General features: G+C 72.1%; 58 protein-coding genes and 4 tRNA genes (1 of these 62 only partly in view). 28 read left to right on the forward strand and 34 right to left on the reverse strand.

Annotated features, from left to right (window positions below; all coding sequences use genetic code 11):
* Position 1: 1 nt before the first annotated feature.
* The 12 genes from tuf to G545_RS0111680 all read right to left on the reverse strand — a co-directional run bounded on the left by tuf (position 2) and on the right by G545_RS0111680 (position 8,275).
* Positions 2-1,192 (reverse strand): elongation factor Tu, encoded by a 1,191-nt coding sequence (gene tuf / locus G545_RS0111625; protein ID WP_027070118.1) that lies wholly within the window; start codon positions 1,190-1,192, stop codon positions 2-4.
* Between the two features lie 39 nt (positions 1,193-1,231).
* A tRNA-Thr gene (locus tag G545_RS0111630) sits at positions 1,232-1,307 on the reverse strand.
* Between the two features lie 37 nt (positions 1,308-1,344).
* A tRNA-Gly gene (locus G545_RS0111635) sits at positions 1,345-1,418 on the reverse strand.
* 58 nt (positions 1,419-1,476) lie between these two features.
* Positions 1,477-1,562, reverse strand: a tRNA-Tyr gene (locus G545_RS0111640).
* Between the two features lie 50 nt (positions 1,563-1,612).
* On the reverse strand, positions 1,613-2,704 hold the full coding sequence (gene ychF, locus G545_RS0111645; protein ID WP_027070527.1) for a redox-regulated ATPase YchF: 1,092 nt from the start codon (positions 2,702-2,704) through the stop codon (positions 1,613-1,615).
* Positions 2,704-3,294 (reverse strand): aminoacyl-tRNA hydrolase, encoded by a 591-nt coding sequence (gene pth, locus G545_RS0111650; RefSeq protein WP_027070528.1) that lies wholly within the window; start codon positions 3,292-3,294, stop codon positions 2,704-2,706. Before pth ends, ychF begins: the two co-directional genes overlap by 1 nt.
* Positions 3,291-3,932: a 50S ribosomal protein L25/general stress protein Ctc gene (locus tag G545_RS0111655; RefSeq protein ID WP_027070529.1), complete on the reverse strand. Its 642-nt coding sequence runs from the start codon at positions 3,930-3,932 to the stop codon at positions 3,291-3,293. Before G545_RS0111655 ends, pth begins: the two co-directional genes overlap by 4 nt.
* 102 nt (positions 3,933-4,034) lie before the next feature.
* A complete protein-coding gene (locus G545_RS0111660; RefSeq protein ID WP_027070530.1) occupies positions 4,035-4,994 on the reverse strand; it encodes a ribose-phosphate diphosphokinase in 960 nt (319 codons plus the stop codon).
* Positions 4,995-5,016: 22 nt separating this feature from the next.
* Positions 5,017-5,093 (reverse strand) — tRNA-Gln (locus G545_RS0111665).
* A 7-nt stretch (positions 5,094-5,100) separates the two neighbouring features.
* Positions 5,101-5,997 (reverse strand): 4-(cytidine 5'-diphospho)-2-C-methyl-D-erythritol kinase, encoded by an 897-nt coding sequence (gene ispE, locus G545_RS14620; protein WP_052106863.1) that lies wholly within the window; start codon positions 5,995-5,997, stop codon positions 5,101-5,103.
* A complete protein-coding gene (lolB, locus tag G545_RS14625) occupies positions 5,994-6,644 on the reverse strand; it encodes a lipoprotein insertase outer membrane protein LolB (RefSeq protein WP_052347326.1) in 651 nt (216 codons plus the stop codon). The genes ispE and lolB overlap by 4 nt, the downstream gene beginning before the upstream one ends.
* The gene (locus G545_RS0111680; protein WP_027070531.1) at positions 6,641-8,275 is read right to left on the reverse strand and encodes a tetratricopeptide repeat protein; all 1,635 of its coding nucleotides are present in this window, start codon (positions 8,273-8,275) and stop codon (positions 6,641-6,643) included. Before G545_RS0111680 ends, lolB begins: the two co-directional genes overlap by 4 nt.
* Before the next feature lie 131 nt (positions 8,276-8,406).
* Between G545_RS0111680 and hemA the strand changes: the two genes are divergently transcribed.
* The 3 genes from hemA to G545_RS14630 are packed head-to-tail and all read left to right on the forward strand — an operon-like array spanning position 8,407 to position 12,474.
* Positions 8,407-9,675 carry a glutamyl-tRNA reductase gene (gene hemA / locus G545_RS0111685; protein WP_027070532.1) on the forward strand — a complete coding sequence of 423 codons (1,269 nt, stop codon included), beginning with the start codon at positions 8,407-8,409 and terminating at the stop codon, positions 9,673-9,675.
* Positions 9,672-10,757: a peptide chain release factor 1 gene (gene prfA / locus G545_RS0111690; protein WP_027070533.1), complete on the forward strand. Its 1,086-nt coding sequence runs from the start codon at positions 9,672-9,674 to the stop codon at positions 10,755-10,757. The genes hemA and prfA overlap by 4 nt, the downstream gene beginning before the upstream one ends.
* Before the next feature lie 7 nt (positions 10,758-10,764).
* Positions 10,765-12,474, forward strand: coding sequence for an O-linked N-acetylglucosamine transferase, SPINDLY family protein (locus G545_RS14630; protein ID WP_043711768.1), 1,710 nt, complete (start codon positions 10,765-10,767; stop codon positions 12,472-12,474).
* Here G545_RS14630 and G545_RS0111700 read toward each other — a convergent pair.
* The 3 genes from G545_RS0111700 to G545_RS0111710 are packed head-to-tail and all read right to left on the reverse strand — an operon-like array spanning position 12,454 to position 14,601.
* Positions 12,454-12,726 (reverse strand): acylphosphatase, encoded by a 273-nt coding sequence (locus tag G545_RS0111700; RefSeq protein ID WP_027070534.1) that lies wholly within the window; start codon positions 12,724-12,726, stop codon positions 12,454-12,456. The genes G545_RS14630 and G545_RS0111700 overlap by 21 nt on opposite strands.
* On the reverse strand, positions 12,723-13,292 hold the full coding sequence (locus G545_RS14635) for a TlpA family protein disulfide reductase (RefSeq protein WP_052106899.1): 570 nt from the start codon (positions 13,290-13,292) through the stop codon (positions 12,723-12,725). The genes G545_RS0111700 and G545_RS14635 overlap by 4 nt, the downstream gene beginning before the upstream one ends.
* Positions 13,293-13,338: 46 nt before the next feature.
* The gene (locus G545_RS0111710) at positions 13,339-14,601 is read right to left on the reverse strand and encodes a YihY family inner membrane protein (protein WP_027070535.1); all 1,263 of its coding nucleotides are present in this window, start codon (positions 14,599-14,601) and stop codon (positions 13,339-13,341) included.
* A 90-nt stretch (positions 14,602-14,691) separates the two neighbouring features.
* Between G545_RS0111710 and wrbA the strand changes: the two genes are divergently transcribed.
* The 3 genes from wrbA to G545_RS0111725 are packed head-to-tail and all read left to right on the forward strand — an operon-like array spanning position 14,692 to position 16,177.
* Entirely contained in the window at positions 14,692-15,282 is a 591-nt protein-coding gene (gene wrbA / locus G545_RS0111715; RefSeq protein ID WP_043711773.1) for an NAD(P)H:quinone oxidoreductase, read from the forward strand.
* Complete coding sequence (locus G545_RS0111720; protein ID WP_052347327.1) at positions 15,279-15,632, forward strand: DUF2069 domain-containing protein; 354 nt, start codon at positions 15,279-15,281, stop codon at positions 15,630-15,632. The genes wrbA and G545_RS0111720 overlap by 4 nt, the downstream gene beginning before the upstream one ends.
* Positions 15,633-15,691: 59 nt before the next feature.
* Positions 15,692-16,177 (forward strand): asparaginase domain-containing protein, encoded by a 486-nt coding sequence (locus G545_RS0111725; RefSeq protein ID WP_027070538.1) that lies wholly within the window; start codon positions 15,692-15,694, stop codon positions 16,175-16,177.
* Positions 16,178-16,196: 19 nt separating this feature from the next.
* On the opposite strand, the gene G545_RS0111730 is transcribed toward G545_RS0111725, so the two are convergent.
* Together G545_RS0111730 and sufT are read right to left on the reverse strand one after the other, a co-directional pair.
* Complete coding sequence (locus G545_RS0111730; protein ID WP_027070539.1) at positions 16,197-16,484, reverse strand: hypothetical protein; 288 nt, start codon at positions 16,482-16,484, stop codon at positions 16,197-16,199.
* A gap of 5 nt (positions 16,485-16,489) precedes the next feature.
* Complete coding sequence (sufT, locus tag G545_RS0111735) at positions 16,490-17,047, reverse strand: putative Fe-S cluster assembly protein SufT (RefSeq protein ID WP_027070540.1); 558 nt, start codon at positions 17,045-17,047, stop codon at positions 16,490-16,492.
* 107 nt (positions 17,048-17,154) lie between these two features.
* Here sufT and G545_RS0111740 point away from each other — a divergent pair, with 107 nt between their 5' ends.
* From G545_RS0111740 to G545_RS0111755, 4 genes are all read left to right on the forward strand, one after another.
* Positions 17,155-17,574, forward strand: a complete 420-nt coding sequence (locus G545_RS0111740) for a hypothetical protein (protein ID WP_027070541.1) — start codon at positions 17,155-17,157, stop codon at positions 17,572-17,574.
* 143 nt (positions 17,575-17,717) lie between these two features.
* Positions 17,718-18,266, forward strand: a complete 549-nt coding sequence (locus tag G545_RS0111745; RefSeq protein WP_052347338.1) for an RNA polymerase sigma factor — start codon at positions 17,718-17,720, stop codon at positions 18,264-18,266.
* Entirely contained in the window at positions 18,263-18,655 is a 393-nt protein-coding gene (locus tag G545_RS15690; protein ID WP_027070543.1) for a hypothetical protein, read from the forward strand. The genes G545_RS0111745 and G545_RS15690 overlap by 4 nt, the downstream gene beginning before the upstream one ends.
* A gap of 2 nt (positions 18,656-18,657) precedes the next feature.
* On the forward strand, positions 18,658-19,089 hold the full coding sequence (locus tag G545_RS0111755; protein ID WP_027070544.1) for a DUF3106 domain-containing protein: 432 nt from the start codon (positions 18,658-18,660) through the stop codon (positions 19,087-19,089).
* A 30-nt stretch (positions 19,090-19,119) separates the two neighbouring features.
* On the opposite strand, the gene G545_RS15070 is transcribed toward G545_RS0111755, so the two are convergent.
* Complete coding sequence (locus G545_RS15070; RefSeq protein WP_027070545.1) at positions 19,120-21,537, reverse strand: DUF1631 family protein; 2,418 nt, start codon at positions 21,535-21,537, stop codon at positions 19,120-19,122.
* A 109-nt stretch (positions 21,538-21,646) separates the two neighbouring features.
* On the opposite strand from G545_RS15070, the gene G545_RS14645 reads away from it, so the two are divergent.
* Genes G545_RS14645 through G545_RS0111775 form a run of 3 tightly spaced genes read left to right on the forward strand, consistent with a single transcriptional unit; the run spans position 21,647 to position 23,756 of the window.
* Positions 21,647-22,264 carry a nitroreductase family protein gene (locus G545_RS14645; protein ID WP_081677880.1) on the forward strand — a complete coding sequence of 206 codons (618 nt, stop codon included), beginning with the start codon at positions 21,647-21,649 and terminating at the stop codon, positions 22,262-22,264.
* Positions 22,252-23,193 (forward strand): 5'-3' exonuclease, encoded by a 942-nt coding sequence (locus G545_RS0111770; protein WP_043711774.1) that lies wholly within the window; start codon positions 22,252-22,254, stop codon positions 23,191-23,193. Before G545_RS14645 ends, G545_RS0111770 begins: the two co-directional genes overlap by 13 nt.
* A 17-nt stretch (positions 23,194-23,210) precedes the next feature.
* Positions 23,211-23,756 carry an NUDIX hydrolase gene (locus tag G545_RS0111775; RefSeq protein ID WP_027070547.1) on the forward strand — a complete coding sequence of 182 codons (546 nt, stop codon included), beginning with the start codon at positions 23,211-23,213 and terminating at the stop codon, positions 23,754-23,756.
* 18 nt (positions 23,757-23,774) lie between these two features.
* Here G545_RS0111775 and pip read toward each other — a convergent pair whose 3' ends face one another.
* Together pip and prmC are read right to left on the reverse strand one after the other, a co-directional pair.
* Positions 23,775-24,719, reverse strand: coding sequence for a prolyl aminopeptidase (gene pip / locus G545_RS0111780; protein ID WP_027070548.1), 945 nt, complete (start codon positions 24,717-24,719; stop codon positions 23,775-23,777).
* A gap of 28 nt (positions 24,720-24,747) precedes the next feature.
* The gene (gene prmC / locus G545_RS0111785) at positions 24,748-25,590 is read right to left on the reverse strand and encodes a peptide chain release factor N(5)-glutamine methyltransferase (RefSeq protein ID WP_027070549.1); all 843 of its coding nucleotides are present in this window, start codon (positions 25,588-25,590) and stop codon (positions 24,748-24,750) included.
* Positions 25,591-25,828: 238 nt separating this feature from the next.
* On the opposite strand from prmC, the gene ahpC reads away from it, so the two are divergent.
* The 3 genes from ahpC to G545_RS0111800 all read left to right on the forward strand — a co-directional run bounded on the left by ahpC (position 25,829) and on the right by G545_RS0111800 (position 29,099).
* The gene (ahpC, locus tag G545_RS0111790) at positions 25,829-26,392 is read left to right on the forward strand and encodes an alkyl hydroperoxide reductase subunit C (RefSeq protein WP_027070550.1); all 564 of its coding nucleotides are present in this window, start codon (positions 25,829-25,831) and stop codon (positions 26,390-26,392) included.
* A 224-nt stretch (positions 26,393-26,616) separates the two neighbouring features.
* Positions 26,617-28,191: an alkyl hydroperoxide reductase subunit F gene (gene ahpF / locus G545_RS0111795; RefSeq protein ID WP_027070551.1), complete on the forward strand. Its 1,575-nt coding sequence runs from the start codon at positions 26,617-26,619 to the stop codon at positions 28,189-28,191.
* Positions 28,188-29,099: a LysR substrate-binding domain-containing protein gene (locus G545_RS0111800; RefSeq protein WP_027070552.1), complete on the forward strand. Its 912-nt coding sequence runs from the start codon at positions 28,188-28,190 to the stop codon at positions 29,097-29,099. The genes ahpF and G545_RS0111800 overlap by 4 nt, the downstream gene beginning before the upstream one ends.
* On the opposite strand, the gene G545_RS0111805 is transcribed toward G545_RS0111800, so the two are convergent.
* Positions 29,031-29,294, reverse strand: coding sequence for a putative signal transducing protein (locus G545_RS0111805; protein WP_027070553.1), 264 nt, complete (start codon positions 29,292-29,294; stop codon positions 29,031-29,033). The genes G545_RS0111800 and G545_RS0111805 overlap by 69 nt on opposite strands.
* A 114-nt stretch (positions 29,295-29,408) precedes the next feature.
* Here G545_RS0111805 and G545_RS0111810 point away from each other — a divergent pair, with 114 nt between their 5' ends.
* The 4 genes from G545_RS0111810 (at position 29,409) to rlmM (ending at position 33,310) form a co-directional block, all read left to right on the forward strand.
* On the forward strand, positions 29,409-31,172 hold the full coding sequence (locus tag G545_RS0111810) for a glutamine--tRNA ligase/YqeY domain fusion protein (RefSeq protein WP_027070554.1): 1,764 nt from the start codon (positions 29,409-29,411) through the stop codon (positions 31,170-31,172).
* Between the two features lie 211 nt (positions 31,173-31,383).
* Entirely contained in the window at positions 31,384-31,662 is a 279-nt protein-coding gene (locus tag G545_RS15075) for a hypothetical protein (protein WP_052106771.1), read from the forward strand.
* The gene (locus tag G545_RS0111820) at positions 31,662-32,237 is read left to right on the forward strand and encodes a nucleoside deaminase (protein ID WP_027070556.1); all 576 of its coding nucleotides are present in this window, start codon (positions 31,662-31,664) and stop codon (positions 32,235-32,237) included. Before G545_RS15075 ends, G545_RS0111820 begins: the two co-directional genes overlap by 1 nt.
* A 2-nt stretch (positions 32,238-32,239) precedes the next feature.
* A complete protein-coding gene (gene rlmM, locus G545_RS0111825) occupies positions 32,240-33,310 on the forward strand; it encodes a 23S rRNA (cytidine(2498)-2'-O)-methyltransferase RlmM (RefSeq protein WP_043711777.1) in 1,071 nt (356 codons plus the stop codon).
* A 10-nt stretch (positions 33,311-33,320) separates the two neighbouring features.
* Here rlmM and G545_RS0111830 read toward each other — a convergent pair whose 3' ends face one another.
* Both G545_RS0111830 and ubiH read right to left on the reverse strand, forming a co-directional pair.
* Positions 33,321-34,508 carry an FAD-dependent oxidoreductase gene (locus tag G545_RS0111830; RefSeq protein WP_027070558.1) on the reverse strand — a complete coding sequence of 396 codons (1,188 nt, stop codon included), beginning with the start codon at positions 34,506-34,508 and terminating at the stop codon, positions 33,321-33,323.
* Positions 34,505-35,755, reverse strand: a complete 1,251-nt coding sequence (gene ubiH / locus G545_RS0111835) for a 2-octaprenyl-6-methoxyphenyl hydroxylase (RefSeq protein ID WP_052347328.1) — start codon at positions 35,753-35,755, stop codon at positions 34,505-34,507. Before ubiH ends, G545_RS0111830 begins: the two co-directional genes overlap by 4 nt.
* A 40-nt stretch (positions 35,756-35,795) precedes the next feature.
* Here ubiH and G545_RS0111840 point away from each other — a divergent pair, with 40 nt between their 5' ends.
* The 7 genes from G545_RS0111840 (at position 35,796) to G545_RS0111870 (ending at position 43,672) form a co-directional block, all read left to right on the forward strand.
* Positions 35,796-36,383 (forward strand): DUF6580 family putative transport protein, encoded by a 588-nt coding sequence (locus G545_RS0111840; RefSeq protein ID WP_052106811.1) that lies wholly within the window; start codon positions 35,796-35,798, stop codon positions 36,381-36,383.
* A 13-nt stretch (positions 36,384-36,396) separates the two neighbouring features.
* On the forward strand, positions 36,397-36,951 hold the full coding sequence (locus G545_RS0111845; protein WP_027070561.1) for a cob(I)yrinic acid a,c-diamide adenosyltransferase: 555 nt from the start codon (positions 36,397-36,399) through the stop codon (positions 36,949-36,951).
* A 136-nt stretch (positions 36,952-37,087) separates the two neighbouring features.
* Positions 37,088-39,424 carry an LPS assembly protein LptD gene (lptD, locus tag G545_RS0111850; RefSeq protein ID WP_231553205.1) on the forward strand — a complete coding sequence of 779 codons (2,337 nt, stop codon included), beginning with the start codon at positions 37,088-37,090 and terminating at the stop codon, positions 39,422-39,424.
* The gene (locus G545_RS14650; protein ID WP_036137537.1) at positions 39,424-40,734 is read left to right on the forward strand and encodes a peptidylprolyl isomerase; all 1,311 of its coding nucleotides are present in this window, start codon (positions 39,424-39,426) and stop codon (positions 40,732-40,734) included. The genes lptD and G545_RS14650 overlap by 1 nt, the downstream gene beginning before the upstream one ends.
* A gap of 1 nt (position 40,735) precedes the next feature.
* A complete protein-coding gene (pdxA, locus tag G545_RS0111860; protein WP_027070563.1) occupies positions 40,736-41,731 on the forward strand; it encodes a 4-hydroxythreonine-4-phosphate dehydrogenase PdxA in 996 nt (331 codons plus the stop codon).
* Positions 41,728-42,561, forward strand: coding sequence for a 16S rRNA (adenine(1518)-N(6)/adenine(1519)-N(6))-dimethyltransferase RsmA (gene rsmA / locus G545_RS0111865; RefSeq protein ID WP_027070564.1), 834 nt, complete (start codon positions 41,728-41,730; stop codon positions 42,559-42,561). Before pdxA ends, rsmA begins: the two co-directional genes overlap by 4 nt.
* A 127-nt stretch (positions 42,562-42,688) precedes the next feature.
* Entirely contained in the window at positions 42,689-43,672 is a 984-nt protein-coding gene (locus tag G545_RS0111870) for a symmetrical bis(5'-nucleosyl)-tetraphosphatase (protein ID WP_027070565.1), read from the forward strand.
* Here G545_RS0111870 and G545_RS0111875 read toward each other — a convergent pair.
* The 8 genes from G545_RS0111875 to G545_RS0111910 form a co-directional block, all read right to left on the reverse strand.
* Positions 43,669-44,181, reverse strand: a complete 513-nt coding sequence (locus G545_RS0111875; RefSeq protein ID WP_231553225.1) for a dihydrofolate reductase — start codon at positions 44,179-44,181, stop codon at positions 43,669-43,671. The two genes, G545_RS0111870 and G545_RS0111875, sit on opposite strands and share 4 nt — an antisense overlap.
* Positions 44,178-44,972 (reverse strand): thymidylate synthase, encoded by a 795-nt coding sequence (locus G545_RS0111880; RefSeq protein WP_027070567.1) that lies wholly within the window; start codon positions 44,970-44,972, stop codon positions 44,178-44,180. Before G545_RS0111880 ends, G545_RS0111875 begins: the two co-directional genes overlap by 4 nt.
* Before the next feature lie 3 nt (positions 44,973-44,975).
* Positions 44,976-45,854 (reverse strand): prolipoprotein diacylglyceryl transferase, encoded by an 879-nt coding sequence (gene lgt / locus G545_RS0111885; RefSeq protein ID WP_027070568.1) that lies wholly within the window; start codon positions 45,852-45,854, stop codon positions 44,976-44,978.
* A 4-nt stretch (positions 45,855-45,858) separates the two neighbouring features.
* Positions 45,859-46,347 (reverse strand): TPM domain-containing protein, encoded by a 489-nt coding sequence (locus G545_RS0111890; RefSeq protein WP_027070569.1) that lies wholly within the window; start codon positions 46,345-46,347, stop codon positions 45,859-45,861.
* A 7-nt stretch (positions 46,348-46,354) separates the two neighbouring features.
* Entirely contained in the window at positions 46,355-47,257 is a 903-nt protein-coding gene (locus G545_RS0111895; RefSeq protein ID WP_027070570.1) for a TPM domain-containing protein, read from the reverse strand.
* A 67-nt stretch (positions 47,258-47,324) separates the two neighbouring features.
* Positions 47,325-47,924, reverse strand: a complete 600-nt coding sequence (locus G545_RS0111900; RefSeq protein WP_027070571.1) for a LemA family protein — start codon at positions 47,922-47,924, stop codon at positions 47,325-47,327.
* Between the two features lie 58 nt (positions 47,925-47,982).
* The gene (locus tag G545_RS0111905) at positions 47,983-48,708 is read right to left on the reverse strand and encodes a TerC family protein (protein WP_231553227.1); all 726 of its coding nucleotides are present in this window, start codon (positions 48,706-48,708) and stop codon (positions 47,983-47,985) included.
* Positions 48,709-48,765: 57 nt separating this feature from the next.
* Complete coding sequence (locus G545_RS0111910; RefSeq protein ID WP_027070573.1) at positions 48,766-49,158, reverse strand: diacylglycerol kinase; 393 nt, start codon at positions 49,156-49,158, stop codon at positions 48,766-48,768.
* A gap of 243 nt (positions 49,159-49,401) precedes the next feature.
* On the opposite strand from G545_RS0111910, the gene G545_RS0111915 reads away from it, so the two are divergent.
* Positions 49,402-49,869: a hypothetical protein gene (locus tag G545_RS0111915; protein ID WP_027070574.1), complete on the forward strand. Its 468-nt coding sequence runs from the start codon at positions 49,402-49,404 to the stop codon at positions 49,867-49,869.
* A gap of 100 nt (positions 49,870-49,969) precedes the next feature.
* Here the strand turns inward: G545_RS0111915 and G545_RS0111920 are convergent, their stop codons facing one another.
* The 3 genes from G545_RS0111920 to G545_RS0111930 form a co-directional block, all read right to left on the reverse strand.
* Positions 49,970-50,635, reverse strand: coding sequence for a LysM peptidoglycan-binding domain-containing protein (locus G545_RS0111920; protein ID WP_027070575.1), 666 nt, complete (start codon positions 50,633-50,635; stop codon positions 49,970-49,972).
* 136 nt (positions 50,636-50,771) lie between these two features.
* Complete coding sequence (locus tag G545_RS0111925) at positions 50,772-51,782, reverse strand: isoaspartyl peptidase/L-asparaginase family protein (protein ID WP_027070576.1); 1,011 nt, start codon at positions 51,780-51,782, stop codon at positions 50,772-50,774.
* An 86-nt stretch (positions 51,783-51,868) separates the two neighbouring features.
* A protein-coding gene (locus G545_RS0111930) for an ABC transporter permease (RefSeq protein ID WP_027070577.1) crosses the window boundary here: on the reverse strand, positions 51,869-52,971 show its 3' portion. It continues 133 nt past the right edge of the window; only the last 1,103 of its 1,236 coding nucleotides appear in the window; its start codon lies beyond the right edge, outside the window; it ends in the stop codon at positions 51,869-51,871.

A 52,971-nucleotide genomic window follows, 5' to 3' on the forward strand; every position in this document is an offset into this window, starting at 1 on the left:
ATTACTTGATGATCTTCGCCACCACGCCGGCGCCGACGGTGCGGCCACCCTCGCGGATCGCGAAGCGCAGGCCCTCGTCCATCGCGATCGGGTTGATCAGCTCGACGGCCATCTTCACGTTGTCGCCCGGCATCACCATCTCCACGCCCTCCGGCAGCGTCACCGCGCCGGTGATGTCGGTGGTGCGGAAGTAGAACTGCGGACGGTAGCCCTTGAAGAACGGGGTGTGGCGGCCGCCCTCGTCCTTGCTCAGCACGTACACCTCGGCCTCGAACTGGGTGTGCGGGGTGATCGAACCGGGCTTGGCCAGCACCTGGCCGCGCTCCACGTCGTCACGCTTGGTGCCGCGCAGCAGCAGGCCCGCGTTGTCGCCCGCCTGGCCCTGGTCCAGCAGCTTGCGGAACATCTCCACGCCGGTGACCGTGGTCTTGGTGGTCGGACGGATGCCGACGATCTCCACCTCGTCACCCACCTTGATGATCCCGCGCTCGATGCGGCCGGTCACAACGGTCCCGCGGCCGGAGATCGAGAACACGTCCTCGACCGGCATCAGGAAGGTCTTGTCGACGTCGCGCTCCGGGGTCGGGATCCACTCGTCGAGCGCGTCCACCAGCTTCATGATCGCCGGCACGCCGATGTCGCTCTGGTCGCCTTCCAGCGCCTTCAGCGCCGAGCCCTTGATGATCGGGGTGTCGTCGCCCGGGAACTCGTACTTGGACAGAAGCTCGCGCACTTCCATCTCCACCAGCTCCAGCAGCTCCTCGTCGTCGACCATGTCGGCCTTGTTGAGGAACACCACGATGTACGGGACACCGACCTGGCGCGCCAGCAGGATGTGCTCGCGCGTCTGCGGCATCGGGCCGTCCGCGGCCGAGCACACCAGGATCGCGCCGTCCATCTGTGCCGCACCGGTGATCATGTTCTTCACGTAGTCGGCGTGGCCCGGGCAGTCCACGTGCGCATAGTGGCGGGTCTCGGACTCGTACTCCACGTGCGAGGTCGAGATCGTGATGCCACGCGCCTTCTCTTCCGGCGCACGGTCGATCGCGTCGTAGGCGCTGAACTCGCCGCCGAAACGCTCCGCGCCCACCTTGGTCAGCGCCGCGGTCAGCGTGGTCTTGCCGTGGTCGACGTGACCGATGGTGCCCACGTTCACGTGCGGCTTGGTGCGCTCGAACTTACCCTTGGCCATGGCTTTTCTCGATGAAGTCGTACAGGGGTACGGTTGAGTTGGTGCTCACGACTGGAATCGAACCAGCGACCTCCTCCTTACCAAGGAGGTGCTCTACCGACTGAGCTACGTGAGCGGGTTTGTGCCAGGCAGGCGCTTCGTCGCGGCATCAATGGAGCGGGAGACGGGAATCGAACCCGCACCATCAGCTTGGAAGGCTGAGGTTCTACCATTGAACTACTCCCGCGCCGGACACGCCTGCTTGGGTACTGCAACCGGAAACTGGTAAGGCATCCGGGTAAAGCTGGTGGAGGGAGGTGGATTCGAACCACCGAAGGCGTAAGCCAGCAGATTTACAGTCTGCCCCCGTTGGCCGCTTGGGTATCCCTCCAGCGAGCCCGCAATTCTGGCGACCCCCAAACGGGAAGTCAACGCTTTTTTCTATACGTTGAAGCGGAAATGCAGGATGTCGCCCTCCTGCACGCGGTACTCCTTGCCTTCCAGGCGCAGCTTGCCGGCCTCGCGGGCGCCGGCTTCCCCGCGATAGCGGATGAAGTCGTCGTAGGCGATGGTCTCGGCGCGGATGAAGCCCTTCTCGAAATCGGTGTGGATCACCGCCGCCGCCTGCGGCGCGGTGGAGCCGGCCTTCACCGTCCAGGCGCGGACTTCCTTCACGCCCGCGGTGAAGTAGGTCTGCAGGCCCAGCAGGGTGTAGGCGGCGCGTATGACCCGGTTCAGCCCCGGCTCGTCCAGGCCCAGGTCGGCCAGGAACGCGTCGCGGTCCTCGTCGTCGAGTTCGCTGAGTTCCTCCTCGATGGCGGCCGAGACCGGTACCACCTCGGCGCCCCCCGCCGCGGCATGGCGGCGCACCGCCTCCAGGTGCGGGTTGTCCTCGAACCCGCCCTCGAGCACGTTGGCCACGTACATCACCGGCTTGAGCGTGAGCAGGAACAGGTCGCGGATGGCCGCGCGGTCGTCGTCGGACAGGTCCAGCGCGCGTACCGCGGTGCCTTCGGCCAGCCCGTCGCGCACCCGGCCGAGCACCTCGACGCGGACCTTCGCGTCCTTGTCGCCGGACTTGGCGTTGCGCTCGGCGCGCTGCAGTGCGCGCTCGACCGAATCCAGGTCGGCCAGGGCCAGCTCGGTGTCGATGGTCTCGATGTCGGAAATCGGGTCCACCTTTCCGGCGACGTGGACGATGTCGCCGTGCTCGAAGCAGCGCACCACGTGGCAGATCGCGTCGACCTCGCGGATGTGCGCCAGGAACTTGTTGCCCAGCCCCTCCCCGCTCGCCGCGCCGGCGACCAGGCCGGCGATGTCGACGAACTCGACCGCGGTCGGCACCACCTTCTGCGGCTTGATGATCTCCGCCAGCGCATTCAGGCGCGGGTCCGGCACCGGCACCACGCCGACGTTGGGCTCGATGGTGCAGAAGGGGAAGTTGGCCGCGGCAATGCCCGCCCGGGTCAACGCATTGAAGAGGGTCGATTTGCCGACGTTCGGCAGGCCGACGATGCCGCACTTGATGCCCATCAGTTCTTGCCCGTGTGGAGGCGCTTCATGGCCTCGTTGAAATCGCCCTCGATCGCCAGCGGGAGCACGTCCAGGGCGTCGTCGATGGCGCGGAGGATGAGGGTCTCGTCCTCACCCGAGGGCCGCCCGAGCACCCAGGGGGTGACGCGGTCCTTGTGGCCGGGATGGCCGATGCCGATGCGCAGGCGGTGGAAGCGCCCGTGCCCGAGCAGCTTCATGGTGTCGCGAAGGCCGTTCTGGCCGCCATGGCCACCGTCGAACTTCAGCCGCGCGGTGCCCGGCGGCAGGTCCAGCTCGTCGTGGGCCACCAGGGCCTGCTCCGGTTCCAGCTTCCAGTACCGCAGCGCGGCGGCGACGGACTTGCCGGATAGGTTCATGAACGTCGCCGGCTTGAGCAGGCGCACGGTGCGCCCGCCCACGCTGGCCTGCGCGGTCTCGCCGAATACCTTGGCGTCCACGCTGAAGCGGACGCCCAGGGCGTCCGCGACGGAATCGATGAACCAGGACCCGGCGTTGTGCCGGGTCCTGGCGTAGTCGGCGCCGGGATTGCCCAGGCCGACGATCAGGCCGAGGCCGTCGCTTCCGGTCACTCGCCGGCCGACTCGCCTTCGGCGTCCTCGCTGCCTTCCTCGTCCTCGGCACCGCCACCGGTGCGGCCCTTGCGGGCGACGACTACGGCGATGTCCTGGTCCGGACCCAGGGCCAGGGCCGGGATCTCGACGCCTTCCGGCAGCTGCAGCTGCGACAGGTGGATGATGTCGCCCAGCTCCAGGTTGGCCAGGTCGACGACGATGTTCTCCGGCAGGTCCTTCGGCAGGCAGCTGACCTCGACCTGGTTCAGCTCCTTCATCACGATCACCTCGGCGCTCTTGCCGGCCGGGGAGATCTCCTCGTTGATGAAGTGCAGCGGCACCTCGGTGCGCAGGGCCTGGTTCTGGTCGATGCGCTGGAAGTCCAGGTGCATGATGACCTGCTTGTACGGGTGGCGCTGGATGTCGCGCAGGATCACGCTCTCGGCCTTGCCGTCGACTTCCAGGTTCAGGATCGAGGAGTAGAACCACTCGTTCTGCTGCGCCAGCCAGATCTTCTCCTGGTCCAGCTGGACCAGCTGCGGCTCGGCATTGCCGCCGTAGATGATGGCCGGGATGGCCCCTTCGCGACGCAGGCGGCGGCTCGCACCCTTACCCTCGACGCTGCGGCCCGTGGCCTTGATGGTGTGTTCGGACATTTCGGTTTGCTCGATTGGTACAGCGATGGACCGCCTCGCGGCGGCGTGGAAGGTTCGCCCGCGACCAGGCGAACCGGAAACGGATCAGTGTAACGCCGCGCGTCAGTCGACGTAGAGCGAGCTGACCGATTCGCCGAAGGCGATGCGGCGGATGGTCTCGGCCAGCAGCTCGGCCACGCTGAGCTGGCGCACCCGGCCGCACTCGCGCGCGGCCTGGCTCAGCGGGATGGTGTCGGTGACCACCAGCTCGTCGAGCTGGGAGCTGCCGATGTTGCTGATCGCCGCGCCCGACAGCACCGGGTGGGTGCAGTAGGCGACGACCTTGGTGGCGCCGTTGGCCTTGAGGGCGGCCGCCGCGGCGCACAGGGTGCCGGCGGTGTCGACGATGTCGTCGACCAGCACGCAGGTCTTGCCCTGCACGTCGCCGATGATGTTCATCACCGTGGCCACGTTGGCGCGGGGGCGGCGCTTGTCGATGATCGCCAGGTCGGCGTCGTCCAGGCGCTTGGCGATCGCCCGGGCGCGGACCACGCCGCCCACGTCGGGGCTGACCACCACCATGTTGTCGGTGCCGTGCGCGCGCCAGATGTCGGCCAGCAGCAGCGGCGAGGCGTAGACGTTGTCGACCGGGATGTCGAAGAAGCCCTGGATCTGGTCGGCGTGCAGGTCGATGGTCAGCACCCGGTCGCAGCCGACCGCGCTGAACATGCTGGCGGCGACCTTGGCGGTGATCGCCACCCGCGACGAGCGCGGCCGGCGGTCCTGCCTGGCATAGCCGAAATACGGCACCACGGCCGTCACCGAGGCGACCGAGGCGCGCTTGAGGGCATCGACCAGCACCAGCAGCTCGACCAGGTTCTCCGCGCTGGGCGCGCAGGTGGGCTGGATGACGAAGACCTCCTGGCGGCGGACGTTCTCCTCGATCTCCACCTGGACCTCGCCGTCGGAGAACCGGCTGACGAGCGCCTTGCCCAGGCGCACGCCGAGCTCGCGGCACACGGACTCGGCCAGGGGGCGGTTTGCGTTCCCGCTGAATACCAGGAGGTTGCGATCGGTGTGCATGGCGGCTGCTGGTTGTGCAATCTGGCAGGGGCGGCAGGATTCGAACCTGCGGATGCCGGGATCAAAACCCGGTGCCTTGGACCACTTGGCGACGCCCCTTTAGACGTCAGGCCGGCACCTGCGGCGCAGGAACCGGGAAACCCCGTCCTTCGAGCGCATCCAGCAGCGGCGAGCGCGGCGCACCGGCCGCCACCCGGGGAGCGAGCCCCGTCGGCACCTGCGCCAGCGCTGCTTCGGCCTCCGCCCGGGTGGCGAATTCGACGAAGCAGCCGCTACCGGACCCGGTCAGGCGGGGCCTGCCGAAGCGCGCCAGGGCCGCGAAGGCGGCGTCCACCGCCGGTTCGCGCCCGCGCAGCACCGGCTCGAAGGCATTCCCGAGCTGCCGGCCCGAAGCGAAGTCCGCTATTGTCACGGGCGCCGCGTCACGCGTCAATTCAGGGGCCTGGAACAGTTCCGCGGTCGGGACCTGCACGCCCGGGTCGACCAGCAAATACCACGCCGGCGGCAGCCGGAGTGGCTCCAGCCGTTCCCCCACCCCTTCGGCCCAGGCGTTGGCACCGTGGACGAACACCGGGACGTCCGCGCCCAGGCCGAGGCCGATCCGTGCAAGCCGCTCGACCGTGCTCCCGGTCCCCCACAGCGCGTCCAGCGCGCGCAGCACCGTCGCGGCATCGGAGGAGCCACCTCCGAACCCGCCCCCCGCCGGGATGCGCTTGTCGACGCCGATGTCGGCGCCGAGGGGGGTACCCGTGGCCGCCTGGAGCGCCCGCGCGGCGCGGACCACCAGGTCGTCCTCCGGCGCCACCCCGGGCACGGTGTCGCCGTGGCGCTCGATCCGCCCGTCCGAGCGCACCCGCAGGTGGACGGTGTCGCCCCAGTCCAGCAGCCGGAACACGGTCTGCAGCAGGTGGTAGCCGTCCGCGCGGCGGCCCGGGATCCGCAGGAACAGGTTCAGCTTGGCCGGCGCCGGCCAGGCGCTCCAGCCGTCGCCGCCCGGGCTCATCCGTCGACGCCCATCCACTCATCCACCACCAGCCGCACCCGGGCCTCGCCGCGCGTGGCCTCCACGCGATCGGGAAGCACCGGCCCGGCACGGGTCCCATCCCCGGCGGCGGGAGGCCAGTGGTACTGGATGCGCCAGCCGTCCTGCTCCATGTACCGCGGCAGGCCGTCGGTGCCGTATTCGATGCGGGCCGGCCCCAGGGCGGGTTCGCGCAGGCCGCGGATCCAGGCCGGCAGCGCACGCAGGGGCACGTCCCAGCCGGTGGCCTCGAGCAGGAGCATGCGCGCGTCGAAGCCGCGCCTCGGGCCGCCCTCCACGCCCTCCAGCAGGGCGCCGTCGGGCCCGGCGGACAGGCGCCAGCCCTGGCGCGTGACCGGCGCGCTGACCGACACCTCGAAGCCGTCGCCCCGCTGCTGCCAATCCAGGCGCCCGCTGCCACCGCGCCCGGCGTTGGAGGCGGCGATGCGGCCGCCCAGCGACCACTCGGTGTCCGCGGCCAGGGCCTGCTCGCGCGCCTGCTGGGCGGCCTCGAACCGGGCGCGCAGCGCCGGGTCCTCGACCGCGGGGGCACGCGGCGGCGGCGCGCTGGCGCAGGCGGCGAACAGGGACGCCACGCAAAGCGCGGCCAGCAGGCGGATCGTGTTCATGCGCCGGTTTTCTCCAGGGCGCGCTGCAGCGCGCGGTTGTCCGGGTCGAGCCCGCGGGCCTGCTCGAACCATTCCCGCGCCTCGTCGCGGCGGCCCAGTACCCACAGCACCTCGGCCACGTGCGCGGCGATCTCGGCGTCCTTCTGCATCGAGAAGGCACGCCGCAGCTCCACCAGCGCTTCCTCGTGACGGCCGAGCCGGTGCAGCACCCAGCCGTAGCTGTCGATGATCGCGGCGTTGTCGGGTTCGGCGGCGCGGGCGCGGTTGATCAGCTCCAGCGCCTCCTGGTGGCGGTCGGTGCGGTCGGTGAGGGTGTACCCGAGTGCGTTGAGCGCGGCCACCGAATCGGGGTCGATCACCAGCACCCGCCGCAGGTCGGCCTCGGCCCGGGCGATGTCGTCGCGCCGCTCCCAGGCCAGCGCGCGGGCGTAGAGGATCTCCGGGTCGTCGGGGAATGCCGCCAGTCCGCGCGCGTAGGCCGCGGTCTCGGCGTCCAGCGCGTCGTCGTCGGCGTGCAGCGCGGCCTCCATGAGGTAGGCATCGCGCAGCACCTCCTCGGGCGCGTCGGCATCGGACTGCAGCTCGTGCAGGCGGGCGAAGGCCTCCTCGCCGCGCCCCAGCTCGTGCAGCACGCGCGTGCTGCGCAGGCGCGCCGTCCAGCGCTGCGGGCCACCGGGCACGCTCTGGTACCACTCCAGCGCCTGATCATGGAGTTCCAGGTACTCGGCGATCTGCCCCAGCAGCAGCCGGCGGCGCGGATCGGGGTCGGAAGCGCCCTCGCGCAGTTCCCCGTACAACGCGGCCAGCGCCTCGCGGTCCTCGGCCTTCGCCAGCAGCGAGGCGCGCAGGGCGTGGCTCTGCTCGTCCTGCGGACCCTGGGCGAGCACCCCGGCGGCGGCGGCGGGATCGCCCAGGGCGTCGTATTCCCAGGCCAGCGCGAGGCGCAGCGCAGTGTTCCCGGCGGCGCCGGGCGCCACCCGCGCCAGCACTTCGCGCGCCTCGTCCGCGCGGCCGGACTCACGCAGCTGGCTTGCATGCAGCAAGGCGACCCGCGGCTCGTCGGGGAACCGGTCCACGACGTCGGCAACGATGCGCTCGGCCAGCTCCTGCTCGCCCAGCCGCTGCGCCAGCCCACCCATGGCCAGCCAGGCCTGCAGTGAATCCGGGATCCGGCCTTCCTCCACCAGCCGGGCGAGGAGCGGCGCGGCGGCCTCCGGACCGGCGTCGGCGAGCACGCCGAGGGCGCGCCGCCAGCCCGCGTCCGCCGGCCCTTCCATCAGTGCACGCAGGTGGCGCATCGCGGCGCGCCGGCGCCCGTCGCGGATCGCCAGCGTGGCCTCCGCCGCGGCCAGGTCGAGCCCGTCCGCGCCGTGGTCGCGCCACAGCCCGAGTGCCCTGGCGGCGACCTCGTCGTCGCGGGCGAGCAGCGCGACCGCGGTCGCCCGCCGGGCGAGGTCGGCATCGCCGGTGATCCTGGCCGCCTCCAGGTAGTCCCGTCCGGCCTCCTCCAGGCGGCCGGCCTGCAACGCGAACTCGGCCCGGAGCAGCGGCTCGAGCGCGGCCGCCACGTCGACCTGCTCCTCCGCCGCGGACGCCGGGGCGAAGGCGAACAGCGCCACCGCCAGGAGCATGCCGCGGATGAACAGGCGCGTGCCCCGCTGCACGCGGGGGCCCGGACGCGGCGGCGGGGCCGGTAGAATGTCGGCTTTCATCGCGCGCAGCTTAGCGCAAGGACCCCGGCCGGCCGCGCCGGCATCGCCGCATGAAACTGCTAGTCCTCGGCATCAACCACCAGACTGCGCCGGTCAGCCTGCGCGAGCGCGTGTCGTTCCCCGACGCGGCGCTGCCGCGTGCCCTCGCGGAGCTGCGTGGCCTGGACCGCGTGCGCGAGGCGGCGGTGCTGTCGACCTGCAACCGCACCGAGGTCTATGCCGTTGCCGAGGACGAGGATGGCGGCGAATCGGTCGCCCGCTGGCTGGCGCGGCAGGCCGGCGAGGAAGGCGCCTCGCTGCAGGATTACCTGTACCGCCACGTGGACGCGGACGCGGCGCGGCACCTGTTCCGCGTCGCCACGGGCCTGGACTCGCTGGTGCTGGGGGAACCCCAGATCCTGGGGCAGGTGAAGCAGGCCTGGGCCGGCGCCCGCGGCACCGGGAGCCTGGGCGCGCAGCTGGACCGGCTGTTCCAGCACGCCTTCACCACCGCCAAGCGCGCCCGCACGGACACCCTGATCGGCGCCAACCCGGTGTCGGTGGCCTCCGCGGCCGTGCGCCTGGCGCAGGAGTCCTTCGCCCCGCTGGAGGACTCCACGGTGCTGCTGGTAGGCGCCGGCGAGACGATCGAACTGGCCGCACGGCACTTGTCGCAGGCGCGGGTGCGCCGCCTGCTGGTGGCCAACCGCACCCTGCTCCACGCCCAGGAACTCGCCAGCCGCCACGGCGGCGTGGCGCTGCCCGTGGCCGACATCCGCCAGCACCTGGGCGAGGCCGACGTGGTGATCTCCGCCACCGCGGCGCGCGAGCCGGTGCTCGGCGTGGAGCACTTCACCCACGCCCTGTCCCAGCGCAGGCACCGGCCGATGCTGGCCCTCGACCTGGCGGTCCCCCGCGACATCGCGCCGGCCGTCGGCGACCTGCGCGACGTGTACCTGTACACCGTCGACGACCTGGAGCGCTCGGTGGAGGACAACCGGCGCAGCCGCCGGGACGCCGCCCAGGCCGCCGAGGCGATCATCGACCTGCAGGTCGGCCGCTTCATGGAGGGCGAGGCGGTACGTGCCGGCAGCGCGCCCGTGCGGCGGCTGCGCGCGCACGCGGAGGCCGCCCGCGAGGAGGTGCTCGGGCGCGCCCGGGCCCGCCTGGCGGCCGGCGAGGCGCCCGACGAGGTGCTCGCCTACCTGGCCCACACCCTGACCAACCGGGTGCTCCACACCCCCACCGTGGCCCTGCGCGAGGCGGCCGCCAATGGCGACCGAGAGCTGCTGCGCGCGGCGGGCCGCCTGTTTGGCGCCGAACCCGACCCCGACGCATGAACCCGAACCTGCGACAGAAACTCGAGGTGCTCGCCGAGCGCCGGGAAGAGCTCGAGCGCCTGCTGGCCGAACCCGACGTGATCGGCGATGCGGCCCGGTTCCGGCAGCTGTCGCGCGAGTTCTCCCAGCTCGAGCCGCTCGCCGCGGCGCTCGCCGCCGAGGCGGCCGCGCGCGAGGACCTCGCCACCGCGCAGGCCATGCGCGCCGACCCCGAACTGCGCGAGCTCGCCGAGGAGGAGATCCAGGCGGCCAGCGCGCGCCTGGAGGAACTGGACGCCGAGCTGCTCGCCCACCTGGTGCCGAAGGACCCCCGCGACGAGGGCGACCTCTACCTGGAGGTGCGCGCCGGCACCGGCGGCGACGAGGCGGCGATCTTCGCCGGCGACCTGTTCCGCATGTACTCGCGCTTCGCCGAGCGGCAGGGCTGGCGGGTGGAGGTCGAGTCGGCCAATCCCGGCGAGCACGGCGGCTTCAAGGAAGTGATCGCCCGCGTCGAGGGCCGGGGCGCCTATTCGAAGCTCAAGTTCGAGTCCGGCACCCATCGCGTCCAGCGCGTGCCGGAGACCGAGTCCCAGGGCCGGATCCACACCTCCGCGGCGACGGTGGCGATCATCGCGGTGGAACCGGAGGGCGAGCCGGTGGAGATCAACCCGGCGGACCTGAAGGTCGACACCTTCCGTTCCTCCGGTGCCGGCGGCCAGCACGTCAACAAGACGGATTCGGCCATCCGCATCACCCACCTGCCCTCGGGCATCGTGGTCGAGAGCCAGACCGAGCGCAGCCAGCACGCCAACCGCGACAAGGCGATGAAGCGGCTGGCCGCGACCCTGGCCGAGCGGCAGGCGGCGCAGGCCGCGGCGGCGATGGCGGCTGATCGCAAGCTGCAGGTCGGCTCGGGGGACCGGAGCCAGCGGATCCGCACCTACAACTACCCGCAGGGCCGGATCACCGACCACCGCGTCGAGGGGCTGACCCTCTACGACCTGCCGAACGTGCTCGACGGCGGCCTCGATTCCCTCGTGGAGCGGCTGCAGGCCGAGCACCAGGCCGACGAGCTGGCGCGCCTCACCGGGGAAGGGTGAGCCGGTGATGGGTCGCGATCCGCGGCTGCAGGCACGCGAGCAGGTCCGGCGCCATCCCGGGCATCCCGGCACGTGGATCCTGCTGGCGGAGGCCGAGCTCGACGCGGGTGATGCCCGTGCCGGCGAGGCTGCATGCCGGCGCGCCCTGGCGCTGGCGCCGGGGCATCCCGAGGCGCTGGCCCGGCTCGGCCGGGCGCAGTGGATGCTGGGGCGCCATGGCGTCGCCGCCGACAGCCTGCGTTCGGCGGCAGCGGCGGCACCGGGGCACCCCGGAATCGCGCTGTGGCTCGGCCACGCCCTGGAGGACGCCGGCGAAGCCGAAGAGGCGGCCGATGCCTACGCACGCGCCCATGCCCTCGCGCCCGGCGAGCCGAGGATCGCCGCCTACCTGCTCGCCTGGCGAAGGCGGCTGTGCGACTGGCGGGGGCTCGACGGATTGTCGGCACAGGTGCGGGCGGCGGTGCGCAGCGGCCGCGCGGCGGTCGAACCCTTCGCTTTCCTGGCCGAGGACGCCACCGCCGCCGAGCAGCTGCAGTGCGCGCGCGGCTGGGCGGCCCCCCTTGCGGCCTCGGTCCGGCCCATGCCCGCCGCCCCGGTACGCCCGGTGGACCGGCCGCTGCGCCTGGGCTTCCTGTCGAACGGCTTCGGCGCGCACCCGACCGGGCTGCTGGTCGTGGCGATGATGGAAGCGATGGCCGCCGCGGGACGGGCCGAGCCGCACCTGTTTGCGCTCGATCCCAACGACGGCAGCCGGGTCCGCCGGCGGCTCTCGGCGGCGACGCGCTTGCATCCGCTCGAAGGCCTCGACGACGGGCGGGTCGCCCAGGCCATCCGCGGGGCCGGCATCGACGTGCTGTTCGACCTGCGTGGATGGGGCGGTGGCGGGCGCCCGGGTGTGTTGGCAATGCGGCCGGCTCCGGTGCAGGTGAACTGGCTCGCCTACCCCGGCACCTCCGGTGCGCCCTGGATCGACTACGTGCTGGCCGACGGCTTCGTGCTGCCGGAAACGCTGGCCCCGCACTTCAGCGAGCGCGTGGTGCGGCTGCCGCGCTGTTTCCAGCCGTCCGACACCACGCGCGACCTCCCCGATCCGCCTTCGCGCGAGGTCTGCGGGCTGCCCCCTTCGGGGGTGGTGTTCTGCTGTTTCAACAACAGCTACAAGCTCAATCCCCGCAGCGTCTCGCGGGCGCTGCGCGTACTCGGGGGAGTGCCGGGCAGCGTCCTGTGGCTGCTGTCCGGCCCCGGCCGCGCGAACCAGCGCCTGCGGGAACAGGCCGCCGCGCATGGCATCGAGCCGGGCCGGCTGGTGTTCATGGACAAACAGCCGCATGCCGCGTACCTGGCCCGGCTGCAGCTGGCAGACCTGTTCCTGGACACGAGCCCCTACAACGCCCACACCACCGCGTCGGACGCGCTGTGGGCGGGCTGCCCGGTGCTCAGCTGCCCCGGAGACGGTTTCGCCGCCCGGGTGGCGGGCAGCCTCAACCACCACCTGGGCCTGCCGGGGATGAACGCGCGCGACGACGCCGGGTTCATCGAACAGGCCACCGCACTCGGCAACGACCGCGAGGCCCTGCGGGTTTTGCGCGCGCAGGTGGCGGACCGCCGGCGCGAAAGCGGCCTGTTCGACATGGACGGGTTCGCCGCCGACTTCGTTTCCGCGGCGGCCGCCATGGCCGGTCGCCGGCCCGGGGTTCTACAGCACCTCGAAGCCTGATCCGGCTTCCCGCGGATCCGCCTCGACGCGTTCCAGCGCCTCCACCCGGGCCGCCGGGGGGCCGCTGCGCAGCCAGGCAGCCAGCGCGTCGATGGCGGCGGATTCTCCCGCGGCCAGCACTTCCACCCCGCCCCCGGTCAGGTTGCGCGCGTACCCCCGCAACCCGAGCGCGCGGGCCTGTTCGCGGGTGGAGGCACGGAAGTACACCCCCTGCACCCGGCCTTCCACCAGGAACCTTGCGGCGGCGGTCATGCCCCTGCTCCCTGCGGCTCGGCGGGGGGTTGGCCCGGCGCGGGACCGCCGGCGGCCTCGATCGCCTCCTCCAGCATCGGCGCGGTCACCGGGCCGAGGAACTCCTCCACCACCCGCCCGTCGGGCCCGATCAGCCACGTCATCGGCAGGCCCCGCGGGGTCGGGAAATCCGCCGGCGGGTCGAGCGTGTCGACGATGGCGACCGGATACGTGACCGGGTGGCGCTCGAGGAACTCGCGCATCGCCTCCGGCTCGATGTCCTCATAGGCCAGGCCGATCACCTCCACGTGCGCGCGCATGCTCGCCAGCGCGGACAGCTCCGGCATTTCCTCCAGGCACGGGCTGCACCAGGTCGCCCAGTAGTTCACGACCACCCAGCTCCCGCGGTGGTCGGCCAGGTCGTAGTCCTGCCCGTCCACGGTGGCCAGCTTCAGCGACGGCACGTGCGCGCCACCGGCCCCGTCGGGCCCGGAAGTCCCGGCAGACATGGCGGGCCTGGACGGGCCGTCGATCGACGGGACGGATGCCTCGTCCTGCGCGGCCGGCCGGCAGCCCGCCACGAGCATTGCGAGCGAGGTCGCGACCAGGAGGACGGCGGTTCGCACGGTACGGCTACTCCCTGGAATGGATGCTGGAAACACGGCGCTTGAGCAGCTCCCGCAGCGGCACGCGCAGTTCGTCGAGCGCCTCGCGGGCGCCACGCCCGAGCGCGTCGTCCTGGTGCGGCAGGTGCGCCTCGGCGACCGGGATGCGCAGTGCGCCCGCCTCGTAGAGCTCGGCGAGGCTGAGCGTATCAAGGTCGCGTGCAAGCACCCATTCACCGCTCTCGGCGCGTGTCACCACCCGGATCGATTCCAGCTGCCCGAGCATCTCCTGCACCAGCGCGTCGGTGAGGATCGGCTCCAGCTCCACGATCTCCCCGCTGTGCAGGCCGGCGCCGCGGGAACGGGCCTGGTCGAAGCGCCCCAGCAGCCGCAGCAGGCCGTACAGCTCGTATCCGTCCGGGATCCGCAGTGATACCGGCTGGTAGCGGAAGGCCGAGATCGCCGACGCCACCGATGCGCCCAGCAGGACCGCCACCCAGCCCAGGAACACCCAGATCAGGAACACCGGCACGAAGGCGAGCGTGCCGTAGATGCGTGCGTAGCCGGTGAACAGCCCCAGGTAGACGCCGATCCCCCACCGCACGAGTTCGAACAGCACCACCGCCAGCGCCGCCCCGGCCATGGCGTGGCGCAGCTGCACCGTGCGGTGCGGCACGACCTTGTAGATCGCGGTGAACACCAGCAGCTCCAGGGCCATCGGCGCCAGCCGCAGCAGGTTCTGCTCCAGCACCACGCCCGGCACGGTATCGAACACCGACAGGGCGAAGAACCGCGCCGACACCGCGAGGCTGGCTGCGGCCAGCAGCGCGCCCAGGGTCAGCACCGTCCAGTACACGAGGAAGCGCGTGATCCGGGGCCGTGCCGAGGAGACCCGCCAGATCCGGTTGAAGGTCGCCTCCACCCCGTTGAGGGTGATCAGCAGCGAGGCCACCAGCGCCACCGTGCCCGCGGCGGTCAGCTGGCCGACGTTGCCGGACAGCTGCAGCAGCCATGACTCCATGGAACGCGCCGCCGAGGGCACGAAGTTCGAGAAGACGTAGTCGCTGAGGCGCTCGCTCCATTCGCCGAACACCGGGAAGCCCGACAGCACGCCGAACACCACCATCGACAGCGGCACCAGCGCGAACACGGTGGTGTAGGCCAGCGCGCCGGCCGCCTGGAAAACGTTGTCCTCCATGACCCGGCGCAGCAGGAAGCGGCCGAAGCTGCGCACCCGCGCCCGGTCGCGTGCCCGTGCCCCCCAGTCCCGGATGATCCGCCGCAGTTCCATCGGCGGCAGCGTACCCGATGCGCCAGGGCAGGCGCGGCTTGCCCGGCGGGCTGCACTATCCTTGTGCGCCCACCGGATGGACGAAACGCAATGCCCGAGATCCTGGTCCTCTACTACAGCCGCGGCGGCTCCGTGGCGCGGCTGGCCCGGCAGGTCGCGCGTGGCGTGGGGGAAGTCGAGGGCATGCAGGCCCGGGTGCGCAGCGTCCCGCCGGTGGCGCCGGTGACCAGTGTCGCCGCCCCGCCGGTGCCGGACGAAGGCGCTCCCTACGTGGAACGCCGGGACCTGGAGGAGTGCGCCGGGCTCCTGCTGGGCAGCCCCACCCGCTTCGGCAACATGGCCGCCCCACTCAAGCATTGGCTCGATGGGCTGGGCGCGGAGTGGGCGAGCGGGACCCTGGTGGGCAAGCCGGCGGCGGTGTTCACGTCGACGGCGTCGATGCACGGAGGCCAGGAATCGACCCTGCTCTCGATGATGCTGCCGCTGCTGCACCACGGCTGCATGGTGCTGGGGATCCCCTTCACCGAGCCGGCGCTGTCGACCACCCGCAGCGGCGGCACTCCCTACGGCGCCAGTCACGTCAGCGGCCCCGACGACGACCCGCAGCCGACCGACGAGGAGGCGCGCCTGGCGCGCGCGCTCGGCCGCAGGGTCGCCGCCACCGCGGCGCGGCTGGCATGAGCGCCCGTCCCGCACGGCCGCCCGGCGAGCCGGCGCTGGTCGCCAGCCTGGCCCTGTTGGTCGTGCTGTACCTGGCCTGGTTCCTGCCGATGCGCGACTACGTCGCCGCGGCGGTATTCGCGCTGCCGGCGCTATGGCTCGCGAGCGGCCTGTGGATCGGCCGGCGCAAGCTGGCCATGTGCGCGGCGACGCTGTCGCTGGCCTGGTTCAGCCACGGGATCATGGTCGCCATGACGCGCCCGCCGGAGCGCTGGCCGGCGCTGGCCGAGACCGCCCTGGCCCTGCTGGTGCTGTTCACCGCCTGCCTGCCGGGACTGAAGGCGGTGCGGGACCGGCGCCGGCGGGGCTGACCGGGGCCGCGGCGGCGCGCCGCCCTATAATCGCGGGTCCCCACCCCACCCGGCCTGCAATGGACCAGCTCTGCATCGTCACCACCGGCGGCACCATCGACAAGATCTACTTCGACGACAAGTCGGACTACCAGATCGGGGAGCCGCAGATCGGCCGCATCCTCGACGAACTGGGGGTGCAGTTCGGCTATCGGGTGATCCCGATCCTGCGCAAGGACTCGCTGCACCTGAACGACGGCGACCGCGAGCTGGTGCGCGCGACCATCGCCGCCCAGGACACCCGCCACGTGCTGGTCACGCACGGGACCGACTCGATGGTGGCGACCGCGCGCGTGCTGGAGTCGATCCCCGACAAGACCATCGTCCTGACCGGCGCGCTGAACCCGGCGCGGTTCCACGGCTCGGACGCGGAGTTCAACATCGGCACCGCGGTGGGCGCGGTGCAGGCGCTGCCGCCGGGCGTGTACATCGCGATGAACGGGCGGATCTGGGATCCGCGCCACGTGCGCAAGAACGTGTCCGCGAACCGCTTCGAAGCAGCCTGACGGCCAGCCGGCGGCGTTCCTACCCGTCGGCCATGCGGCCACCGGCGATGGCCGCCATCGCGTCGGCTTCCGCGTACTCCACGTCCCCGCGCGTGCGGGCGTGCCCGAGCAGGCGCTCCATCCCGGAGGCATCCAGCGGCGGGGTGGCCACGGCCAGGTCGGCGCCGGTGGCGAGCCGGCGACGCCACGCCAGGCCGTCCAGCCCGGCCGCGGCGGCAATCGCGTCCAGGCGCCGCTGCAGGGCGTCGCTGCCCGGTTCGGGCCGGTCGTTCTCGCGGAACGCGATGATGACGCGGGCGGACACCATGGCGGTCAGAACATGCCCGTTTCCAGCCGCGCGGCCTCGGACATCATGTGCTGGTTCCACGGCGGGTCGAACACCAGCTCGACATCGGCCTCGGCAATGGTCGGGATCAGCTCCAGCGCGTCGCGCACGTCCGCGACCAGGATGTCCCCCATGCCACAGCCGGGCGCGGTGAGGGTCATGCGCACGCTGGCCAGGTACTCGCCGTCCTTCTCCGGGTGCGGATCGAGCGTGGCCTCGTAGATGAGGCCCAGGTCGACCACGTTGATCGGGATCTCCGGGTCGAAGCAGGTGCGCAGCTGGTTCCACATCATCCGCTCCACGTCCCCGATCGAGGCGCCCTCCGGGAGCTCGAGCGGCGGGATCGGTTCCTTGCCGATGGCGTCGGCGTCCTGACCGGCGATGCGGAACAGGTTCCCGTCCACGAACACCGTGTAGCTGCCGCCCAGCGCCTGGGTGATGTAGCCGGCGCTGCCGACGGGCAGGGTGACATGGTCGCCCTGGGGGACGAGGACGGCCGGGCAATCGCGCTCGAAGCGCACCGGTTCACTGCTGCGGGAATACATGGGCGGGGGCGGGATTCTTGCGGATTCGAAGTAGGACCATTCTAGTCCAATATCCCCTCCACCACGCGCCCGCTATGCTGTGGCGCTTGCCTCCCGGTCAGCCCCGCATGCCCCCTTCCCGCCCGTCCCGCGCGCGCCCGACGCTGTCCTCCCTCGCCCTGCTGTTGCTGGGGATCGCCGGCTTCGTGGCGCTGTGGAGCATGCTCTCGCTGTCCACCGGGCGGCAGCACGGGTGGATGGCGGTGCTGGGCGCGCTGGACGTGGTCCTGATGTTGCGCCTGGGGCGGTGGCCGGCGGGACCAGGACGCGTGCTGGCCGCGCTCGCCGGGACCGCGGCCGTGGTCGTGGCCAGCAACTGGCTGGTAATCGCCGGGCAACTCGGGCGGATGCTGGGACTGACACCGCTGCAGTCGGCACTGAAGCTGGGCAGCCACCATGCCTGGACCCTTGCCCAGCTGGCCAACGGCACCCTGGAAATCGTGATGGCGGCGCTTGCGCTGCTGGTCGCGGCGCTCGCGTCCCGCTAGCGGCGGCGCGCCGCGCGACCCGGCGTGTCAACCCCGCGCGGCCGGGTGCGTTTCCCCTGCAAGCCGCGCTGTCCGCACGCTTGCCGCGACAGCGCACCCGATATGCTCGCCCCGTGACCCACGATGCCCGCGACACCGACTCCGTGCCACCCGATGACGTGCAGGACGCTTCCCGGCGTGGATTCCCCACGCTCGAGGCCTTCCTTGCGCACGTCGGTGCGCGTGCCTTCCGCTTCGCCGAGCTGGGCCTGCGCAACCGCGAGGACGCCATGGACGCGGTGCAGGACGCCATGATCCGGATGCTCCGCTACCAGGACCGCCCGTCGGAGGAGTGGACGCCGCTGTTCTGGCGGATCCTGCGCAGCCGCATCGTCGACATCCAGCGTCGGCGCACGTTCCGCCTGCGCTGGATCTCACCGGCGGCGCCGCACGAGGACGGCTCGATGCCCGAATGGGCCGACGACGCGCCGGACCCGTCGCGGGCCCACGAAGGCCGCGAGGCCTACGCCCGCCTGGCCGATGCCGTGGCCGCGCTGCCGCGGCGCCAGCGCGAGGCGTTCACCCTGCGCGTGCTGGAGGAACTGGACGTGGCGACGACCGCCGAGGCGATGGGGTGCAGCGAGGGGTCGGTGAAGACCCATCTCTCGCGCGCCCGCGAAGCGCTGCAGCGCCAGATGGAGGATTGGAAATGACCCCTCGCGACCCGCGACCCGCCACCGCGGCGGAGTTCGACCGCCAGGCCCGCGCGCTGTACCGCCAATCGCTGGAACAGGTGCCGGCCGGGGTGCATGCGCGCCTGCGCCAGGCGCGCGGCGCCGCGCTGGCGGGCCCGCGGCACCGGAGCCCGCCGTGGCTCCCGGCAACGGCGGTGCTGGCGGTGGTGGCCCTTGCCGGGCTGCAGCCGGCACCGGAACGCGCGCCGGAGGCGCCGCTGGTGCTGGCCGCGCCGGTGGACGCCGACGTGCCCACGCCGCTCGCCCTCTCCGATCCGGAGCTGGCGTTGATCCTCGACTCCCTCGACCACAACCCCGATTTCTACCTGTGGCTGGCGTCCAGCGACGACGCCGTGCCGGAGCGCTGAGCATGAAGATGACCCCGAAGCCCCTCATCGCCGCATTGCCCGTCCTGCTGGCGCTGGCCTGGGCGCCGCCCGCCCGCTCCGCCGACGCCCCGCTGCCCGCATGGGAGCAGCTGGAGGCCGCGCAGCGCGAACTGCTGGTCGCGCCGCTGCGCGAGCGGTGGGACAGCCACCCCGAGGACCGCCGCAAGATGCTCGAGCGCGCCGGCCGTTGGCAGGAGCTCACCCCCGAGCAGCGCAAGCGCGCGCACCGCGGCATGGACCGCTGGAAGCACATGACGCCTGAGCAGCGCGAGAACGCCCGTGCGCTGTACTCGCACATGCGCACCCTCTCCCCGGAGGCACGCGACGAGCTTCGGCGCGAATGGAAGCAGATGAGCCCCGAGCAACAGCGCGCATGGGCGCGGGCGCACCCGGCGCCGGCCCGCGACGACTGAGGCCGGCCACCAGGCCGGACGTCCGCCAGGCTAGTCGCGGGGACGCGCGGCGCCGTCGAGCTGTTGCCGCACGTGCTGCATCGCCTGCTCGAACGGCGTGGGCTCCACGCCGGACTCCAGGCGGCCGGCCGCGGCCATCGAGGCCAGCTCCTCGACCGAGGCCACCAGCACGCGCATCCCGCGGCGGTTCACCAGTAGGCGGCGCGAGGTCAGGGGGCTGACCCAGGCGATCTTCGCGTCGACCGCCTCGCCGCGGATGTCGGTCACCCGCAGCCAGGTCTCCACCGGCAGCCCGGCCAGTTCCCGCGCCACCTCCGGGTCGAAGCGCAGCTTCCCCGTTCCGCCCGCGAGCCACAGTCCACGCTCCTGGGCATCCTCGTCCTGGCCGGGGGGCGGCGGCGGACGCAGGTCGCGCCGCGCGCCCGGGTAGACCAGGCCACGGACCAGCATCGCGATGCCGTGCTCCGCGGCCGAGGAATCCAGCCCGGAGGAGGCCAGGCAGGCGGTCAGCGCCGGCTCGATCGAGAGCAGGTGCCGGGCGAGCTCCCCGCCGCGGCCTTCGGCCGCGATGCGGTCGGCTTCGACCAGCTCGTCGCCCAGCTTCACCGCCTCGCGCCAGGTGCCGCCGCCCTCGGCGCCCTCGCGCAGGGCGACCTGGACGAGGTGGTGGCGCCAGGTGGTCGACAGGAACTCGGCGACGGGAGGGGTCAGCGGCGGTGCCGCCAGGCGCCGCGCCACCACCTCGTCGGCGCGCGCACGCGCGGCACCCAGGCGCTCGCGGCCGTAGGTGGCCTTCGCCGCGCGCTCGGCCTGCAGCTCCACCCGGCGGCGCTGCTGGCGCAGCAGCGAGTCCAGCTCGGCGTGCGCGGTCTCGAAGATCGCCAGGTCCTCGTTGTACTCGGCCACCACCCGCTGGGAGGCGGCGGTGGCGCGCTCGAGCAGTTCGCGCTCCTGCGGGGTCTCGCCGCGGTTGCCGGCGACCGCCTCGGTGATCGCGTCGAACAGGCGCCGCGCCGGGTGCTCGGGCTCGACGAACATCTGCTGGTCGGTCAGTGCGACCTTGACGTAGGGCAGGACCAGCCGCGCGTACAGCCGCCGCGCGCGGTCCTGCAGCTGCTGGCTGCGGAACACCGAATCGAACAGGAGCGCGACCAGGTCGATCGCGTCCTCGCCGTGGAGGCTCAGGCGCACCTTCTCCGGGTCCAGCCCGAGACGGCGCGAGCCGTCGTTGAGCTGCTCGCGGATGACTTCGCCCAGCGATCCCGCCCCGGCCAGCGCGCGGGCGAACACGTCCGGTGGTTCCGCCTGCAGCAGCGAGGCGACGCTGAACACCTCTTCCATCCGCAGTTCGCGTGCGCCGGCCTCCTCATCGCCCTGGTCCGGATTGCTGCGGCGCTCGATCTCGCCCTGGCGCCAGGCATGCAGGAGCTGCCGGAGCTCACCGAGCTCGGCCGAGGTGGGCGCGCCGGCTCCCGCGGCACCCGCGGCGCCGCCGCCCGTGGTCCCGCCACCGGCTCCACCGGCTGCTCCCACCATCCCACCCGCACCTGCCATGCCGCCTGCACCCGCGCTGTTTCCGCCCGGGCCGCCCGCAGCCCCGCCACCGTACGAACCGCCCGCCGGGCCACCGGACCCGGCCCCCGCCTGCGCCGCGCCCCAGCCGGCGCCGCCGGGATGGCCTTGCGCCGCCTCGGCGCCTGCGGCCCACCCGGGCGCGCCGGGGTGCTGCGAGGGCTGTGACCAGCCACCGGGAGGCGGTGGCGGCGGGGGTGCCGGTGCGGGGGGCGCACCGACGCTCGCCGCGGCGCCATAGCCGGCCTGCGCGAGGCGGGCATCCACCGCGGCGTAGATCTCGTCCAGGACCTGGTCCAGCGCGCCCTCGTAGTGGCGGAACAGCAGGCCACGCAGGGTCTCGGGCACCTGTTCGTCCGACAGCGTTTCCACGAACGCGGCGGCCAGCCGCGCGGGGGACACCGGATTACCGGGAGGGTCGATGCCCAGCACGCGCGACAGCACGCGCAGGCGCTCGTCGATCGAATGCAGCACCACGCCATGGCGCTTGTCCAGCGCCTCGGCCAGGGACTGGCCGGCCAGGTGCATGTCGATCTGGCTCTCGTCGATCAGCCCCAGCGGCGCGGCTTCCTCGCCGGCGCCCCGCACGAGGCGGAACTGCTCGAAGCCCTCCGCGACCTGCTGCCGGAACCGCATGAGGTGCGCGGCATGGTGCTGGCGCAACACCCACAGCGCCGCCTGGCTCTGGTAGAGCACCTGCGGGGTCCGTGCGTCCTCGGCCTTGCTGGCCGCGCTTGCCAGCGCCTGTTCGATGGGCGCGTATAGTTGCCCCGGCAGCCCGCTCAGCCTTTCCAGGGCGATCCGCTTGATGTCCTCGAGGACGCGGGTGGGATCAGGCCGCGTGGCAGGTGAGGCACCGGATGGGGGAACTGGCACGGCCCTGTACCCTCGGCTTGGCGTCAATCAGTCAGTCAGCACGACGTGATCGTCAGCATAGTGGCAAGATAGGTCAGGTTACGCCGACCCCGCCCCTGAACTGTGATCGATGTCTGAATTCCCCCCTCCCGCAGCCCCCGTTCCTCCGCGACGGCCCGATCCGGCGCTCGCCGAGGGCCTCGACGCGCGCCGTTCCGTGCCGGCAGTCCAGCTGCAGGAACCGGGTCCGGACCAGGACACCCTGCTGCGCTTGCTCGCCAGCGCGGTGCGCGTCCCGGACCATGGCAAGCGCGTGCCGTTCCGGTTCATCACCCTGGAAGGCGACTCGCGCCGCGTGTTCGGTGAGAAGCTCGCGCAGCGCCACCGCGAGGTTGATCCCGACACGCCGGAGGCATTGCTGGCCAAGGACCGCGAACGCTGGCTGCACGCGCCCGTGATCGTGGTGGTCGTGGCGCGGCTGGGCCCGGATCCGAAGATCCCCGAGCAGGAGCGCCTGCTGACGGCCGGCTGCACCTGCCTGGTCCTCCTCCAGGCGGCCCAGGCCGCGGGCTTCGGAGCCTGCTGGCTGACCGGCTGGGCCGCGTACGACCGCGGCGTGGCCGACATCCTCGGGCTGTCCGGCGACGAGCGGGTCACCGGCTTCATCCACATCGGTACGCCGCGCATGGTGGTGCCCGACCGCGAGCGCCCCGACCCTGCGGCCCTGCTGACCCGATGGCAGCCCTGACCGGGGAGCCCGGGACCCGACCGGCCGGCACGCTCTACCTGGTCGACGCCAGCCTGTATGTGTTCCGGGCCTGGCACTCGCTGCCGCCGGACCTGCACGGGGCCGACGGCTGGCCGACCAATGCGGTGCACGGCTTCGCGCGGTTCCTGCTCGAACTGCTGGACCGCGCCCGACCCCAGCACATCGCACTGGCCTTCGACGAAGCGCTGGACAGCTGCTTCCGCAACGAGCTGTACCCCGGGTACAAGGCCAACCGCGAGCCCGCGCCGGAGGAGCTGCGCCGCCAGTTCGGCCAATGCCAGCGCCTGTGCCGCGCCCTCGGGCTGGAGGTGCTGGCCGACCGGGACTACGAGGCCGACGACCTGATCGGCAGCGCCTGCGTGCAATCGCGCGCCAGCGGCTTCCGCTCGGTGCTGGTGTCGGCCGACAAGGACCTGTCGCAGTTGCTCGGCGAGCACGACGAGCAGTGGGACTTCGCCCGGGGCCAGCGCTGGGGCGCCGCCGGGGTGCCGGGGCGCCACGGCGTGGAGGCCCACCAGGTCGCCGACTTCCTCGCCCTGACCGGCGATCCCGTGGACAACATCCCGGGCGTGCCCGGCATCGGGGCCAAGACCGCGGCCGCCCTGCTGGCGCACTTCGGCAGCCTGGACGCGCTGCTGGCGCGGGTCGAGGAGATCCCGTTCCTGCGCCTGCGCGGTGCGGCGCGCTGCGCCGAGCGCCTGCGGGAGCACCGTGGGCAGGCGCTGCTGTGCCGCCAGCTGGCGACGATCCGCTGCGACGTCGCGCTGCCCTCCTTCGCCGGCCGGTTCCGGCGCGGCAACGGCGACCCGGATGCGCTGTGGGAGGTCTGCGAGGCCGTCCGCTTCGGCCCGATGACCCGGCGCCGCCTGCACGAGGCCGCCGGACTGGAATTCGCGCCCGCTGCGTGAGGACACCGGCACCCGCCATGGATACCCCCGAACTCATCTATGAAGGCCCCTTCCTGCGCATGCTGCGCCGGGGCCGCTGGGAGTACGTGGAGCGCACCACCGGCCGTGGCCTGGCGGTGATGGTGATCGCCCTCACCCCGGCCGGGGAGCTGCTGCTGATCGAGCAGTACCGGGTCCCGCTGCAGGCCCGCGCCGTCGAGCTGCCGGCCGGCCTGGTCGGGGACCTGGACGGCGCCGACACGCTGGTGGCCGCGGCCGGGCGCGAACTCATCGAGGAGACCGGCTGGAGCGCCGACCACCTGGAGGTGCTGCTCACCGGCCCGACCTCGGCCGGCATGAGCAACGAGCGCATCGCCTACGTGCGCGCCACCGGGCTGCGCCGGGTCGGGGACGGAGGCGGGGTCGACGGCGAGGACATCACCGTCCACGCCGTTCCCCTCGACGAGGTACCCGCGTGGCTGCAGGCCCGCGCCGCGGACGGGTGCGAGATCGACCTGAAGCTGTGGGGCGGGCTGTGGCTGACCCGTCACCAGCCGGACGGCACGCCCGCCCCTGCGCCCTGACCCGACCCGGCCTGGCGGTCAGCCTGCGAAGCGGTCCGTCGCGGTGACCAGCGCGTCGACCGTCTCGGCCTCGAACGCGGAATGCCCCGACGCCGGGGTGATCACCAGCTCCGCCTTCGGCCACGCCTTGTGCAGGTCCCAGGCGTTCTGCACCGGGCAGACCACGTCGTAGCGCCCGTGGACGATCACGCCGGGGATGTCGGCGATCCGCCCGGCATCGCGCAGCAGCTGGTCGTCGACCTCGAAGAAGCCGCTGTGGACGAAGTAGTGGTTCTCGATCCGCGCAAAGGCCAGCGCGAAGGCGGGATCCTCGTGGCTGGCCGCGAAGTCCTCGTCCACGTGCAGGAAGCTCGTCGCCCCCTCCCACACGCTCCAGGCCCTGGCCGCCGCCAGGCGGGTGGCCTCGTCGTCGCTGGTGAGGCGCCGGTGGAAGGCGCTGATCAGGTCGTGGCGCTCGGTCTCCGGGATCGCGGCGACGTAGTGTTCCCAGGCCTCGGGGAACAGGCGGCTGGCGCCTTCCTGGTAGAACCACTCCAGCTCCCAGCGGCGCAGCATGAAGATCCCGCGCAGGACCAGCTCGGTGACCCGGGCCGGATGGGACTGGGCGTAGGCCAGCGAAAGGGTCGAGCCCCAGCTGCCGCCGAACACCTGCCAGCGGTCCACGCCGAGGTGTACCCGCAGCTTCTCGATGTCCTCGACCAGGTGCCAGGTCGTGTTGTCGACCAGGTCCGCGTGCGGCGTCGAGCGGCCGGCGCCGCGCTGGTCGAACAGGATGATCCGATACCGCTCCGGGTCGTGGAAGCGCCGCATCTTGGTGCTGCAGCCGCCACCCGGGCCGCCGTGCAGCAATACCACCGGCTTGCCGTCCGGGTTGCCGCACTGCTCGTAGTACAGGGTGTGCCGCTCGTCGACGGCCAGGGTGCCCGTGTCGTAGGGCTCGATTTCCGGGTACAGGTTGCGCATGCGGCCTCCGCGTGTGGGGGCCAAGAGTCTAGCCGCGCTGCGCCGACGGGGCAGTGCGCCCCAGGCTGACCCGGTCGCGCTGCTCCAGGTCGGTCGCGGTCTCCACCTCCTCGAACCCCGCCTCCCGTAGCAGCGCGCGCACTGCCGCGCCCTGGTCGTGGCCGTGTTCCAGCAGCAGCCACCCGCCCGGCCGCAGGTGCGCCGGGGCGGCGGCGATGATCGAGCGGATGTCGTCCAGGCCGTCGGGACCGGAGGCGAGCGCGGCCGCGGGTTCATGGCGCAGGTCCCCCTGCGCCAGGTGCGGATCCCCGGCCGCGATGTAGGGCGGGTTGCCGGCGACCAGGTCGAAGCGCTCCCCGGCCAGCGGACCGAACCAGTCGCCCTGGCGCAGCTCCACGTTGGCGAGGCCGGCCTCGGCTGCGTTCGTGCGCGCCACCTCCAGCGCCGCGGGGCTGGCATCCGTCGCCACCACCCGCGCCTGCGGGCGCTCGCTTGCAATCGCCAGCGCGATGGCGCCGCTACCGGTGCCCAGGTCGGCGACCCTGGAGGGCCCGTCGGCGGGAATGCGTTCCAGGGCCAGTTCGACCAGCCGTTCGGTCTCGGGACGCGGGATCAGGGTGTCGGGGCCCACCTGGAGGTCGAGGGTCCAGAACCCGCGGCGACCGGTCAGGTACGCCACGGGCTCGCCCCCGACGCGCCGCGCCACCAGGGCCTCGAAGCGCTCCGCGTCGGCCGGTGCCAGCGGGTCGGTGCCGTGCGCGTACAGCCAGCCGTGGTCGCGGCCGAGCACGTGGGCCAGCAGCAGCTCGGCCTCGCCGGGGGCAAGCCGCGCGCGGGCCTGGCGCAGCGCGGAGTCGATGGTCTCGGGCATGGCGGCGGCTCCTGCAGGGGGCGCGAATGCTACCGGGCACGGCGGCGGCTTGATAAGCCGCGACTCCGCCCCGAAGTGGTCCGGAGCGCCGCCGCGGAGGCACCGGCGGCGGCGCGCATCAAAGAGCGTGTACCGCATAGGCCCGGCCTATCGCATCTATTGCATCAATCAATTTCCCTATTTCGATAGGCGGACCTACGATTGACGCTGTCTTTCCACCACTGATGAGGATTCGCGAATGTCCCTGATCAATACCGAAATCAAGCCGTTCAAGGCCCAGGCCTTTAAGGACGGCAAGTTCATCGAAGTCACCGAGGCCGACGTCAAGGGCAAGTGGTCGGTGTTCTTCTTCTACCCGGCCGACTTCACCTTCGTGTGCCCGACCGAGCTCGAGGACCTGGCCGAGAACTACGACGAGTTCCAGAAGCTGGGCGTGGAGATCTACAGCGTCTCGACCGACACCCACTTCTCGCACAAGGCCTGGCACGACTCGTCGGAGGCCATCGGCAAGATCAAGTACACGATGCTGGGCGACCCGTCGGGCGTGATCACCAACAACTTCGAGAACATGCGCGAGGGCCAGGGCCTGGCCGACCGCGCGACCTTCGTGGTGGACCCGGACGGCATCATCCAGGCGATCGAAGTGACCGCCGAGGGCATCGGCCGCGACGCGCAGGACCTGCTGCGCAAGGTCAAGGCCGCCCAGTACGTCGCCGCCCACCCGGGCGAGGTCTGCCCGGCCAAGTGGAAGGAAGGCGAGAAGACCCTCGCCCCGTCCCTGGACCTGGTCGGCAAGATCTAAGTCCGCGCCAGCTGGCACGCCGCCGGGGCCCTGCCCCGGCCGGCACCGGAGCGGGCGGTCTCCGCCGCCCGCCTCCCTTGCCGCCCCGCATGCGCCTTCCAACGCGTGCTCCTGAACCAGCGGCCTGCGTCGCCGGCCTCCCCTCCGGCACTTCCCTCCCCCAGGCCAGGCCGCTGCTTCAGGCGTTCGCCCCACCCCCTCCCCCCCCCTGCTGGAGCCCCACCATGCTCGACGAAAACCTCAAGGCCCAGTTGACGGCCTACATGGAGAAGCTGACCCAGCCCATCGAGCTGGTCGCCTCCCTGGACGACAGCGACAAGTCGCGCGAGCTCGACCAGCTGCTCGACCAGATCGCCTCCACCTCCGACCGGATCACCCGCCGCGACGGCGATGCCGCGCGCAAGCCCTCGTTCGAGATCGTGCGCGCCGGCACCGACGTGTCGGTCGGCTTCGCCGGCATCCCGATGGGCCATGAATTCACCTCGCTCGTGCTGGCGCTGCTGCAGGTCGGCGGACACCCGGTGAAGGTCGAGGAGGAGCTGGCCAACCAGGTCCGCGACCTGGAGGGCGAGTTCCGCTTCGAGACCTACATGTCGCTTTCCTGCCAGAGCTGCCCGGATACCGTGCAGGCGCTGAACGCGATGAGCGTGCTGAACTCCAACATCAGCCACGTGGCCATCGACGGCGCCCTGTTCCAGGACGAGGTCGAGGCGCGCGAGATCATGAGCGTCCCGACCATCTTCCTCAACGGCAAGCCCTTCGGGCAGGGCCGGATGACGGTCGAGGAGCTGGTCGCCAAGCTCGACAGCGGCGCCGCCGAGCGCGAGGCCGGCAAGATCGCGAAGAAGGATCCCTTCGACGTGCTGGTCGTCGGCGGTGGCCCGGCCGGTTCCGCGGCCGCGATCTACGCCGCGCGCAAGGGCATCCGCACCGGCGTGGCGGCCGAGCGCTTCGGCGGCCAGGTGCTGGACACCCTGTCGATCGAGAACTTCGTCTCGGTCAAGTACACCGAGGGCCCGCAATTCGCGATCGCGCTGGAGCAGCACGTGCGCGAGTACGACGTCGACGTGATGAACCTGCAGCGCGCGACGAAGCTGGTCCCGGCCAGCGAGCCCGGCGGCCTCATCGAGGTGCAGCTGGAGAATGGCGCGAGCCTGAAGTCGAAGTCGGTGGTCCTGGCCACCGGTGCCCGCTGGCGCCAGATGGGCGTCCCCGGCGAGGAGGAGTACCGCACCCGCGGCGTGGCCTACTGCCCGCACTGCGACGGGCCGCTGTACAAGGGCAAGCGCGTGGCGGTGATCGGCGGCGGCAACTCCGGCGTCGAGGCGGCCATCGACCTGGCCGGCATCGTCGAGCACGTGACGCTGATCGAGTTCGACACCGCGATGCGGGCCGACGAGGTCCTGCAGCGCAAGCTGCGCAGCCTGCCCAACGTGGACATCCTGCTCAACGCGCAGACCACCGAGGTGCTGGGCGACGGGCAGAAGGTCACCGGGCTGGTCTACAAGGACCGGGGCACCGGCGAGAGCCACACCGTGGAGCTGGCCGGCATCTTCGTCCAGATCGGCCTGCTGCCCAACACCGAGTGGCTGAAGGGCGCGGTGGAGCTGAGCGAGCGCGGCGAGATCGTCATCGACGACCGCGGCCAGACCTCGGTCCCGGGCGTGTTCGCCGCCGGCGACGCCACCACCGTGCCGTACAAGCAGATCGTCGTCGCGATGGGCGCCGGCTCGACCGCCGCGCTGAGCGCCTTCGACCACCTGATCCGCACCTCGGCCCCGGCCGCGCAGGCTGCGTGAACCTGCGCGACCTCCGCTACCTCGTCGCCCTGGCCGAGCACCGCCACTTCGGCCGGGCGGCCGAGGCCAGCTTCGTCAGCCAGCCGACGCTGTCGACGCAGATCCGGAAGCTGGAGGAGGAACTCGGGGTGGCGCTGTTCGAGCGCGCCCCGCGCAAGGTCATGCTGACCCCGGTCGGGCGCGAGATCGTCGAGCGCGCCCGCAAGGTCCTGGCCGACGTGGACCAGCTGGCGGAGATCGCCCGCCGCAGCCAGGACCCCGAAGCCGGCACCGTCCGGCTCGGCCTGTTCCCCACCCTGGGTCCCTACCTGCTGCCGCACGTGCTGCCAGGGCTGCGCGAGCGCTTCCCCCGGCTCGAGTTCCTGCTGGTGGAGGACAAGACTGACGCCCTGCTGGAGCGGCTGCGCGACGGCCGCCTCGACGCGGCGGTGCTCGCGCTGCCCCTGGCCGACGAGCAGCTGCATGCCGAGCCGCTGTTCGACGAACCCTTCGTGCTGGCGACCCCGGCCGGGCATCCGCTGGCCGGCCGCGGCCCGCTGGCGGTCGACGACCTCGACGAGGAACGGTTGCTGCTGCTGGAGGAGGGCCACTGCCTGCGCGAACAGGCGCTGGACGTGTGCCGGCTCGCCGGCGCGGGGGAGCGTGACTTCCGCGCGACCAGCCTGGAAACCCTGCGCCAGATGGTGGCGGCGGGGGTCGGCAGCACCCTGTTGCCGGTGCTCGCCGTGCAGCCGCCGGTACCGGGCCTGCCCGGCGTCCAGCTGGTGCCGTTCAAGGGCGAACCCCCGTTCCGCCGGGTGGCGCTGGTCTGGCGGCGCAGCTCGGCCAGCGACGGGCTGCTACGCGGGCTCGCCGCCGAAATCCGCCAGCTCCCCGCCGGTCTCCTGCGTCCCCCCGCCCAGGCCTAGGGCCTCCACTTCCGCCCGCGCCTCCGGCCAGGCAACGTCCGGCACCTGCACCCGGATCACCCCGAACAGCGGCAGCTCGCCCATGGCGCCCGCCAGCGCCTCCCCGGCCAGGAACACCGGGATCCCGATCCCTTCCAGCGCGTGGCGGACCAGGTGGGCGTCGATCACGTTGGCGGCTTCGTAGACGGTGCGCATCGCGGGCCTCCGGGAGTGCGCCCCCAGCATACGCCCCGGCGGCGGCACCGGCGCCAACAGCCGCGCCGCAACGGCTAAACTGCCCGGTCCCCTCCCCTCCTGCCTGGCTGCCGCATGTCCGACACGCCTTCCCGTCCCGCGTCCACGCCCCCCGTCGCCGAGGAGGCGCCGCTGAAGCAGGACTTCGTCCGCCAGATCGTCCGCGACGACCTGGCCAGCGGCAAGCACGACTTCATCCGCACCCGCTTCCCGCCCGAGCCCAACGGCTACCTGCACATCGGCCATGCCAAGGCGATCTGCCTGGACTTCGGCATCGCGGCCGAGTTCGGCGGCACCTGCAACCTGCGCTTCGACGACACCAACCCGGCGAAGGAAGACCCGGAGTACGTGCGCGCGATCCAGGACGACGTGCGCTGGCTCGGCTTCGAGTGGCACGAGCTGCGGCACTCCTCGGATTACTTCGAGGTGTACTACCTGGCGGCGGAGAAGCTGATCCGCCAGGGCGACGCCTTCGTCTGCGACCTCAGCCAGGAGGAAGTGCGCGCCACCCGTGGCACGCTGACCGAGCCGGGCACCGAGTCCCCGTACCGCAACCGCAGCGTCGAGGAGAACCTGGACCTGTTCCGCCGCATGCGCGCGGGCGAGTTCGCCGACGGCAGCCGCACCCTGCGGGCGAAGATCGACATGGCCAGCGGCAACATCAACATGCGCGACCCGGCGATCTACCGGATCAAGAAGGTCGCGCACCAGAACACCGGCGACGAGTGGCCGATCTACCCCATGTACGACTACGCCCACGCGCTGGGCGACGCGGTCGAGGGGATCACCCACTCGCTGTGCACCCTGGAGTTCGAGGACCACCGCCCGCTGTACGACTGGTGCGTGGACAGGGTGGACCTGGCCGGCCACCCCGAGCTGATGGAGCCGCTGGTGCGCAGGGGCGTGCCCAACACCGCCGCCAAGCCGCGGCAGATCGAGTTCTCGCGGCTCAACATCAACTACACGGTGATGAGCAAGCGCAAGCTGATGGCGCTGGTGCAGGCCGGGCTGGTGGACGGCTGGGACGATCCGCGCATGCCGACCCTGCAGGGGATCCGCCGCCGCGGCTACACCCCCGCATCGCTGCGGCTGTTCGTCGACCGCCTCGGGGTGAGCAAGCAGAACTCGGTGATCGACTTCTCGGTGCTGGAGGGCTGCCTGCGCGAGGACCTGGACGCGACCGCGCCGCGCCGCATGGCGGTGGTCGACCCGCTGAAGCTGGTGATCACCAACCTGCCCGACGGGCACGAGGAATCGCTCGAGTTCCCGAACCATCCGAAGGATCCGTCCTTCGGCAGTCGCGAGGTGCCGTTCTCGGCGCAACTGTGGATCGAGCGCGACGACTTCGCCGAGGTGCCGCCGAAGGGATTCAAGCGGCTGGTCCCGGGGGGCGAGGTGCGCCTGCGCGGGGCGGGCATCTTCCGCTGTGACGAGGTCGTCAAGGACGAGGCGGGCGAGGTGGTCGAGCTGCGCGGCAGCCTGGACCCCGAGTCGCGCCCGGGCATGGAGGGCGCCAACCGCAAGGTGAAGGGCACCATCCACTGGGTCAGCGCGCGCCATGCAGTCGCCGCGGAGATCCGGCTCTATGACCGGCTGTTCAACGTCGCCGACCCGGACGACGACAGCGACGGCAGGACCTACCAGGACCACCTCAACCCCGACTCGCGCAAGGTCGTGCGCGGCTGGGTGGAGCCGTCCGCGGCCGGGGCCGAGCCGGAGCACTCGTTCCAGTTCGAGCGCCTGGGCTACTTCATCGCCGACCGCCACGACCATGCCGCCGGGGCCCCGGTGTTCAACCGCAGCGTCACGCTGCGTGACACCTGGGCCGGCAAGGCTTGACGCCGACCGCGCCCCGCCGCGGCGCGCTGGAAAGGAGACCGACATGGCTACCCTGCGTTCCCTGATCCTCCTGGTCGGGCTTGCACTGCTGCTCGCCGCCTGCACCGCGCCCGGCAGCCAGGGCGAGACCCCGGCACCCGCTCCCGGGGCGTCCGCGCCCGCCGGCCCGCCCGATGTAGACGACGCTCCGCCCACCGTCCACCGCGGCCCGATCCCCGGCGCCCCGACCCTCGGCGGGCCGGCCGGGGGCGGCGCGGCCGTGGACCGCAGCTGCACCACCGATGCCGACTGCACGGTCAAGAACGTCGGCAACTGCTGCGGCTACTACCCGGCCTGCGTGAACGTGGACAGCCCGACCGATCCGGAGGGCGTGCAGGCGCAATGCGCCGCCGAGGGCCGGATGGGCGTGTGCGGCTTCCCGGAGATTTCCGGCTGCCAGTGCGTGCAGGGCACCTGCCAGGACCAGCAAAGGGAGGCAATCCTCGAATGATGCTCAAGGCCCAGCTCCACCTGACCCTGCCGGTCTGGGTGCACGAGGCGGTCGACGCGATGCGCGCCTACCCCTCCGACGAGGACAAGGTGGCGCTCGCGATCGAGCTGTCCCGCCGCAACATCGACGCCCGCAGCGGCGGCCCGTTCGGGGCCGCGGTGTTCGGTCCCGACGACCGGATCATCGCGGTCGGGGTCAACCGGGTCCTCCCGCAGACCTGCTCGGTCGCGCATGCCGAGACCATGGCCTTCATGCTCGCCCAGCAGCGCACCCAGCGTGCGCGGCTGAACGAGGACGGGGCCGGGAACCCGGCCGGGCCGGTCACCCTGGCCACCTCCTCGCAGCCCTGCTGCCAGTGCTACGGCGCCAGCTTCTGGGCCGGCATCGACCACCTGCTGATCGGCGCGCGCAGCGCGGACGTGGAGGAACTCACCCAATTCGACGAGGGCCCGCTCCCGCAGGACTGGGTCGGGGAGATGGAAAAGCGCGGCATCCAGGTCCGGCGCGACCTGCTGCGCGACCAGGCACGCGAAGTGCTGGCCGACTACGGCCGGCTTGGCGGGGCGAACTACTGACGATGGACCGCGGCCTGCTGTGCCTGTGCCGGGCGGGCTTCGAGCCCGAGCTGGCGGCCGAACTCTCCGAACGCGCCGCCCTGGCCGGCCACCCGGGCCATGCCCGCACCACGCGCGGCAGCGGGCTGGTGGAGTTCTTCCCGGCCGACGGCGACGCCGCCGCCCTCGATGCCGCGCTGCCGTTCCGCGACCTGGTCTTCGCCCGCCAGAAGCTGCTGCGCCTGGCGGAGCTGCGCGAGCTCGACGGCAGCGACCGCATCGGTCCGCTGCTGCGCGTGCTCGACGGCCTCGCCGCCGCTGGAGGGTTGCCGCTGTTGGGCGAGCTGTGGGTCGAGCACGCCGACTCCGACGAGGGCCGTCCGCTCGCGGGCCTGGCGCGCAGCTTCGGCAACGCCCTGCGACCCGCCCTGCGCAAGGCGGGCCGGCTGGCGCGCCGCGACGACCCCCGGCTGCCGCGCCTGCACGTGGTCCTGCTGGGCGGACGCCACCTGCTGCTGGGCAGCAGCCGGGCCGACGACAGCGCCCCCTGGCCGCTGGGCATCCCGCGCCTGCGCATGCACCCGGATGCCCCGAGCCGGTCGGCGCTGAAGCTGGAGGAGGCCCTGCTGGTCCTGCTCGGCCCCGGCGACCGCGAACGCCTGCTGCGCGAGGGCATGCAGGGCGCCGACCTGGGGGCGGCGCCCGGCGGCTGGAGCTGGGTGCTCGCCCGGCATGGAGTGACGGTGACCGCGGTGGACAACGGGCCCATGCGCGAGGAGCTGCTCGCCGCCGGGCGCGTCCGCCACGTGCGCGAGGACGGCTTCCGCTGGCAGCCGCGGAAGAAGCTCGACTGGATGGTCTGCGACATGGTCGAGCAGCCGCGCCGGGTCGCGGCGCGCATGGGCGAGTGGTTCGCCAACGACTGGTGCCGGCGCGCGGTGTTCAACCTGAAGCTGCCGATGAAGAAGCGCTGGGACGAAACCCGGCTGTGCCTGGACCTGTTCGCCGAAGGGGCCGGGCGCCCGCTGCGGGTGCGGGCGCGGCAGCTCTACCACGACCGCGAGGAGATCACGGTCTACGCCGACGGCGGCTGAGGCCGGGGGCTCAGGTCCCCGCCGCGTGCCGCCACAGCGCGCGGTTGAGCGGAGGCACACGGCCGGCGATGCCGAGGAAGTGCCCCCGCACCATCACCGGCAGCGGCGCGTCGTTGGAGTAGATGCGGTCGATCAGGTCGAAGGCGTGCGCGGAGACGGTGTTGTCACTGCGGCGGCGCCGGTTCCAGCGGGCCAGGCGCGCGGGAGCACCGATGTCGGCGCCGCTCTCCGCCGCACGGCCGGCCGTGTCCAGCAGCGCGGACACGTCGCGCAATCCGAGGTTCACCCCCTGCCCCGCCAGCGGATGGACCACGTGCGCGGCATCGCCCACCAGCACCACCCGGCCGTGGTGCTGGGTGGCGGCAAGTTGCCGGCGAAGCGGGAACGCCGCGCGCGCCGAGACCGACGTGAGCTCCCCCAGCGGACCGTCGAACGCCCGCGACAGCTCGACCAGGAAGCGCGCCGGATCGGCGTGCAACAGGCGCTCGGCCTCCTCATCCGGAAGGCTCCAGACGATCGAGCTGCGCGGCCCCTCCGGACCGTCGGGGAACGGCAGGAACGCCAGCGGTCCGCCGGGGAGGAAGCGCTGCCAGCAGGTCGCCTGGTGCGGCCGCTCGTGTCCGATGTAGGCGACCAGGCCGCGCTGGCCATAGCTGCGACCGCGGGTGCCGATGCCGGCCAGTTCGCGGACCCGCGAAGCACCGCCATCCGCGCCGACCACGAGCCGTGCACGCAGGCGGCGCCCGGACTCCAGCTCCACGCTGGCGCCGTCCAGGCCCTGCTCCAGGCCCGTGATCCGGTCCGGGCAGTGCATCCGCACCCCCGCCTGCTGCGCCGCGGTCCACAGCCGGTCGACCAGCAGGCGGTTCTCGATGATCCAGCCCAGCTCGCGCCTCCCCAGCCGGTCGGCGTCGAAGACCAGCGGCTGGCCGCCGCCGGCATCCCACACCTGCATGCCGCGGTAGGGCTGCGCCCGGGCGCCGGCAATCGCATCCCAGGCGCCCAGGTCCCGGAGGAGCGCGGCGTTGTCGGGGGCGATGGCGAACACCCGCAGGTCCGGATCCCCGGCACTCCAGGCCGGTGGCTCGCGCGGTTCCACCAGGGCGACCTGCAGGCCGGCGCGCGCCAGTCCCAGCGCGGCGGCGGTCCCGGCGACGCCGGCGCCGGCGACGATCGCGTCCAGTTCGCGGCGGCTCATGCCGCCACCCCCGGGCCACGGCACAGGACAGGGACGTCACCGCGGTAGCCCATCGCGCCGCCCACGAGGCCGGCGCGCAGCGAGCCCGACAGGCCCAGTCCCACCAGGCCGAGGCTGCGCAGCGGCCGGAGCAGCGGCGAGGGGTTGGCGGTGACCCGCGCCAGCCCGTCGGAGAAGGCGAGCGTGCGCTCGCGGTCGGCGGCCCGGCGGGCGGCGTGACGCGCCAGCAGCGCCGGGTCGCCGCAGTCGGGGGCGCCCCGGATTTCCTCCGCCAGCGTCAATGCATCGCGCAGTCCGAGGTTGAAGCCCTGGGCACCCACCGGATGGATCGCCTGCGCGGCGTTGCCGACGAGCGCGGCACGCGGGCGCACCAGCTCGTTGGCGAGCGTGCGCACCGCCGGGTAGGCACTGCGCGGCCCGCAGGAGAGGAAGCGCCCGGCGCGCCAGCCGAAGCGCCGCTGGGCGAGCTGGAGGAAGGCGCCCTCGTCCATTTCCGCCACCCGCGCGGCCTCCCCGGCGGGCACCGCCAGCACCAGGCCGTACTGGCGGTCGCCGCGCGGCAGCAGCGCGGCGGGACCGGAATCGCCGAGCCGCTCGTAAGCCGTACCGTCCGGGGCACGATCGGTACGCAGGCGGGCCACGAACAGCACCTGGCCGTAGTCATCGACCCGGGTCCCGATGCCCAGCACGTCGCGCACGGCACTGGCCGCGCCGTCGGCGCCCACCAGCAGCCGGGTACGCAGCCGCCGTTCGCCGCCTTCGCCGGCAACCCGCAGCACACGTGCATCGCCCGCGTCCTCCTCCAGCCCGAGGAATCGCGCCGGACGCATGCGCCGGACCCCGTCCAGCGTGGCCAGGCGCGCCTCCAGCGCATGCCCGAAATCGCGCGCCACCACCACCTGCCCGAACGCCTCGCGCCCGTAGTCCGCGGCGTCCAGCCGGACCCGCCCGAAATCGCCCGAGCGGCTCACGTGGATGCGGCGGATCGGGGCCGGCGGGCCCTGCAGGTGCTGCATCACCCCAAGCCCGGAGAGCGCGTTCACCGTCGCCTCGGCGAAGCTCAGGTTGCGTTCGTCGAACACCTCCGGCATGTCGCCGGCACTGGCCTCCAGCAACACCACGTCGAGGCCGGAGCCCTCCAGCGCGATCGCCAGGCTGGCGCCGACCAGGCCGCCCCCGATGATCACCACGTCGTGGGTCGTCCCGGGGTCCGGGAGCCTGGCTGGGGAGGGGTCCGGCTTGGTCATTGCGCTATGCTAGCGGCTCCCGTCGGCTCGTACCCCGCACATGACCAACACTGCACCCAAGTCGCCCCTGGGCGGCCTGTTCACCGCCGGCCCGCTCGTGCTGCTGGCACTCATCGTCGTGGCCGCGCTGACGCGCGTGTTGCCGCACCCGCCGAACTTCTCGCCGGTGGCCGCGGTTGCGCTGTTCGGGGGCGCCTACTTCCTCAACCGGCGCTGGGCCGTGTTCGTGCCGCTGCTGGCGCTGATGCTGTCCGACCTGGTCCTGGCGCGCATGCACGGCGGCCTGTACGGCACCTGGTTCTCCAGTGCCGGCATCTGGATGGTGTACGGCGCCACCGCGGTGATCGCGGTGATGGGCTTCGGGCTGCGCGGGCGCGTGGGCGGGGCCAGCGTGCTCGGCTACTCGCTGGGTGCCTCGGTGTTCTTCTTCCTGGTCACCAACGCCGGCGCCTGGCTCGCCGACCCGATGTACCCGAAGACCTTCGCCGGCCTGGGCGCCGCGTACGCGGCCGGGCTGCCGTTCTTCCAGTGGACGGTGGCGGGCACGCTGGCCTATGCGGCAGTGCTGTTCGGCGGCTTCGCCCTCCTCCGGCACCAGCTGCCGGTGCTGCGCGCGCAGACGGCCTGAGGCCCGGGCGCCCATGGGCAACCGGCTGTCGAAGATCTACACCCGCACCGGGGACGATGGCAGCACCGGGCTGGGTGACGGAAGCCGGGTCGGCAAGGATTCGGCGCGGGTGGAGGCCTACGGCACCGTGGACGAGGCCAACTCGGCCATCGGCCTGGTGCTGGCCGCCGGGGTCGGCGAGGACGTGGCCGGGGTCCTGACCGCGGTCCAGCACCAGCTGTTCGACCTGGGCGGCGAGCTGTGCATCCCCGGCCATGCCGCGATCCACGACGCCGACATCGAACGCCTCGAGCAGCACCTGGACCGGTTCAACGAAGGCCTGCCGCCGTTGCGCGAGTTCATCCTGCCCGGCGGCGGCGAGGCGGCCGCGCGCTGCCACCTGGCGCGGACGATCGTGCGCCGCGCCGAACGGGCGACGATCGCGCTGTCCCGCCACGAGGACGTGCGCGCCGAACCGGTGCGCTACCTCAATCGCCTTTCCGACCTGCTGTTCGTGCTGGCACGCGTGCTGGCGCGCGCCAGCGGCCACGGCGAGGTGCTCTGGAACCACGAGCGCCGCAAGGGCTGAGGCGGCCACTCCGCAAACCCTTCACCTGGCGCGTGCAACGGTGAACGCCCGCCGAAGCGGACCCGCCCCGCGTTGCCGGTACAGCTGCTGTTCCGGCAAGCTAGCGGGCGTTTTTCCCGCCTGAATGGATGGCCGCGTGCGAAACAGCTTCCGCTTCCTCCCACTGTCGCTGTGCATCGCGGCCGCCCTGCCGGTCTACGCCCAGGAGGCGGACGACATGTGGCAGCTGTGCCCGCTGGAGGACGCGGTCCCGCCATTCCTGGACGCGCCGCCCCCCGTCGGCGACCCCGGCGACCGGGAGAACCTGCCGACCGACATCGCCGGCGACGTGCTGGACGGCGACCCCGACAGCACGGTGTTCCAGGGCAACGTGGAGCTCACCCGCGGCGACCAGTTCCTTGGAACCGACCAGCTCGTCTACGACAGCCAGGCCGGGACCTATACCGCCGAGGGGAGCGTGCGCTACCAGGACTCGGGCATGCGCATCCTCGCCGAGCGCGCCCACGGCGACCAGGCCGCGGACCGCCACACCATCGAGGACCTGCGCTACCAGCTGATCAGCCGGCGCGGCAACGGCGGCGCGGAGAAGATCGAGATGCAGGGCGAGCACGGCCTGCTGCTGGGTTCGACCTACTCCACCTGCCCGCCGTCGGAGCGCGCATGGGAGCTGCAGGCGGACCGCATCGACATCGACACCGAGGAAGGCATGGCGGTGGCGCGCAGTGCCAGCATCCGCATCGGCAAGGTGCCGGTGATGTACGTGCCGTGGCTGATGTTCCCGATCGACGACCGCCGCCGCACCGGCCTGCTGTGGCCGTCGATGCGTCTGTCGGGCCGCAACGGCTTCGATTACGAGCAGCCGGTCTACCTGAACCTGGCCCCCAACTACGACGCCACCCTGAGCCCACGCATCATGACCGAGCGCGGCGTTTCGCTCGGCGCGGAGTTCCGCTGGCTCTACGAGGGCGGCCGCGGCACCCTCGAGGGCGCCTGGATGCCCACCGACCGGCTCCCGGAGAACGAACCGGAGCGGTACGCCGGCTCGACCACGCCGCCCACCGAGGATCGTGGCACGTTCAAGTTCAACGCCACCCACGCGCTGGGCGGCAACTGGCGCGCGACCGCCAACCTGGGGTGGGTCAGCGACCCGCACTACCTGGAGGACTTCAGCAACAGCCAGTACGGCATGTCGGCCTGGAACATCCGCAGCTCCGTCGGCATCTACGGACGCGGCCTGCACTGGGACGCCGGCCTGATGGCCGATCACAACCAGCTCGCCGACTACACCCTGACCGAGCGCAACCTGCGCTATGACCGGCTGCCGCGCGCGTTCCTCAACTGGGAGGAGCCGGTCGGCCGCTGGTTCCAGGCCGGCATCAGCGCCGAGGCGGTCAAGTTCCAGCACGACGTCCGCGACGAGGGCTCGCGCCTGGACGTCAAGCCCTTCCTCGCCCTGCCGCTGGAGGGCCCGAGCTGGTACCTGACCCCGAAGCTGGCCTGGCGGTACACCGCCTGGGAGCTCGACGACGAACTGGCGGCGGCCAACGGTGGCGAGGACTCGCCCAGCCGCAGCCTGCCGATCACCTCGCTGGACGCGGGCCTGTTCTTCGACCGCCAGGTCGAGATCGCCGGGGAGAGCTTCCTCAACACCCTCGAGCCGCGGATCTATTACCTCCACGTGCCGTACCGCGACCAGTCGGGGCTGCCGCGCTTCGACACCAACCCGATGACCTTCAGCTGGGGGCAGTTGTTCCGCGACAACCGCTACACCGGGCCGGACCGGCAGATCGACGCCAACCAGCTGACCACCGCCCTGACCACGCGGCTGATCAGCGAGGAGGACGGGCGCGAACGGCTCGCTGCCAGCATCGGCCAGATCCACTACTTCGACGACAGCCGGGTCACCCTGAACCGGAACCAGGCGCCGCTGGAAGCCGGCCGCTCGTCGTGGGTGGCCGACGTCGGCGTGGCGCCGACCGACCGCTGGACCATCAACGCCTCCTACCAGTGGGACCCCAAGGAGCGCCGCGAGGACCTGATCAGCCTGCGCACCCGCTACCTGCTGGGCGACCGCGGCGTGGTCAACCTGGGCTACCGCTACCGCCGCGACCTCGCCGAGCAGGTCGACTTCTCGTTCCTCTACCCGGTCAACCGCGAGTGGAGCCTGGTGGGCCGCTACTACTACTCGCTGGACGAGCGCAAGGTGATCGAGTCGATCGCCGGCGTGCAGTGGGAAAGCTGCTGCATGGCCGCGCGCCTGGTGGCACGGCGCTACATCCGCCACCGCAGCGGCGACCTCGACGATTCGCTGCGCTTCGAGATCGAGCTCAAGGGCCTCGGCTCGGCCGGGCAGAAATCCGGCGAGCTCCTGCGCCGTGCTATTCTCGGCTACGAGCGCGACGACCTGTACCTGGTACCGCCCTCCTCGCTCGACAGCGACTCCTACGACCCCTCCCTCGACCCGATCCCATGATGAAGAAACTGTTCGCCTGCCTCATCGCCGGGGCACTGCTGGCGGGGCCAGCGCTTGCCCAGCAGGTGGAGCCGATCGACGGCATCGCCGCCGTCGTGGACGAGGACGTCATCCTGCGCAGCGAGCTCGACCGCGCCGTGGCCAACATCCGGGCCCAGTACGCCGGCCGCGAGGAGCAGCTGCCGCCGCCGGCCGTGCTCGAGCGGCAGGTCGCCGAGCGACTGGTACTGCTGAAGCTGCAGGTGGCCCGCGCCCGCGACACCGGGGTGCGCGTGGGCGACCAGGAAGTGGACCAGGCGATCGCCGCGATCGCCGCGCAGAACGGCGCCACGGTCCAGCAGCTCGCCGCCCAGATCAGCGCCGACGGCCTGGACTTCGACCAGTTCCGGGACTCGGTCCGCGAGGAGCTGATGATCCAGCACCTGCGCAACCGCTTCGCCCGCAGCGAAATCGCGGTGACCGAGGCCGAGGTCGACACCGCGCTGCAGGCGCAGGCCGCCGGCGGTCCCCAGTACCACATCGCCCACATCCTGGTGGGGCTGCCCGAGGGAGCCACCCCGGAGCAGATCCGCATCGCCCAGGAAAAGGTCGAGGGCGTGAAGGCGCTGCTCGACCGCGGCGAGATGGACTTCGCGGCCGCCGCGGTGCGCTACTCCGACAGCCCGAACGCGCTGGAGGGCGGCGACCTGGGCTGGCGCAGCCTGGGCGAGATCCCCTCCGCGTTCGCACAGATGGTGGCGAACATGTCGCCCGGCGAGGTCACCGCCCCGATCCGCGGCCCCAGCGGCTTCCAGCTGGTGCAGCTGGTCGACGTGCGCGATGCCGCCGAGGCCGCTCCGCAGATGGTCGAGCAGGTGCGCGCCAGCCACATCCTGATCCGCACCGACGAAGGCACCGATCCCGCCGCCGCCAAGGCCGAAGCCGACACCCTGCACGCGCGCCTGGTGGGCGGGGCGGACTTCGCCGAGCTCGCCCGTACCAACTCGCAGGACGTGAGCTCGCAGGCGGACGGCGGCGACCTGGGCTGGTTCGTGCCCCAGCAGTACGGTCCTGAAATCGCCACCGCGGTCACCGCGCTGCGCGACGGCGAGGTCTCCGAACCGTTCCGCACCTCGGCGGGCTGGCACATCCTCAAGCGCACCGGCACCCGCGAGAGCGACGTGGGCGACCAGAACCGCCGCGCCCAGGTGCGCGAGATGCTCGGCCGGCGCAAGCTCGAGGACCGCTGGGAGCGCTTCGTCCGCGAGCTGCGCAGCGAGGCCTTCGTCGACCTGCGCACCGCTTCGGCCGGCGGTCCCCAGGCCGACTGACATGGCGCTGCCGCGGCTGGCGCTGGTCCCGGGTGAGCCGGCCGGCGTCGGTCCGGAGCTCTGCGTCCGCCTCGCCCATCGGGAGAACCCCGCCGCCCTGGTGGCGCTGGCGGACCCGGCGGTCATGCTGGAAGCCGCGGAACGCCTGGCCCTGCCACTGGAGCTGTTGCCGCCCGAAGCGGCGATGGCGGCGCGTCCGGGGCAACTGGCGCTGCAGCCGGTGCTCGCGGCGACCGCGGCCGACCCGGGCCACCCCGACCCCGCCAACGCGCCTTCGCTGATCGATGCCCTGCTGCTGGGCGCGGAAGGATGCCTGGAGGGCGGCTACGACGGCCTCGTCACCGGCCCGGTGCAGAAGGCCGCGATCAACCAGGCCGGCATTCCCTACACCGGGACCACCGGGCTGCTGTCGGAGCATGCCGGCTGCGAGGTCGTGATGATGCTGGCCAACCCGGTCCTGCGGGTTGCGCTGGTGACCACCCACCTGCCCTTGCGCGAGGTGGCCGACGCGGTGACCGCCGGGGCGCTGGAGCGCACCCTGCGCATCCTGCACGGCGCGCTGCAGGCGGACTTCGCCATTGAACGGCCCCGGATCGCGGTCCTGGGCCTGAACCCGCACGCGGGCGAGCAGGGCCACCTGGGCCGCGAGGAGATCGAAGTGATCAATCCGGTGCTGGAGGCGCTGCGCGGCGCGGGCATGGACCTCCGCGGCCCGTTGCCGGCCGACACCGCGTTCCTCCCGGGCACCATGCGTGGCTTCGATGCGGTGCTGGCGATGTACCACGACCAGGGACTGCCGGTGCTCAAGCACAGCGGCTTCGAGCAGGCGGTGAACCTCACCCTGGGGCTGCCCTACCCGCGCGTGGCCGTCGACCACGGCACCGCGCTGGACCTGGCCGGCCGCGGCCTGGCCGACCCGTCGAGCCTGTTCGCGGCGGTGGACACCTGCGCCGCCATGGCGCGCGCCCGCCGCGCGCGCCGGGGAGTCCCCGCATGACGGCGGCCGGCTTCAGCGAACCGGCCAAGAAGCACCTGGGCCAGCACTTCCTGCACGACCAGCGGATGATCGGGAGGATCGTCGATGCGGTCAATCCGCGCCCGGGCGAGGCGCTGGTGGAGATCGGCCCCGGCCAGGGCGCGATCACCTTCCCGCTGCTGCGCCGCCATGGCGAGCTGACCGTGATCGAGTTCGACCGGGACCTGATCGCGCCGCTCACCGCCGCCGCGGAAGGGGTGGGAACGCTGCGGATCCTCCACCGCGACGTGCTTTCGGTGGATTTCACCGCCCTTGCCGGGGGACTCGCTAGCGACGGCGGGAACCGGATCCGGCTGGTCGGGAACCTGCCCTACAACCTGTCCTCGCCGATCCTGTTCCATGCGCTGGACCACGCCGCGGCGATCACCGACATGACCTTCATGCTGCAGAAGGAGGTGGTCGACCGCATGGCCGCCGGCCCGGGCAGCAAGGTCTACGGCAGGCTCGGGGTGATGCTGCAGGCATTCTGCAACGTGGTCCCGCTCTTCACCGTGCCGCCCGGTGCGTTCCGGCCGCCGCCGAAGGTCGACTCGGCCGTGGTGCGGCTGGTGCCGCTTCCGCCGGACCGGGTCCGGGTGGAAGACCGGGCGCTGTTCGCCCGGGTGGTGCGCGAGGCCTTCGGCCAGCGCCGCAAGACCCTTCGCAATGCGCTGTCGGCCACCTGCGACGCGGAGGCGATCGAGGCCGCGGGACTGTCGCCGCAGGCCCGCGCCGAGCAGGTGCCGGTCGACGGATTCATCGGGCTGGCCAACCTGCTCGCGCACCGGGACGCGTCGACCGGACGCGACTGAGCGTTCCCGCGCGCGACCCGGCGCCAATGCATGCGCCGCGTGGCCACGGGTTCATTACACTGGCCACCATGCACGACCTTCCCGCCCGTCCAGACCGCCCTTCCCTCCACCACGGAGCACGTGGCTGATGGCCGTCTGGGCCATCGGCGACCTGCAGGGCTGTTACGACACCACCCGGCGGTTGCTCGACAGGATCCGCTTCGACCCGGCCGTGGACCGGCTGTGGTTCTGTGGCGACCTGGTCAACCGGGGCGGACAGTCGCTGGAGACCCTGCGCCTGGTGCACTCGCTGCGCGCGAATGCCACCGTGGTGCTGGGCAACCACGACCTGTCCCTGCTGGCGATCGGCGAGCGCCGCGAGGAGGAGAAGCGCAAGGTCAACCCGGACCTGCAGCGCGTGGTGCTGGCAGACGACGCCGACGAGCTGCTGGGCTGGCTGCGCGGGCAGGACCTCGTCCACGTCGACCGCGAGCTGGGCTGGCTGATGGTGCATGCCGGGCTGGCGCCCAAGTGGACCACCCATGTGGCGCGCAAGCATGCCGCCGAGGTGGAGGCCGTCCTGCGCGGGCCCGATTACGCCAAACTGCTGCGCAACATGTACGGCGACGGGCCGTCCTGGAACCCGCGCCTGCAGGGCAACGACCGCCTCCGTTCGATCATCAACATCTGCACCCGCATGCGCTACTGCTCGCCACGCGGGCGGATCTCCTTCGAGGACAAGGGAGCGCCCGGCACCCAGCCGCCGGGACTCTATCCGTGGTTCTCGGTGCCCGGACGCGCCGAACGGGACCTCAGGGTGGTCTGTGGCCACTGGTCGGCGCTGGGCCTGCACATCAGCGGTGGCGTGCACGCCATCGACACCGGCGCGGTGTGGGGCGGCAAGCTCACGGCGCTGCGGCTGGACGGCGAGGACCTGCAGGTGGTGCAGGTGCCCGGGCGCGACACCCCCGCCAGCCCGCCGCGCGCGCGGACACCGCGACAGGACGCACCGCGCCGGGAACCCGGGCGGCAGGGCGGACGAAGGCGGCGCGGGCACGGCAACCGTGGTGCGACCGGCGGCAGCGGCGGTGGCGGGCAGGACGCCCCGCCTGCGCCGCAGCCCGGCTCCTAGGCAGCGCGGCGCCGGTAGTCGACGAACTCGAAGGCGTGCGCGTGGCGCGAATCGGCGACATGCGCCTCGCGCGAAGTGGCCTGCCAGTCCGCGGGATCGAACCGCGGGAAGAAGGTATCGGCACCCGCCACCGCCACGTCCACGTGGGTCAGGTACATCCGCGTGGCGCGGGGAAGGCACAGCGCGTACACCTCGCCCCCGCCGATCACCCATAGTTCCGGCGCGCCGTCGCCGGCGGCCTGCCCGAGTGCCTGCTCCACCGACTCCACTGCTTCCATCCCTTCGTACGGCACCTGCCCGCTGCGGGTGAGCACCAGGTTGCGGCGCCCCGGCAGCGCCCGTCCGAGTGATTCGGCGGTGCGCCGCCCCATCAGCAGCGGCTTGCCCATGGTGAGCGCCTTGAACCTCGCCAGGTCGTCCGGAAGGCGCCAGGGCAGGTCGTTGTCGCGGCCGATCGCCAGGTTGCGGTCCAGCGCCGCGAGCAGCGACAGCTCCGGCGTGACGCTCACACCGCCACCGGGGCGCGGATCGCCGGCGCCGGGTCGTAGCCCTCGATCACGATGTCCTCGAAGCGGAAATCGGCGAGCTCGCGCACCCGCGGGTCCAGCACCAGCCGCGGCAGCGCACGGGGCTCGCGCGAGAGCTGCTCGCGCGCCTGCTCGACGTGGTTGGAATACAGGTGCGCGTCGCCCAGCGTGTGGATGAACTCGCCGGGCCGCAGCCCGCACACCTGCGCCACCATGTGGGTCAGCAGCGCGTAGCTGGCGATGTTGAACGGCACGCCCAGGAAGATGTCGCCGCTGCGCTGGTACAGCTGGCAGCTCAGCTTCCCGTCGCCGACGTAGAACTGGAACATCACGTGGCACGGCATCAGCGCCATGTCCGGCAGGTCGGCCACGTTCCACGCCGACACCACCAGCCGGCGCGAGTCGGGGTCCCGGCGGATCTGCTCGACCACCTGCCCCAGCTGGTCGATCTCGGTGCCGTCCGGCCGCTGCCAGCGCCGCCACTGCTTGCCGTACACCGGCCCAAGTTCACCGTCGGCGTCGGCCCACTCGTCCCAGATCGAGACGCCGTTCTCCTTCAGGTAGCCGATATTGGTATCGCCGCGCAGGAACCACAGCAGCTCGTGGATGATCGAGCGCAGGTGGAGCTTCTTGGTGGTCACCAGCGGGAAGCCTTCGGCCAGGTCGAAGCGCATCTGCCAGCCGAACACGCTGCGCGTGCCGGTGCCGGTCCGGTCCTGCTTGACGGTGCCGTGCTCGAGCACGTGCCCGAGCAGGTCAAGGTACTGCCGCATCTCCTACTCCCCCTGTTGCGCCGGCTGGACCACGGGCTGGCGCCGCGACCACCAGCCCAGCCAGGCCAGCCCCAGCACGATCAGCGGCAGGCTCAGCAGCTGCCCCATGGTCAGCCAGCCGAAGGCCAGGTAGCCCAGCTGGGCATCGGGCACCCGCACGAACTCCACCAGGAAGCGGAAGCACCCGTACAGCAGCGCGAACAGCCCGGCGACGGCATAGCGGGGGCGCGGCCTGCGCGAGTACCACCACAGTACGCAGAACATGACCAGGCCCTCCAGGGCCGCCTGGTAGAGCTGCGAGGGATGGCGGGCGAACGGATCGAGCGCGCCGGAGGCGTGCAGCTGGCGCAGCTGCTCCATCGGCAGCCCGGTGTACGGCCCCAGGTCCGAGGCCGGGAACACCACGCCCCAGTCCTTGCCGGTGAACCGCCCCCACAACTCGCCGCCGATGTAATTGCCCAGCCGGCCGAGCCCCAGTCCCGGCGGCACCAGTGGTGCGACGAAGTCCACCGTGTCCATCAGGTGCAGCCGGTGCTTGCGCGACCACCACCAGGCCGCGGCGACCACTCCCAGCAAGCCGCCGTGGAAGCTCATGCCGCCCTCCCACACCTTGAACAGGCTCAGCGGGTTGGCGAGGAACGCGTCGAACGCATAGAACAGCACGTAGCCGATCCGGCCGCCGAGGATCACGCCCAGGATCCCGTAGAACAGCAGGTCGCCGAAGGCTTCCTCGTTGACGCCGGGGAGGCGGCCGTCCCTGATCCGCCGGCGGCCCAGCCACCAGGCGATGCCGAAGCCCAGCAGGTACATGATCCCGTACCAGTGCACGCGCACCGGCCCCAGTCCGATTGCGATCGGGTCGATGTCGTGGAGGTGGATCATGCGCTCACAGGAAGTGGGGGCGGTTGGGCAGCTCGTCTTCGTCGTGCTCGCCTTCGCGCCGGGGGAAGTGGCGCTCCATGTGCGCGGAGATCATCTCCACCGCGCGCAGCACGCCGGCCTTGGGCTGGTTCTCGCGCAGCCCCGCCGCAATGGTGTCACACGCCTCGCGCCACTGGGCATCGGTCACCCGGCCACGGTAGCCGCGGTCGGCGACGATCTCGATGTGGTGGTCCGCCAGCAGCAGGTACACCAGCACGCCGCTGTTGTGTTCGGTGTCCCACACGCCCAGCTCGCCAAAGACCTGCCGGGCGCGGGTGGCGGAGTCCACGCCGGCCAGCACCGCCCGCGCCGGCAGCGAGGCTTCCACCGCGAAGCAGATCTCGCCGCGATGGTTCCGCTCGGCGGCCACGATGGCGTCGGTGATCTCCTTCAGGCACGCGGCCGGGAACAGCGTGCGCGCCGAGGGTGCGAACAGGTGCCTGAGCAGGCGCATCACGACCTCACCAGCTTCCGGAGGCGCCACCGCCCCCGCTGAATCCACCGCCGCCGCCCCAGCCGCCACCGCCGAAGCCGCCGCCCCCGAATCCGCCCCCGCCAAAGCCGCCCCCGCCGAACGGCGGCCCACCCCAGCCACCGCTGCCCCAGCCACGGTCATTGGCGTAGCGTCCCGGCCGGGCAAGGCTGGCCAGGCCGAACAACAGGCCGATCAGCGCGCCGATCCCGCCCACCACCAGCCCGCCGGAGAGCAGCAGCGCGGTGCCGCCGGACGCGCCGGCGCCCACGACGCCGCGCAGCGGGCGCGGTGCGCGCGAGAACACCCCGCGCACCACCTGGGCGACGATGAACGCCGCGAACAGCCCGACCAGCCAGCCACCGCCACCGGAAGGTTCGCCACGGTGGGCGGTCATCGGCTCGGGCAGCGGCTCGCCGTCGACCAGCGCGACCAGTACCCCGGTCGCCTCGACGATGCCACCGGCGAAGTCGCCCGCGCGGAAGCGCGGCACCAGGTATTCTTGGATCACCCTCGAAGCGGTGGCGTCGGGGATCGCGCCCTCCAGGCCGTAGCCCACCTCGATGCGCACCCGGCGGTCGTCGATGGCCACCACCAGCAGCACGCCATCGTCGACGTCCTCGCGGCCGAGGCGCCACTCGTCGTAGACCCGCACCGCGTACTGGGCGATGTCCTCGGGCATCGTGGTGGGGACCACCAGCACCTGCAGCTGGCTTCCCTTCCGCTGTTGCAGCGCAAGCGCCTGCGCCTCCAGCCGTCGCACCGTGGCGGCATCGAGCGTCCCGGTGGTGTCGACCACCGGCGAGTCCAGCGGCGGGACCGGCGCAAGATCCTGTGCGAACCCCTGCAGCGGCAGGAACAGGGCCAGCAGCAGGACGAGCGCGACGAACATGCGGCCGGACCCGGGCAGCCAGGGCGCCCTGCGCCGCAGGGGCGCGTGGACCGCCCGGAGGCGCGGCTCAGCCATCCGTCGGCGATTCCCCGGCCGGGCGGCCGAAGTCCACCTGCGGCGCCTGCTGGATCTGCTGCAGGTTGTCGACGGTGAAGTTCGGCTTGGCCTCGTGCCCGAACATCTTCGCCGTCAGGTTCTGCGGGAACTGCCGGATATAGGTGTTGTAGTCCTGCACCGCGGCGATGTAGCGCTGGCGCTCGACGGTGATGCGGTTCTCGGTGCCCTCCAGCTGCGCCTGCAGCTGCAGGAAGTTCTGGTCGGCCTTGAGCTGCGGATAGTTCTCGGCCACCAGCAGCAGCCGGCCGATCGCGCTCTGCAGTTGGCCCTGGGCCTGCTGGAACTGCTCCAGCGAGGCCTCGTCCCCGGCATCGACGTTGATGCTGCCCACACGCGAGCGCGCCTCGGTCACCTCGCGGAAGACCTGCTGCTCGTGTTCGGCATAGCCGCGCACGGTGGCGACCAGGTTGGGCACCAGGTCGGCGCGCCGCTGGTAGACGTTGATGACCTGCGACCAGGCCGCGTCCACCGCCTCGTCCTTCTGCTGGATCGTGTTGTAGCCGCACCCGCTCGAAAGCAGGACCAGCACCAGTGCGATAACCCGGGTCATGCGCTCACTCCAATGAAGCTGCTGCCCGCATTGCACCACCAGGCCCGCGAAGGCGCAATCACGCCTCCGGGAACTGGCGCGGCACCCCGGAGCGCTTCTTCGCCCACAGGTTGAGGAACTCCACCGCCGCCGAGAAGCCCATCGCGCCGTAGATGTAGCCCTTGGGCACGTGCATCTCGAAGCCCTCGGTGACCAGGTACGCGCCGATCAGCACGATGAAGGCGAGCGCCAGCATCTTCACGGTGGGGTTGCGGTCGATGAACTGGCCCAAGGGGCGCGCGGCCAGCAGCATCATCGTGACCGCCAGCAGGATCGCGGTGACCATGATCCAGGTCTGCTGCGCCATGCCGACCGCGGCGATCACCGAGTCGAGCGAGAACACGATGTCGATGACGGCGATCTGCGCCATCACCATGCCGAAGGACGCCGCCGGCCGGGTGTTGATGTCCGCCGATTCGGGCTCGCCGACGATGGTGTCGCGGATCTCCATCGTCCCCTTCACCAGCAGGAAGGCGCCGCCCAGGATCAGCACCAGGTCGCGGATCGAGATGCCCTGGCCCAGCAGCGTGAACAGGTCGTGGGTCAGGCCCGCCAGCCACGCCAGGGTCAACAGCAGCACGATCCGCGAAATGCAGGCGACGGCGATGCCGATCTTCCGCGCGCGCTCGCGCACGGCGACCGGGAGGCGGCTGACCGCGATCGAGATGAAGACCAGGTTGTCGATGCCCAGCACGATCTCGATCGCGCTCAGGGTCAGCAGGGTGATCCAGACTTCGGGATCCATCAGCATTTCGTACACGGGCGTTTCCGGTTTCGGGTTTGGACGTACGGCGCCGGCGGGTCAACCGCCCGCGGCGGCGAGGCGGGGCCACAGCAGCACGCTCCAGGTGAACACCACCAGGAGCATGGAAAGGAAGACGGCCGCCGAACCCATGTCCTTGGCGCGTCCGGCCAGCTCATGGTGTTCGGCGCCATAGCGCTCGATGACCGCCTCGATGGCGGAATTGACCAGCTCGACGACCAGCACGAGCATCATCGGGGCCACCAGCAGCACGCGCTCGACGGCGCCGTCGCCCAGCCACCACGCCAGCGGCGCCAGGACCACGAACAGGTAGACCTCGAGCCGGAAGGAGGACTCGTGGTACCAGGCCGCGCCGAGGCCCTGCAGCGACCACACGGCGGCCTTGAACACGCGCGCGGGCCGCCGCGGCAGGTGGCCGGTCTCGTCCGCCATCGACTCAGCGCGGCCGCGCGGGCGCGGACCTGGAACGGTGGGGCTGGGCAATGCGGGACATGCTCGAAGGGCCGGTGCTGCACGCAAGCGGGTAATTCTGCCACAGCGGCGACCCCGCCGCCCCACGTTCACCACTCCCGGGCCTGATGCGTGCCACCATGGCCACGGGCCACCCCCAGGACACTTGCCGTGCCTCGCATTGCTATCCTCGGAACCCTCGCCACCCTGGCCATCGGTACCGCCATGTCCGCAACCTTTCCCCAGGCCGCGCCGCGTGCGCTGCAAGCCGAAGACGACGGTTACCAGGAACTGCTCGACGCAGCCACCGCCCCCCTGCACGAGGTACTGGGCGACCGGGTGGTGGTCGAGGTGGAGCGGCTGGACTGCCTGGGGCGCTGGGCGTTCCTGATGGGCAACATGCGCACGCCGGGAGGCGAGCGCCCCGACTTCCGCGGCACCCGGTTCGCAGAGCACGCCGCGGCCGGCAGCATGTCGGACCTGTACGTGGCGCTGCTGAGGCGCGATCCGGAAGGCGGCGCTGGCGAAGGGGCGGAACCGGCGACGGATGCCGCCGACGGTGGCGTGCCGGTGGACTGCCTGGAGCTGCCGGGGGAATGGGTGCTGCTGGACCACGCGATCGGCCCCGGCGACGTGGCCTGGCTGGACTGGCCGGCCCGGCACGCGGCGCCGCGGGCGGTGTTCGGGTTCTGAGGCCTTGTAAGCCCGGACCCGGCACTGCCGGGCGCCAGAACCGCGGGAAAGCGAAAAGGCCGGGGCGACCCCGGCCTTTTCACTTTCCACCCTACGGCGCTCAGCGCGGCGGGGTGATGATCTCGTAGTTACCGGAGGCGCCGCCCCAGCTGATCCGCTGGCTGCCGTCGGCATTCACGTTGTTGGAGCCGATGAACTTCGGCACGCCGTTCTCGAAGCCGTGGAACAGGACCACGTGCGACTGGCCGTTCTTCTGCATCAGCACCACGTCGCCCGGGCGGGCATCGGCGAGGGAGACGGTCTGCCAGCCGGCGCCCTTGAGGTTCGAGGCCAGGTTGTCGACCGAGGCGCTGGCCTGGCTGGGCTCGATCATCCCCGCCTGCTGCAGCACGCCGGAGACGAAGTTCGCGCAGTTGACGTTGTTGGGGACCCAGCTCTCCATCGGGATGTCGTTGGAGTGCTTGAGCTCGCCGGCATTGCGGCCGATCAGGCTCTCGGCGATGGCGGCGGCGTCCGCCCCGTTGCCCGAACCGGCGGCGATCGGCCCGGAGCCGGTGACCTGCCCCGCCTGGCCGCCGCCAACTGCCACGCCACCCGGCGCGGAAACACCCGCCTGGATGCTGAGCGTCGCGCCGGCGTAGATCAGGTCCGGGTTGGTGATGTTCGGGTTCGCCTGCATCAGCGCGTCCACGGTGGTCCCGTAGCGCTGGGCGATGCTGGTCAGGGTGTCGCCCCAGTTGATGTTGTGGGTGCCGATGGCCGTCATCTTCGTCTCCAACGGGGCCCTGCCCCGGTCTCCGGACCGGCCCCGCACCGGGGCCTTCGATGACTGCAGTCTTCCCGCGCCGGGGTTCCGCCACAACCGGGGCAGACCCTAGATGGGGACCGCCCCGGGCCGCCGCTCACTCGTCGGCGTAGATCGCCACGCCGCGGCTGCCGTTGGCGTCGATCCAGCCGCGGTACATGCCCGCGGTGTTGAACGGCATGGCGATGTTGCCCTGCGCGTCGATCGCGATCACCCCGCCATCGCCCCCGTCGCGCGGCACCACCTCGTGGATCACGGTGCCGGCGGCGTCGGCGAGGATGTCGCCCCGGTAGGACACCCGTGCGCAGATGTCGTGCGCCACGGCATTGCGGATGAAGAACTCGCCCCAGCCGGTGCCGGAGACCCCGCAGCCCGAGTCGGCCCAGGTACCCGCGCCGATCACCGGCGAGTCGCCCACGCGGCCCCAGCGCTTGTTGGTCATGCCGCCGGTGCTGGTGGCCGCGGCGATGTGGCCCTCGGCATCCAGCGCCACCGCGCCCACGGTGCCGAAATACGCCGCCGGCTCCACGTCCCCGGTCGCAGCCTGGCGCTGCGCGCGCTCCAGCTGCCGGCGGCGGGGCTCGGTGTCGAACCAGTCGTTGCGCACCCGCTCGAGTTCGGGCCGGGTGTCGGCGAAGGCCTCGGCACCCTGCGCCGCCAGCATCACGTGCGGGGAGTGCTCCATCACTGCCCGCGCCAGCCGGATCGGATTGCGCACGGTGGTGACGCCCGCGACCGCGCCGGCGCGGCGGGTGTGCCCCTCCATCACCGAGGCATCCAGCTCGTGTCCGCCCGCGGCGTTGAACACCGCGCCGCGCCCGGCGTTGAAGTGCGGCGACTCCTCCAGCACCAGTACCGCGGCCTCCACCGCGTCCAGCGCACTGCCACCGCCGTCGAGGACGCTGCCGCCGGCGTCCAGCGCCTGCCGCAGCGCGGCGCGGATCGCCTGCTCGGTGTCGGGCTCCAGTGAGCCTCGCTCGATCACCCCGGCGCCGCCGTGGATCACCAGCGCGGTCCGCGGCGCGTCAGCGGCGGCCGGTCCGGTCGCACCTGCGGGCAGGGAAGCAAGCATCAGCAGCGGCATGGCGAACAGGAGGGGAAGTCGCATGGTCGGGCCCGTTGGCAAAGGATGGGCCCGAGGATGGCGCGGGCGGCCGGTGCTGTCACCGGCCGTCGGTCATGCCGGTGCCGGGGTCATTGCTGGCGCAGCGCCTCGATCGGGTCCAGCAGGGAGGCCTTGCGCGCCGGGTAGTACCCGAAGAACAGCCCCGTGGCGATCGAGAAGCCCGCGGCCAGCCCCACCACCTGCAGGTCGACCACCACCGGCAGCGAGCCGAAGCGGCCGACCAGCAGTGCGCCGACGACGCCGATCGCGATCCCCACGGCGCCGCCGACCAGCGAGATCAGCATCGCCTCGGCCAGGAACTGCCGGCGGATGTCCGAGGGCCCGGCCCCGACCGCCATGCGCAGCCCGATCTCGCGGATCCGCTCGGTCACCGACACCAGCATGATGTTCATGATCCCGATGCCGCCCACCACCAGCGAGATCGTTGCCACCGCCGCCAGCAGCAGCGACATCAGCCGCGTGGTCTGGGTGCGGGTCGCCACGATCTCGGCGATGTTGCGGACCCGGAAGTCGTCCTCGGCACCGGGCTGGATGTCGTGGCGCTGGCGCAGCAGGGCCTCGATCTGCTCCTGCACGTAGCCCAGGTCCTCGGCACGGGTGACGCCAACGGCGATCTGCTGCACCGCGCCGGGAGGCAGCCCCATCGCGCCCATGAGCCGGCGCCGGGCGGTTTCCAGCGGGACCAGGACCACGTCGTCCTGGTCCTGCCCCCATCCGCCCTGGCCCTTGGGTTCGAGCACCCCCACCACCGTGAACGGTACGCGGCCCAGGCGGATCGACTGTCCCACCGGGTCGAGGTCGCCGAACAGCTCGCGGCGGACGGTCTCGCCCAGGATCACCGGCTTGGTCGAGCCGCCGTAGTCGCGCGGGCCAAAGCCCTCGCCCATGGACAGGCCCCAGCTCTCCAGCTCGAACCAGTCGGGCTGGATCCCCTGCCAGCTCGCCGACCAGTTGTTCTCGGCGAACACCACCTGGGTGTTGCCGCGCAGCACGCCGCCGACGTACTGGACCTCCGGGATCTCCTCGCGGATCGCCTCGGCGTCGCGCACGTCCAGCGTGTAGAAACTGCTCGCGCTCATGCGCACGCCACCGGCGGCGCGGCGGGTGTTGGGCATGATGTCGAGCCGGTTGGAGCCCAGCCCGGACACCAGCTTGTCGATCTCGGACTGGG

The sequence above is a fragment of the Lysobacter defluvii IMMIB APB-9 = DSM 18482 genome (assembly GCF_000423325.1).
In the GTDB taxonomy this organism is placed as follows: domain Bacteria; phylum Pseudomonadota; class Gammaproteobacteria; order Xanthomonadales; family Xanthomonadaceae; genus Novilysobacter; species Novilysobacter defluvii.

Bases quoted from the DNA above. Each gene is read 5' to 3' on its own strand.
- G545_RS0111710 (WP_027070535.1), bottom strand. From the start codon at position 14,601: ATGGAACTGCGGCGGATCATCCGGGACTGGGGGGCACGGGCACGCGAC.
- G545_RS14635 (WP_052106899.1), bottom strand. From the start codon at position 13,292: ATGCTCGTGGCGGGCTGCCGGCCGGCCGCGCAGGACGAGGCATCCGTC.
- G545_RS14645 (WP_081677880.1), top strand. From the start codon at position 21,647: ATGTCTGAATTCCCCCCTCCCGCAGCCCCCGTTCCTCCGCGACGGCCC.
- G545_RS0111810 (WP_027070554.1), top strand. From the start codon at position 29,409: ATGTCCGACACGCCTTCCCGTCCCGCGTCCACGCCCCCCGTCGCCGAG.
- lgt (WP_027070568.1), bottom strand. From the start codon at position 45,854: ATGATCCACCTCCACGACATCGACCCGATCGCAATCGGACTGGGGCCG.
- hemA (WP_027070532.1), top strand. From the start codon at position 8,407: ATGAAACTGCTAGTCCTCGGCATCAACCACCAGACTGCGCCGGTCAGC.
- G545_RS0111830 (WP_027070558.1), bottom strand. From the start codon at position 34,508: ATGAGCCGCCGCGAACTGGACGCGATCGTCGCCGGCGCCGGCGTCGCC.
- G545_RS0111655 (WP_027070529.1), bottom strand. From the start codon at position 3,932: ATGTCCGAACACACCATCAAGGCCACGGGCCGCAGCGTCGAGGGTAAG.
- prmC (WP_027070549.1), bottom strand. From the start codon at position 25,590: ATGCCCGAGACCATCGACTCCGCGCTGCGCCAGGCCCGCGCGCGGCTT.
- G545_RS0111920 (WP_027070575.1), bottom strand. From the start codon at position 50,635: ATGACGGCCATCGGCACCCACAACATCAACTGGGGCGACACCCTGACC.
- G545_RS0111725 (WP_027070538.1), top strand. From the start codon at position 15,692: ATGGACCAGCTCTGCATCGTCACCACCGGCGGCACCATCGACAAGATC.
- G545_RS0111720 (WP_052347327.1), top strand. From the start codon at position 15,279: ATGAGCGCCCGTCCCGCACGGCCGCCCGGCGAGCCGGCGCTGGTCGCC.
- G545_RS0111840 (WP_052106811.1), top strand. From the start codon at position 35,796: ATGACCAACACTGCACCCAAGTCGCCCCTGGGCGGCCTGTTCACCGCC.
- G545_RS0111770 (WP_043711774.1), top strand. From the start codon at position 22,252: ATGGCAGCCCTGACCGGGGAGCCCGGGACCCGACCGGCCGGCACGCTC.
- G545_RS0111845 (WP_027070561.1), top strand. From the start codon at position 36,397: ATGGGCAACCGGCTGTCGAAGATCTACACCCGCACCGGGGACGATGGC.
- G545_RS0111740 (WP_027070541.1), top strand. From the start codon at position 17,155: ATGCCCCCTTCCCGCCCGTCCCGCGCGCGCCCGACGCTGTCCTCCCTC.
- G545_RS0111915 (WP_027070574.1), top strand. From the start codon at position 49,402: ATGTCCGCAACCTTTCCCCAGGCCGCGCCGCGTGCGCTGCAAGCCGAA.
- G545_RS14650 (WP_036137537.1), top strand. From the start codon at position 39,424: ATGAAGAAACTGTTCGCCTGCCTCATCGCCGGGGCACTGCTGGCGGGG.
- G545_RS0111820 (WP_027070556.1), top strand. From the start codon at position 31,662: ATGCTCAAGGCCCAGCTCCACCTGACCCTGCCGGTCTGGGTGCACGAG.
- G545_RS0111880 (WP_027070567.1), bottom strand. From the start codon at position 44,972: ATGCGGCAGTACCTTGACCTGCTCGGGCACGTGCTCGAGCACGGCACC.
- G545_RS0111775 (WP_027070547.1), top strand. From the start codon at position 23,211: ATGGATACCCCCGAACTCATCTATGAAGGCCCCTTCCTGCGCATGCTG.
- G545_RS0111870 (WP_027070565.1), top strand. From the start codon at position 42,689: ATGGCCGTCTGGGCCATCGGCGACCTGCAGGGCTGTTACGACACCACC.
- prfA (WP_027070533.1), top strand. From the start codon at position 9,672: ATGAACCCGAACCTGCGACAGAAACTCGAGGTGCTCGCCGAGCGCCGG.
- tuf (WP_027070118.1), bottom strand. From the start codon at position 1,192: ATGGCCAAGGGTAAGTTCGAGCGCACCAAGCCGCACGTGAACGTGGGC.
- G545_RS0111755 (WP_027070544.1), top strand. From the start codon at position 18,658: ATGAAGATGACCCCGAAGCCCCTCATCGCCGCATTGCCCGTCCTGCTG.
- wrbA (WP_043711773.1), top strand. From the start codon at position 14,692: ATGCCCGAGATCCTGGTCCTCTACTACAGCCGCGGCGGCTCCGTGGCG.
- G545_RS0111895 (WP_027070570.1), bottom strand. From the start codon at position 47,257: ATGTTCGTCGCGCTCGTCCTGCTGCTGGCCCTGTTCCTGCCGCTGCAG.
- pip (WP_027070548.1), bottom strand. From the start codon at position 24,719: ATGCGCAACCTGTACCCGGAAATCGAGCCCTACGACACGGGCACCCTG.
- sufT (WP_027070540.1), bottom strand. From the start codon at position 17,047: ATGTATTCCCGCAGCAGTGAACCGGTGCGCTTCGAGCGCGATTGCCCG.
- ychF (WP_027070527.1), bottom strand. From the start codon at position 2,704: ATGGGCATCAAGTGCGGCATCGTCGGCCTGCCGAACGTCGGCAAATCG.
- ispE (WP_052106863.1), bottom strand. From the start codon at position 5,997: ATGAGCCCGGGCGGCGACGGCTGGAGCGCCTGGCCGGCGCCGGCCAAG.
- G545_RS15690 (WP_027070543.1), top strand. From the start codon at position 18,263: ATGACCCCTCGCGACCCGCGACCCGCCACCGCGGCGGAGTTCGACCGC.
- ahpF (WP_027070551.1), top strand. From the start codon at position 26,617: ATGCTCGACGAAAACCTCAAGGCCCAGTTGACGGCCTACATGGAGAAG.
- G545_RS0111900 (WP_027070571.1), bottom strand. From the start codon at position 47,924: ATGACCCGGGTTATCGCACTGGTGCTGGTCCTGCTTTCGAGCGGGTGC.
- G545_RS0111910 (WP_027070573.1), bottom strand. From the start codon at position 49,158: ATGGCGGACGAGACCGGCCACCTGCCGCGGCGGCCCGCGCGCGTGTTC.
- rlmM (WP_043711777.1), top strand. From the start codon at position 32,240: ATGGACCGCGGCCTGCTGTGCCTGTGCCGGGCGGGCTTCGAGCCCGAG.
- pdxA (WP_027070563.1), top strand. From the start codon at position 40,736: ATGGCGCTGCCGCGGCTGGCGCTGGTCCCGGGTGAGCCGGCCGGCGTC.
- G545_RS0111925 (WP_027070576.1), bottom strand. From the start codon at position 51,782: ATGCGACTTCCCCTCCTGTTCGCCATGCCGCTGCTGATGCTTGCTTCC.
- G545_RS14630 (WP_043711768.1), top strand. From the start codon at position 10,765: ATGGGTCGCGATCCGCGGCTGCAGGCACGCGAGCAGGTCCGGCGCCAT.
- rsmA (WP_027070564.1), top strand. From the start codon at position 41,728: ATGACGGCGGCCGGCTTCAGCGAACCGGCCAAGAAGCACCTGGGCCAG.
- G545_RS0111680 (WP_027070531.1), bottom strand. From the start codon at position 8,275: ATGCTCCTGGCGGTGGCGCTGTTCGCCTTCGCCCCGGCGTCCGCGGCG.
- G545_RS0111730 (WP_027070539.1), bottom strand. From the start codon at position 16,484: ATGGTGTCCGCCCGCGTCATCATCGCGTTCCGCGAGAACGACCGGCCC.
- G545_RS0111700 (WP_027070534.1), bottom strand. From the start codon at position 12,726: ATGACCGCCGCCGCAAGGTTCCTGGTGGAAGGCCGGGTGCAGGGGGTG.
- lolB (WP_052347326.1), bottom strand. From the start codon at position 6,644: ATGAACACGATCCGCCTGCTGGCCGCGCTTTGCGTGGCGTCCCTGTTC.
- G545_RS0111905 (WP_231553227.1), bottom strand. From the start codon at position 48,708: ATGGATCCCGAAGTCTGGATCACCCTGCTGACCCTGAGCGCGATCGAG.
- G545_RS0111890 (WP_027070569.1), bottom strand. From the start codon at position 46,347: ATGCGCCTGCTCAGGCACCTGTTCGCACCCTCGGCGCGCACGCTGTTC.
- G545_RS0111660 (WP_027070530.1), bottom strand. From the start codon at position 4,994: ATGCACACCGATCGCAACCTCCTGGTATTCAGCGGGAACGCAAACCGC.
- ubiH (WP_052347328.1), bottom strand. From the start codon at position 35,755: ATGACCAAGCCGGACCCCTCCCCAGCCAGGCTCCCGGACCCCGGGACG.
- ahpC (WP_027070550.1), top strand. From the start codon at position 25,829: ATGTCCCTGATCAATACCGAAATCAAGCCGTTCAAGGCCCAGGCCTTT.
- G545_RS0111805 (WP_027070553.1), bottom strand. From the start codon at position 29,294: ATGCGCACCGTCTACGAAGCCGCCAACGTGATCGACGCCCACCTGGTC.